We start from the raw sequence: 57,671 nt of genomic DNA on the forward strand, positions 1-57,671 counted from the left end.
CTTGATCTGGTGATGATTGTTGCGTCATGTTTCATATTCTACGACGCACTTACTTACTTTTTTCTCCCTGCCCCGGTTTTCTGAGCGGATACGTAAATTAAAGGGTTTAAAACCTGCAACTTCAACACATAGCTTTAGTTTCAGTCGGGGTTTAAATAATTGACAATTTAGGTCATCTGGAAAAGCCCACGAAAACCTAACCCCCTTCCCGACGCGGGAAGGGGGAAAATTCAAAGTCTCTGACGCCACGTGCAACAAAAGTGGCTCGCCGGACGCCAGTCGCTCATGGGGAGCCACAGCGGTGGAGGGGTTCCCCGCCATAAAGGAGCCAGCGCTGTGCTGTTAGCGCAGCGTAAAGCCTGTGGCATGGCTTCGCTTAGAGCGACGTAGGAACGTCGGCAGTCCGGTCTTCTCCCTTGGCGCTAGCCTCTCACGAATGGGATTCGGGGAAACGCCAAGGGCGATGAGGGTTTCCCGCAGGAGTTGCCGTGCATGGTTCCCCGACTTGAGGCGACTAGCGTCAAGTGGCGTGGAAACCCCCTGTAAGAGCGCTGGCTTAAATGAGAGATTTAGAGAGAGGTCAGACTGTGTTGCATACAAACAAGAAGCGCTATAACCTGGGTTTTAGCACCCTTTTAACCAAACACGGATTATGAAAAAGCTGATCAACAAGCCGGAAGATTTTGTGCGGGAAAGTCTAGAAGGTATGGCAGCGGCTCACTCCGATTTAATTAAACTGAACTATGATCCCGTTTTTGTCTATCGAGCTGATGCATCTATACAGGGGAAAGTAGCAATTATTTCTGGTGGCGGCAGTGGACATGAACCAATGCACGCTGGCTTCGTGGGCAAAGGAATGCTTGATGCAGCTTGTCCTGGTGAGGTTTTTACTTCACCTACTCCTGACCAAATGCTAGAAGCAGCCAAACGGGTAGATGCAGGCTCTGGTATCCTTTATATCGTCAAGAATTACAGCGGCGATGTGATGAACTTTGAGATGGCAACGGAGTTAGCCCGTAGTGAGGGCATTCGAGTGCTAAATATTTTGATTGATGACGATGTGGCAGTGAAGGATAGCCTCTATACCCAAGGACGCCGGGGTGTGGGAACAACAATACTGGCAGAAAAAATTTGTGGTGCTGCGGCTGATTTGGGGTATGATTTGCCACAAATAGCAAATTTATGTCGCCGAGTAAATCTAAATGGGCAAAGTATGGGAATTGCTCTAACATCCTGTACAGTCCCCGCTAATGGAACGCCGACATTTGAATTGGGCGATCGCGAAATTGAATTAGGTATCGGTATCCACGGGGAGACAGGAATAGAACGTACAGCCATAAAATCAGTAGATGAGATCACGGAAATTTTGACACGATCGCTCATTGAGGATACAGCATACAGTCGCACACTGCGTGAGTGGGATGAAAACAAGGGAGACTGGGTAGATGTAGAACTAATAAATCTCCCATTTGCAAAAGGCGATCGCCTGTTAGCTTTCGTCAATAGTATGGGTGGAACTCCCATTTCTGAACTGTATATTGTTTACCGCAAACTCGCCCAAATCTGCGAACAGCAAGGATTGCAAATTGTGCGAAACTTGATAGGCCCTTACATCACATCTTTAGAAATGCAAGGTTGCTCGATTACCCTGCTGAAATTAGATGATGAGATGATCCGGCTATGGGATGCACCAGTAAAAACGCCAAGTTGGCGCTGGGGAATTTTATAATTACGTTAGTAAAGCCTACGGCATGGCTTCGCTTAGAGCGAGCCTTTGAGCGTCATTACGAATTATTTTGATATGGTGAGTCAGGCGCAGATATTAGAATGGTTGCAGGCGTTTGCAACCGAGATAGAGCAGAATAAATCATATTTGACAGAATTAGATGCTGCGATCGGAGATGCTGACCACGGGATCAATATGGATCGTGGCTTCAAAAAGGTAAGCGTTCAGTTACCAACTCTTACAGATAAAGACATTGGCAACATTCTAAAAGTTGTAAGTATGACGTTGATTTCTTCTATTGGCGGTGCAAGTGGCCCTCTTTATGGCACTTGGTTTTTACGAGCCAGTACAGCAGTAGTAGATAAGCAAGAATTAACAGCACAAGATGTATTAGAGCTACTCCAAGCAGGGTTAGACGGCGTGCTACAACGTGGCAAAGCGCAACTAGGAGACAAAACAATGGTGGATGTGCTATCTCCGGCTGTGGCGGCTTTTGGGCAGGCTGTAGGGGAAAGCAAAGGGACGCTGGAAGCAATGCAACAGGCTGTAGCAGTAGCCCAAAGGGGGTTGGAAGAAACTATACCCATGCAGGCGAAAAAGGGACGGGCTAGCTACCTGGGGGAACGGAGTATCGGGCATCAAGATCCAGGAGGGACTTCTGCTTATTTGATGTTAAAGAGTTTGTTAAGGGTGTTGGAAAGTTTTAGGTAATATCAAGTTCGGGTAATTAGTTATGATTCCCACAGTCATTGCACCCCACACGCTAGCTACTTCAATTCTGGAAAAGACTGTAAGCCTGACTATTAGCGCAAATTGAGAGTTTCGACCGCCCAGACGGATTGCGCGGTTGTGGCTATTCTTAAAAAGAAAATAAAAACTATTTCTCTATTTTTACGCCTATTTGATATTCGGAAGTTGAAGTAGATGAATTCCATTCGCTAAGTCTAAGCATATTTTTAAAAAAGTGAGATGCACCCGTAGACATCGCCTAAAAATTAAAATTTATCTGATTATCTGATTGACAACAGATGTACTCTGAATACGCCATTTACCTCGTTGTCGAATTAAATTATACCGAACTCGCAAATTCTCATTAGAAGAGTTTTTAAACTGGCCATTTTCATATAACTGTGTCGCTTCCTTAACCGTAGCTTCCACTGCGGCACGATCACTAAATAAATCAATTTTTTCTACAGATTCAATCTTCAGGCTATGGTCGTACTTGCGGTAGCGGTTGTCTGACCTATCCTGTTGAGCAATCAGCCGCCATTGAGATAAAGCTGAACCAGTTAAAATCTGCTCTAAATTATTAATCTCATGATTGGGCCCTAAAGCTGCGGCTTTAGTAGATAGCCAAGTCCGAATAACTTCCTCTGCTGTTGCATCTGTTATAGGGCCATCTAGTGGTTGTGGTTTACTATTTGGATCAGGAATAGCTATTGGTGGTTGATTTATTTGTACAAACAACTGTGAGCCACCCACAGATGGTGTAGGAAAAAATAGATTTTTTAACCATCCAAAAGTTGTTGTGGCTAACACCCAGAAAACTAATATACTCACCAAAGAAATAAACACTCTCCATACCAGCCGTGTTTTCCCTTCTATGGTGTTAGCAAAAGTTCGCCGCCGCCGAGGACGACGAGACTGAGGACGATTATCTGGTACACGCTCTCGGCTAGCAGATGAAGTCGGTTTTCTCCTTTTACGCTTTTGGTTATGACCGGGTGCAGCAGTCTTAGCTGAACCATTCAAATGCTGATTAGTATTTCTGCTCATCCGTTCGGCAGTAGGAACATCTGATTCTACACTCCCAAATGAATTCCACATGGGTGGTAATAAATTTGAATGTTCCGGTGTTTGTTTTGTTGGTGTTTCTGGCAAATCTGGGTCAGGTGTTCTGCTGTGATTAAATTGCCCTGAGGTTCTAGTTGAATTTTTGGGGAAATGGGGATTATTACTCTGGGGCTGGGGAAAATACTGGGGGTTAATTACAGCCCATTCATTAGTTGTTTCTGCATCAGTTGGCAGTGCTTCTAAATAAGCTTGGACCTGTTGGTTAGCAAAGTAATCTTTTAGGAAAGCTTGCTGGTTTGCTAAATCTCGAAAATGGGGAAATACTTCGTGTTGCAACCATTGTTCTGCATATAGACACAGCCCTGGTAACAAATCTGGAGAGTCTTGAGATTTTTCCCGAATAAAAACTAAAGCTTCGTACTCCTGACTAAGTTCTAAAACACGAGTTGCTTCTTCAGTTTGTCCCAAGAGTAATGCACATAGCGACTGTTCTAAATGTACATCTTGGCGTTTGCCCAGGCGCATGAGCATTTGCCTTGCTTGACGAATTAAAGCAGGTTGACGTTGAGCAAATCCGCGTGCTATCAAAGCATAAACAGCTAAGTAAGTGGCAACAGCAGAAGGACGTTTACTTTGGGCTTCAAATAACTTGTGCTGCTCTGCGACTGTTAAGTGGTTGCGTAACTGCTGGATAAATCGCAGAAAGTCATCTATATTTAAACCAGATTCATCATTGCTGGTGCCATCAATGCCACCACGATCTTCTAAGAGATTTTGCAATAATTCCAAGCCTTGGCGTCGTTCGGCAGTCTTTTCTTGAGGTAGTGCCAGCAACTCCAAAATTCGATATGGTCGCAATTTGTAAAGATCCGCCTGAATTTCTGCCTGTACACTAGAGAACAACCCTTCGCGTGCTAACAGTTCTTGACCAGTTTCTAGTGATATGGCGGCATTTTCATAGTGACCTTGCTGCCACTGTTCACGACCTAATTCTAGACAAGCAAGGGCAACAGTGAGAACAACATCTGGATGTTCAGCACTTTCGTGTATTTCTTCATCTGTTAAATTATTGTCTTTTCTTGCACTTGTAACACCATTTTTATTTACCAGGTACGGACGACCTAGTTTCAATACAAGTTCATATTCCCCCAACTCTTGCAAAATTAATAAAGCGCCAACTAATTCGTCTTGGGGAATTTCGATGCCCAGACTCTGGGTATTAATACCCCTTTTGTGGCTCTCTGTGCGATTTTCCAGTGCTACTGCGGCAGCAGCAAGGTTATCAGGGTCATAAGCGTGGGCAAGATAAAGCTGATCGTAGATACTGCGTTCTTTTGGATCTGATAAAACCACGTAAGCTTCTTCTATGAGTTGTTTACGAGAAGAAATTGCTGCCTGAGAATACTCACGTCGTGGCAATTGTACAATGCGATCGCTGTATGCCTGCCGCAATTGTTGATCACTTGCCGCCAACGGTAGTCCTAAAATTCGGTAGTAATCTAGCGGAATTCGCACAGCCTACTTCCCCTGCACCGTGATCAATATAATTCACCTAGAACTTTCCAGGCCTGTAAAACCGTGCCATAAAAATACCGTGTAGAATTTACTCCACAAGTGTATATTCCAACAACTTGTTTTGTACCTTCCCGAAATTTTGAGTCACATTCTATTACTAATTTTTTGCTTTCGCATAGAAGGCCTCAATTGTTTGTCTTAATTCTTAGTATTTTTGTTTAACACGACTATATCAGCCTTCGATACCACAAACCACAACTACCGCTTTTAATCACGGCATAAATGTTGTGGTTGCAAGAATCTATTGATGATGGATTTTTTTGGGACTTTCTCAGTATCTGGTAACAAAAATACTATTATTGGGAGTTGGACCCTGATAACAGAATAGGAGAAGAAAATCATATCATAATTAACCTTTAATTACAATTACCTATTTGGGTATAGAGACTTTTACTTCCTTTTTTTTAAATTGTTAATGAACATGCAGAAAGCAGTCTATCTTGATTGCTAGTCTATGAAGGGCAATCGTGAGAGAAAAACCAAAGCGGCAGATATTGTCGTTAGAGTCAAATCCTCACGGGGCATGGGCTGAAAACTTAAAAATCAATAATTAAAAATTCAGCTATTCCCTAAGACTCTTTTTTGGTGCATAAATAAAGTTTGATTGTTGAGTCTTGCAAACGCTAGCCTGTTAAAAGCTGAGGTGTTATCAGACCGACTTATTTAAGACCGTAACTTTAAGTTGTACAACAGGGATACTCAAAAATAATGGTTCAAGAGCGTACTTTACCCACATTTAATCCTGCTACTACGCACATTACTAAGGAAGAAGGGTTACGGTTGTATGAGGACATGGTATTAGGGCGCTTGTTTGAAGACAAGTGTGCTGAAATGTACTACAGGGGCAAAATGTTTGGTTTTGTCCATTTGTACAACGGTCAAGAAGCCGTTTGCAGTGGTGTTGTGCAGTCAATGCGACCGGGTGAAGATTTCGTTTGTAGTACCTACCGCGACCACGTTCATGCTCTGAGTGCGGGTGTCCCAGCAAAAGAGGTAATGGCAGAATTATTTGGTAAAGCCACAGGTTGCAGCAAAGGGCGCGGTGGTTCCATGCACATGTTTTCTGCTGAACATCGGTTGCTGGGTGGCTATGCTTTTGTGGCTGAGGGAATTCCTGTAGCAGCTGGAGCGGCTTTTCAAAGCAAATACCGCCGCGAAGTACTAAAAGATGAAAGTGCTGACCAAGTGACAGCTTGCTTTTTTGGCGATGGTGCAGCTAACAACGGTCAGTTTTTCGAGACGCTAAATATGGCAGCTTTATGGAAACTGCCAATTCTGTTTGTAGTCGAAAATAATAAGTGGGCCATTGGGATGTCTCACGAGCGAGCCACTTCTCAGCCAGAGATTTATAAAAAAGCCAGTGTATTTAACATGGTGGGCGTGGAAGTAGATGGCATGGATGTACTAGCAGTCCGAGCCGTAGCCCAAGAAGCTGTAGCCCGTGCCCGTGCTGGTGAAGGGCCAACATTAATTGAGGCACTTACCTACCGCTTCCGGGGTCACTCCTTGGCAGATCCTGATGAAATGCGAAGCAAGGCTGAGAAAGAATTTTGGTTTGCCCGTGATCCAATTAAGAAGTTGGCAGCTTATTTGGTGGAGCAAAACCTTGCGGATGAGCAAGAAATCAAAGCTATTGACCGTAAAATTCAAGATGTAATCGACGAAGCGGTTAAATTCGCCGAAAGCAGCCCCGAACCAGACCCCAGCGAATTATATCGTTTCGTGTTTGCAGAAGACGAATAAAAAGTTAGGAGTTAGGAGTTAAAATTGTTAACTACTGTATGCAATTAATCGCGTCTCCCCTAACTCCTAACTCCTAACTATCCTAAACTCAGGACTAAATTTGTGTTTACCATTGCAGTTCAACAGCAACAATACAAAACCTACATCCTTTCAGATGAAACCGCTGGTTCTCAACTAGAAGTTGTCCCAGAACGTGGTGGGATCATCACTCGTTGGCGTATACAGGGGCAAGAAATTTTCTACTTAGATACTGAACGCTTTGCTAATCCTGAGTTGAGTGTCAGAGGTGGAAATCCTATTTTGTTTCCTATCTGCGGCAATATACCGGATAATACGTATACTCACAATGGGCAGCAGTATACTCTCAAACAACACGGCTTTGCCCGTGATCTACCGTGGGAAGTAACTGACCAACTAACTCAAGATAAAATTAGCCTCACCCTTGTCCTCAACAGCAACGAGCAAACATGGGCAGTTTATCCTTTTGACTTTCAAGTGCTGTTTACTTACGAACTCCAAGGTAATACTTTAGAAATTCGCCAGCAGTATAAAAATCTTTCATCAACATCATTGCCCTTTTCTACGGGTTTCCATCCTTATTTTTTGACGGTTGATAAAACTCGGTTAGAGTTTGAAATTCCTTCGCAAAAGTATCAAGACCAGATAACCAAAGAAATTCACCCCTTCAATGGTAATTTTGACTTTAGCCGCGATGAAATTGACGTTGCCTTTAAGCAGCTAACTAGTCAATCCGCCGCTGTGACAGACAACAGCCGCAAGTTGAAAGTAACTCTGGATTATAGCAATGAATATCCGATTTTAGTGTTTTGGACGCTCAAAGGCAAAGATTTTTACTGTTTAGAACCGTGGAGCGCTCCCCGTAACTCCCTGAACACTGGTGAAAACTTGACTGTGTTAGAACCAGGAAGCAGCTATACGGCATCTGTGCGGTTAACAGCAAATTTTTTCTAAAGTCCTTTACAAATCTATAAATATGTATGCTATGATGGCAAAGTTGCGAAAAACAAATTAACGGGTCGCTAACTCAACGGTAGAGTACTCGGCTTTTAACCGATTAGTTCCGGGTTCGAATCCCGGGCGACCCATATAAAACTTTAAGGAATACTCGCTGAAGCTTTTGAGATAAAGGTAAAGGCGAGTTTTATTGTTAGTAAAATTTTGTGAATGCGATCGCACTGGGGAATAAAACACCTGAGAAAGAGCGATCGCTTTTTGCTGAAGATAAAAGAAAGATTACAGTTAAGGGAAATTAACTAAGTTGTCAGCGTATTTCAGTGCTTTTACGGTTATTTAAGTGCGGGTTGAAGGTGAATAACTGAATTTGAGCTTTTCAACTGGAAGTAACAGATGCAGGTGAATTTTGAGCAAAAAGCTTTTATTTCCTTAGCAGGTCTGGAAACTAAGAACTTATCGGCAAAGCAAATACGATTACAGGGTTTGTCTGGGAGCGATCGCGACTTTTGGCACTTATGGGAGCAGTATCAAGATTATCTTTACAGTCGCTGCTTACAGTGGATGGGAGGTAATCGTCATGATGCCGAAGACTTGTTCAGCCTGGCAATGCTCAAAGCCTGGAATCAATGGCCAGACTATGCCAATAAAATCACCAAGCCTAGGGCTTGGTTGAGCCGACTCATCCACAACCTCTGCATGGATCTACATCGAGAACGTAAACGAGAGGCACAAAGAATCAAAAACGTTGAGGACATTCAATATAGAGATCACGCAGTAGTTACTTCCAGGCTTGAATCTCCTGAGTCAGAGATGTTTGGTCATGAGCTGAGGGCATACCTTTGCCATAGAATTGAGTCCTTACCCACAAGACTGCGCGAACCTTTTATCCTTCGCTACTGCCAAGAAAAGTCTTACAGAGACATTGCCAAGCAACTCGTCCTTTGTGAAGACAACGTTTACAAACGGGTTCAACAGGCGCGAACTATTTTGCAAAAGCAGTTAAGCAAATATCTGGCCGGGGAAGATGACACTCCCCTAGATTCTCTCCCATCCCGATTCAAATGGGTGGTTCCGATGGTGGAATCTAAACCTGCTCAAAGGGTGATATCTGACTGGGAAGTGCCGATAACAAGCATTGAAGAAATTAATTACAAAGTAACCGTTACATGTCTGGAAACCTTGCAACATACTTGGTACAGCTCCCCCAGTCTTCTGGGGTGGAGATGAATGTTCATCTGGTTTTAGACGAAAAGCCAACTAGGCAAGATCAGAAGTTAAAAACATTAAGTAAGTACATCCAGAAGTATCCCCAAGGATGGAAAAAACGATTAGAATTGGCTAATTTGCTGTACGGAATGGGAAGCTGGGAGCAGGCGATCGCAGAATATCGCCAAGTTATTGAGCGATCGCCTCAATTGCTCAATGTGCGGCTGCAACTGGGGAAAATCTTGCAAATGATGAAACGAGAGGCAGAGGCTATAGAGGTATATGGGAGCGCCTTACCACTGTCCACTAATAGAGCAACTCAGCACCACATAGGCGGATTAATTGCTGTCTGTAAAGGTGACACTCAAAAAGCAATCATAGCTTTTGATTCTGCGGCTGACCTAGAACCTGACAAAATAGTTCACTGGTTGGCATTGGGACAAGTGCAGAAGGGGAGAGAAAATCCGATTGGGGCTTTACGAGCCTTTTCACGGGTTTTGTTGCTCAACTCAGATGATATTGTGGCTTTGATTCACAGCTATGATGCACTGATGACAATGGGGAACTTTCAAGAAGCTAGGCAGAAGTTAAGTAGAGCGATCGCTCTAGCTCCCGATGATTTTCAGGTACTCCAACGACAGTTAGATCAGCGTTGCGGGATGAGATTGGTATCCGGTGAAGAAGGGAAGCAGACTAAAAAGCTGATTAGTTCTATGCTGCAACAGGCTCCTCATGCAGCTGAAGCTTACAAATCACTGGCTTATTATCACCTTTATCGGGGAGATTGGGCGCAAGGGGTAGGGGTGTTAGCAGAGTTTGCCGAGGAACACCCGAATAACCCAAGCGGTTGGTATTACTATGGGCAGTGCTTGTTCTACACGGGGGAATATCAGGCGGCGGCTGAGATGATGCTGAAAGCTTATGGTTTGTATCCCAGCGATTGTGAAATCTATCGGGCGTTGTGCGAGATTTTGCCTGTTGCTGGGCGACTAGAAGAATTACAACCTCTATTAGAAGAGATGCCTGAGCGTTTTCCTGAACGGTGGAGTCTTTGGGCGACGGTGGGGCGAGTGCTGGTGGAAAGCTTTCAAGAGATTGAACGAGGGTGTAGTTTCTCTGCTAAGGGAATGCAACTTCAACCCCAATTAGCTGATGCTTGGTTTGGTCATGGGCGGGTGTTGGCTTTAGCGCTTAAATATCAAGAAGCGGTGGCGGCTTTGGAAAAAGGATGGCAGTTTTTGTTAGCAGCGGGAGGTGATCTGCAATCTGCGCCTGCTGCGGTGTGGCTGGGAGAAAGTTACCGAGGGCTGGGGGATGATGAGGTTAGTCGGCGGTGGTGGGAAGAGGCTTGTGTGCCAAGTCAGGAGCTGAGGTCGTTTAACTCGGCTACCGCTGATTACTGGAAAGGGAGAGCGTTGGATGGGTTGGGGGATACTTTAGGGGCGATAAAGGCTTATCAAAGTGCCTTGAATTTGCAGTTGTTTTATCCGGCTCGTGGGGAAGTTAAGGAAGCTTTGATCCGGTTGCAAGCGATGGTGCAGAAGGGTTCTCATGCTTGAGTCTGGTTTTATCCGGTGGATTTATTTAGAGAAAAAACGCCTCTAACTCGAAAAATTCCAAAATCGGCCAGTGGAAACGTCTTATAGATGTGAAGAACAAAAAAAGGCATTCAGATGCTTATTAACAGAGTGCCCTTCTGAACACAACACCAAACACAAGAGGCCAAGAAACTTATGACAAAGCTAAAAGTCGAATTAGTTGACGTTTATTGCCGAGATACCGAAGATGTAACCGGTGCTGACGATTTTTATCTCGTCGGTGGTTTGGTAGGAGGACAAACCACCAAGGCAATTTTGACAACTCCGATTAAAATCAATGATAAGCAAAGGAAATCTTTCAAACCAGACCAAACCGTTTTATTTGAGGGCGAAATCCCACAAGGACAAAGCCTCAAAGGTGGACTAAAGGCTTACGACGAAGATGCTGCAAAAGACTGGGCTAAGTACGGTGACACAGTTAAAAAGATTAGTAGTGCTATTTCAGGTGCTATAGCAGCAACAGGACCACAAGGAGCTGTTGCGGGAACGGTACTTTCAGCAGCTACAACCGCGGCAAGCTGGATCGGTTCTTTGGATAAAGATGATTTACTCGGTACTACCGAATTAGAAATTTCCTCCACAGGACCCTCCCATGAAGAGCGATCCTGGGTAATGTCCAAAAAAAGCGGTACGGGCTGGTCTACCTGGGACTACACACTTACTTATCGTATTAGCCGTTCCTAAAGGACTGATTAATAACAGTATGAGCGCCTGATTTGGGAAGGGGCGTTAGCAGGAAAGCTTACGCACCTTCTTAGGTGTCTGTGCGATGTCTACGACGGGCTGTACTGTTCGGCATCACGTCTTTGTTAAGCATTTGAATTGAGACAGCTTTGAAGATGTAAAGCGATCGCTAATCTTTGCCTTTGTCAGTGCGATCGGTTAACAACACTATACTGATTTTTGATTGTAAAAAGAGCTATCGTGTAGGGCGATCGCTCTTTTAATTGCAGTCAGTGCGATCACCACTTTATGATAAAATTTTACTATTCGGTGGGTAGGCATAATCTAATCCCAAATGCAATATTTAAGGGAAAACACCCTTACAGCATTTGTCAAAAATTAGTACCTTTAGATTGAAGCGATCACTTTGAGATGACTATTTTGGATACTGGGCTACCAAAACTACTAGTTGCAGGGTAGCTAAATCTACAGCAATACACAGCAAGTATGGGGCATAGTACAGTAGTATAGAGCAAGTATAGGGCATATTTATAGTAACTATGGCGTAAAGTTTTTCAACATAGACACACCACACTAGTTATAATTTCCTATAAGTTGAAAAAACTCTTAAGATTTAGCGTGATTATTACGCTTCTTTCACACCGACTAGCTGACAACCACATTAGGAGGACTATCTATGGCGCTTGTACCACTGCGGCTGCTGTTGGATCACGCAGCTGAAAACGGTTACGGCATCCCAGCTTTCAACGTTAACAATTTGGAGCAGATTCAGGCGATCATGAAGGCTGCTGTCGAGACAGATAGCCCCGTAATTTTGCAAGCTTCACGCGGCGCTCGTAATTATGCAGGAGAAAACTTCCTCCGCCATCTGATTTTGGCAGCCGTAGAAACCTATCCTCAGATTCCCATTGTCATGCACCAAGATCATGGCAATGCGCCTGCTACCTGCTACTCAGCAATTAAGAACAACTTCACCAGCGTGATGATGGATGGTTCTTTAGAAGCTGATGCGAAGACCCCCGCTAGCTTCGAGTACAACGTCAATGTTACCCGCGAAGTTGTAAATGTAGCTCATGCTTTGGGTGTCAGCGTTGAAGGTGAACTCGGTTGTTTGGGTTCTCTAGAAACTGGTGCTGGTGAAGCTGAAGATGGTCACGGGTTTGAAGGTACACTCGACCACTCTCAACTGTTAACTGACCCCGATGAAGCTGTTGACTTCGTAGAAGCAACCCAAGTAGATGCTTTGGCTGTTGCCATTGGCACAAGCCACGGTGCTTACAAGTTTACCCGCAAGCCGACTGGGGAAATTTTGGCAATCAGCCGCATTGAAGAAATTCACCGCCGTTTGCCTAACACCCACTTGGTAATGCACGGTTCATCCTCTGTACCAGAAGATTTACTGGCGCTAATTAACCAGTATGGTGGTGCAATTCCTGAAACCTACGGTGTACCTGTAGAAGAAATCCAAAAAGGTATTAAGAGTGGTGTACGTAAAGTAAACATCGACACCGACAACCGTTTGGCTATTACTGCTGCTGTACGTGAAGCTTTGGCTAAAAAACCAGAGGAGTTTGACCCCCGTCACTTCCTCAAGCCTTCTATTACATATATGCAGAAGGTTTGTACTGAACGCTATCAGGAATTTGGCACGGCTGGGAACGCAAGCAAGATCAAGCAAATTTCTTTGGAAGATTTTGCTGCTAAGTATGCTAAAGGTGAACTCAACGTTGTTACCAAGTCAGCTGCTAAAGTTTAATTTTGACAAAAAATAAATAGGGGCACACTGCTGCTATGCTCCTAAAAGACTGAGGATTCTTAATATCGGCATAAACCGGGTGATTACCCGGTTTTTTTTTTTATTCCCAGGTAATGGGCATTGATTATTTTCCCCCAGCTCCTCTGGTTACTGAGCGCAGTCGTAAAGCCTGCGGCATAGCTACGCTTAGGGCGCAGCCTCTGGTAGAGTTGTATGCTCCCTCATCTCCCTTGTCCTCAGCACCTAAAATACTCGATGCTGTAAAGAGGGCATTTGACGGCGGACTTGTTCGAGCCTAGTGGGCTTGATTTGTGCGATCGCAATTCCCGGCTTTTCCCCAGCATCGGCTAAAATTACGCCCCAAGGGTCGATAATGACCGCGTGTCCGTGGGTTAGACGACGGGCGTAGTTATTGCCTGCTTGGGCAGGAGCAATGACGTAGGCGGTATTTTCGATGGCTCTGGCTTGTAGTAGTACTTGCCAGTGGTCTTTGCCAGTTAAGGCGGTAAAGGCGGCGGGAACAAAGATAACATCAGCTCCCTTATCTGCTAGATGACGGTACAGTTCGGGGAAGCGGACATCATAACAAATAGAAAGTCCTAAATTACCAAATTTTTCGGAAAAATGGACAGGTGGTAGTTGCGTACCAGCCACAACTGTGCTGGATTCCCGATAGGTGTTGCCGTCGGGGACGTTAACATCAAATAGGTGTACTTTGTAGTAGCGCGCAAGTTCTTGACCGTTTGGGTCGATGAGTAGAGTGGTGTTATAAACTTTGCCTGTATTGTCTACAGGAAGTGGAAAGCTGCCGCCCAAGATTGTAATTTGAAAGCGTTGAGCCATTTTTTTGAGAAATTTTTCACTTTCAAGAGCGATCGCATCGCCTTGGGCGAGTTTGTCTTTTTCTTCTCCCATATAGGAAAAGTTTTCTGGCAAACCTACCAATTCAGCACCTTGACGCACGGCAAGCTCAATTAATTCTTCTGCCTGGGCCAAATTTTTCTGTAAATCTGGCACACTGGTCAATTGAATAGCGGCGGCTAAATAAGATTTCATAGGTTCAACAACGAACAGTTGATTTATGGAAGATAGATTATCAAAATATATCGCTAGTTAAACATTTGTGGAATTTAATTAGAAATGTATCAGCGAAGATTTTCTTTAACGGACTTGTTTTATTGCTGCTCTTAATATTCCTCTGGGTTCTAGCAAACTGAGTAATATTAAGATTAGGTTGTGATTAAACTCTGATCAAAACTACCTGCTGTGGATATTCCTATTCTCATTCAAACATTTATCGCTGTGTTTGTCCTGGCAGATGCTGTGGGCAATATACCAATTGTTTTAGTTTTGACTAAGGGCATGATGCCAGACCAAAGAAACAAAGTTATAGATAAAGCAATTATCATTGCGATCGCAGTTCTTTTGCTATTTGCCTTTGCAGGGCAAGTAATTTTAAATTATTTGGAAATCAGTATCGGCTCTTTGCGAATAGCAGGAGGACTATTGTTGCTGTTAATTGCTTTGCAAATGCTGCGGGGAGAATTAGATCAGCCGATTATTGAAGAAGGACGCGATGTCGCAATTACTCCACTAGCTTTACCACTGCTAGCAGGACCGGGGACTTTGACAACGGTAATGTTGCTGATGTCGAAATCACAGAGTCCGCATATTGCTGTGGGAGTGGGTATCTTAGGGGCGATGTTTATCACTTGGTTGATTTTGCGTTTAGCAAATCTGATTGACCAGTGGATTGGTGCAGAAGGTGGAATAATTGTGACTCAACTTTTGGGTTTTTTGTTGGCGGCGCTAGCAGTGGAAATTGGTAGTACCGGAATTAGGGAGTTGTTTTTGAGCTAGAAAACTCCTAAAATTATTCGCGATCGCAAACTGTATACAAATGTAAATAAGTTTGAAAGACGAGAAATTCGCGCCTCTCAAACTTGTTTATAAAAATTAACCTAAACTTAGAACAACATGGATAACTCAAGAGGATTTTATTGCCAATTGAGTTTCAAAGATACTTTTCGAGGGTGGAAGCTAATGTAGTTTTAGGCACAGCGCCGACCACCATATCCACTTTTTGTCCACCCTTAAAAATCATTAATGTGGGAATGCTGCGGATGCCGTATTGACTAGCAACATTAGGATTTTCATCTGTATTGACTTTTACGACCTTTATTTGACCTTTGTACTGTTCGGAGATTTCATCGACAACAGGAGCTACCATACGGCATGGTCCGCACCAGGGTGCCCAAAAGTCAACTAAAACGGGTACCTCGCTGTCGAGTACTTCTTGCTTGAAACTAGAATCGGTAACTTGTGCGGCTGTTGACATGCCTAAAACCTTCGCCAATAATATCTGAACTTGGTGAAAATTCTACCATAGCAAAAACCTCAGCTTGGAAGTGCGAGGATGTACATTTGCAAAGAAGCTCTCTTATTTTATTTATAAACATAAGGAACCGCCCGAACAGTAGTTCGGGCGGAGTGTGGTGTGAGGAGTGAACGGAAACATGCGTCTCCGCTATTTCTATTGTAGGCGACATATCGGATTTTTCCAGCAATTGTTTAGGGGCCTGGAAAAATTTATTCCAAAATTAGGTATTGGGCACTTGTACATTGGGCATTAATTATTTTTTCCCTATCTCCCTCATCTCCCTATTCCCTACTCCTTTATTTCCCCATACCTAATTGTTGAGCTTTTTGATAAACTTTACCCTCAGTTAATAAAGAAGGCGCAATCACAATTTCCACTTGTTGCATTTCTTTAATATTTTTAGCTCCTAAGGTGCCCATGCTCGTCTTTAAGGCTCCTAAAAGATTGTGAGTGCCATCATCTAGTCCTGCTGGCCCAATGAGTATTTGCTCTAGGCTACCAGTGGTGGCAACGCGAATGCGGGTGCCACGAGGCAACACTGGACTGGGAGTCGCCATGCCCCAATGATAACCTCGTCCTGGGGCTTCGGCGGCTCTGGCAAAGGGGGAACCAATCATCACACCATCAGCACCACAGGCGATGCATTTACAAATATCGCCACCGGTGATTAAACCACCATCAGCGATGACGGGGATATAGTTGCCAGTTTCCTTGTAGTAATCATCTCGTGCCGCAGCACAATCAGCGATCGCAGTTGCCTGTGGTACACCCACACCCAACACACCACGGGACGTACAAGCAGCACCAGGTCCAATTCCCACCAGTACCCCAGCCGCCCCAGCTTTCAACAAATTCAACGTGACTTCGTAAGTCACGCAATTCCCCAATACTACGGGGATGGGCATGGAACGGCAAAATTCTGCTAAATCAAGTGGTATTAAAGACTCTGGTGACAAATGTGCAGTAGAAACTACCGTAGCTTGTACAAAAAATAAATCTGCCCCAGCTTTTGCTACCGCCTCACCGTATTTACTTGCACCCGCTGGAGTTGCACTCACCGCCGCAATACCACCTTGTTGTTTAATTTCCTGAATACGTTGTTCAATTAATTCCGGCTTTATTGGTTCGGCATAGAGTTCTTGCATCAAGGCAACAAATTCATCTTTCCCCACAGAGGCAATCCGATCTAATATTGGCTCTGGGTCAGCATAGCGAGTTTGAATCCCCTCTAAATTGAGGACACCTAATGCTCCTAACTGTGACAAAAGTACAGCCATGCGAACATCTACTACGCTATCCATTGCACTGGCAATTATCGGGATTTCTCGCTCAATATTGCCAATACGCCACTTAGTATCTGCCAAACTGGGGTCTAGTGTTCTGTTACCGGGGGCTAGAGCAATTTCATCTATTCCGTAAGCTCTGTGAGCTGTTTTTCCCCGCCCAAGTTGAATTTCCACGCTTAACTTTTCTCAAATCTGTTTAAGCTAGGGTATCAAATTGTGAGATAGATTGGGGCGTTTTTTTTCCGAACTACACAGATAAATTCCAGTTATCCAAGCCGCCGCTCAAAACTTTGGTGGATGCAAAGTATGCACCAAGGAAGCAAATGAGCAAAAGTTGTTAATTGGTTTGAAGGTTAGTGTTGTTTGAAGGTTAGTGTTGCAGTAGTTTTTAGACACTTGGACTTTTATGTGTTTGTTATTACTAAGTTCATGTCAAGATGATTGGCATTAGTTCTTTTAATTTCCTTGTATTAATTAAGGTCAAGCTATGCAAATTACTAGAAATAATCTCAAATTGGAATAATTTGTATCGTTTCAAATCGAAAAACCTTTTGAATATGAAGATTTTCAATTCCATTATCCAAAATCGTTCGAATGAGCGACTTGTACCGAGGTAAGTTGTTCGCGTAGCGTTCCGCAGGAAAGTCCAAAATCCAAAATTGGTTTGATTTATCGTTTATTTTTAGCTGCATCCACACCAGTGTAACCAGTGGCTAACCAAATTATCGCTCTGGCTCCATCGCGAATAGATTTTTCGATAGATTCAGGAGGTTTTTCGGAAGGAACTGGCACTGGTTTTAAATAAATACCCCGACTACCCAAAATAATTTCGCCGATGACACAAGCTCGGCGCATATGGAAGTCTGAAGTAATCAAATAAACGCTCTTGATGCCGCGAGCTTGCAAATCATCCACTAACGTAGTAAAATTAGTAACTGTATCTACAGCTTCGTAGTTTAAGTGTAAACGTTTGCGATCAACACCAGCTTTGGTAAACACTTGTTGGGTAAATCTAGGTGGACTACCCCCAGTAATCCAAATTGGTATATTTGGATGCTCTCGAACAAATTTTGCTGTAAACTTCTCTCGCTCTAAATGTCTGGTTGAACCACCTAACACTACAACTGCTTGCGGCTGTACAGATTGGTTTTGAACTTCTTTGTATCCCCACCAGATGATTAAGGGTAGGACAAAAGCCATAAAACGAAAAGATTTACCTGTAAAGAGTAGCTTATTCAAGGCTGGATAACTTTATTTACTGAGTCCCTAATTTCTCTGGCTATAAAAAAACAACAATTGATATGTAGAGTAGCAAACTCCTCAAAAATCTGCCCAAATTTATATTTGAATGGTTTTCATGTTACAGCGCGATTAAGCGTGCTTGAAGTTTTTCCTCTAATTGATGGATTATCCTAACCTGTATCGGACAATCTATCAAAGGGTTGTAGCAGCTTGTTGAAGAACCCCATTTAGTGGTACATTATATTTTTTTACCGCCCACTGTTGCAAAACCCAGAGTTACAACTCGTTCCTTCGCTGGTCGAGCATCAGCGCTTTATGGGCTTGCTTAAAGGTGTTGGTCAACGACACTGACACAACGCCGCAAAGTCTCTTGACATTCTAGGCTGATGGCTTTAACTTGACACCAATCGCGAGACACTCCGAAGTTCTGAGTGCTGGAAGCCGAGGCTTAGACTTCTCTCCATCCCACAAGAAATAGTTGGATATTTTTTTACTTAGAACTCCCTAACTAAAAACAACTTTGTTAGGAGACATTGCCCTTAGAAGATGAAAATATAATTAGCATCTATTTTACTCACTAGCTGCTGCTTCCAGCCAGACTTCCACATCATCTGCTAATAACTTCTGTGCAGCTTCCAGCATTAATGCTGCTATGTCTTTGAGGTCTTCGCGGTTGTTCAAGTAAGTCTTCAATGCTTCCATTGGGTCGATGCTGGTACTCGCACTCAATTCAGGAATCCGGGGCCTGGCTAATTGACTGACTAATTCTGCTTGAATGGTATAGGTATGAGCGGCACTTAAAGCAGTATGTACAGAAGAACTGTCAATTAAATCCATCTGTTCAGAGCGAAGTTTGTAAATTAGCCGCACTACTGCATCTTGAATATCATACTTGGCGATCGCTTTCATTAATACTGCCTGGGGATCATCTGCTTTCGAGACATCCACTTCAATGGTGCGGAAAGTCCGAACTGTTAAGGGACAAAATTCCCACTCAGCGCTCCCCCGCTCCAGTTCTAACATCACATAGCCTTTGTCTTCTTTTTCTTCACTAAAATCTACCCGCTCAATGCTTCCTGGATAAATCACCGGTGGGTTGTTGGATTTATTCAGGTTCTGGTGGCGGTGGACGTGTCCCAACGCTACATAATCAAAACAAGGTCGCGTCAGCAAAGATAGCGGTAGAGTAAACCCTTTACCCACGGCCAAAAAACGTTCTGCGCCTAAAGCAGCATTGTCAGACATCAAGTGAGCCAGAAGGACAGTTGGCACATTGGGGTCAAGACGACGAATTTCTCCTTCTAGAACAACTCGCAGGCGTTCCGTTAACAGTTGGTTGACTTCTGCCAAAGACAAACCTTCAGTCTCTTGGCGAGTCATCAAGGTGGAACGAGTTAGCCAAGGGAGGGTGATTACTTGCACTTTGCCATTGCGGGTTTGGATGCAGTGAGTAGTTAGTGTGTCACCGACAACAAATCCTGGCACTCCCAAAGTGCGGTAAATATTTAAACTCGCGCCTCCCTGCCCTTGGGAGTGTTGGTCGTGGTTGCCTACCAACAGCACTGTGGGAATATTGGCATCCATGAGACGGCGAAACTGGCTGGCAAAAGCTTGTTGTACATAGGGCGGTGGTGTAGCATCCGGGAAAGCATCGCCACCAAATATCACCATATCAACAGCATCTGTCAGCGCTCGCTCGATACATATAGAGAGAGTATTGACAAAATCCTCCAATCGTGTATTTAACCCCGTTGCGGGATTAATTCGTCCGTGGGAAAAGCCGCTTCCCATGTGGATATCGGAGAGGTGAAGAATTTTAATCATAGATATCTTAATTTAACTATATGAGGTTAAATTACCACGCCAATTATACTATTGCTTACAGCATTCTGCGTTTTAATAAACCATAGCTTAGAAGCTTTACATATAAGTCGCTAAAATTGAAATTTTTAAAAGTGTCGTCTACTTGAATAATCGCTGTGTCTGCAATTTGTAACAAATGATGATTTTTGTAATACATATTACTTACAATAGAAGTATTAAAACACAAGCTTAGTCTTGTCGATCACTACCAATTCAAACAGAATGAGTATCTCGGACACTCAGGCAATCCAAGAAAAAATCAATATTTGGAAGAAAAAACTTGCTGGCGACTCCAACAGTAATCCTTTACTTGATTTTCGCAAAAACAAAAAACCAGTAATTGATATTCTTACAACCTCTTCAGTTTTATATAAAAACTTTGTAGGAGAACCCACTCCATTTCCTTTTAGTCAACTCACAACCAAGCAGAGTGATACTGACCGGATCAGGCTATTAGATGAAGTTTGTAAAGGTGCGAAATCAAGCTTGGAGGAGAAGGGTTTTAATAGTCTCTTTCTAATTTTTGGTACTTTAACATGGTTTGACCCCGAAAAACCCCAGGAAAAGTATGTTTCTCCAATGCTGCTTGTTCCTGTCAAATTGGAAAAAAAAGGCAGAAAGTTGCCAGAGTTCACACTTTACTCTACTGATGATGAGATTTCTGTTAACTTTATTTTAGTCAACAAGTTACGTGAAGATTTTAATATTGTACTGCCTGAGAGCGATCGCGTTCCAAAATTGAGTTATGAGAGTTTTTTTGATGCTGTTCGTGGTGCGATCGCTAAACAACCTGACTGGCATGTACAAGAAACAGCACACATTACTTTGTTCCAGGATGCAAAAGCAGCAATGATTAAAGACTTGGAACAAAATCAGCAAAAGATAGCTAATCATCCTATCTTGAAAGAACTAGCCATAAAACGAACACCTGATAATGTCAATAAGCTCTCCATTACTCAAGAGCAAGAACTTGAGAAAATAGATCCCTCATCAATTTATCAAATATGTGACGCAGACTCCAGCCAGCAAGTAGTTATAGAAGCTATAAAGGCAGGACTTAGCTGTGTAGTCCAGGGGCCTCCTGGTACAGGAAAAAGCCAAACTATTGTTAACATCATCACTGAGTTAATCGGCAAAAATAAGAAAGTGCTTGTAGTTGCGGAAAAGCAAACTGCTCTAGAAGTTGTCTTTGACAGACTTAAAAAAAGTAAGTTGGAAGATGTTTGTCTAAATTTACACCACCAAGTCACAACAAAAGCAAAAGATTTCTTTAATCAATTAGACCAAACTTTCACTCAGCTTTCAGAAAGAAACAAAGCACAACACCAAGATTGGGATACATTCTTTAAACCTTTACGTGACTATCAGCAAGTTCTCAATGAGCATGTAGTAGGCCTACATAAACAGAAGCAACCATTAAATAAATCTGCTTTTGACCTGTATGGCGAAATTCTCAGGTTAGAACGAAAAGAAACTCCTGTGCTAGAGTTTAATCTTGATAATCTGGACGATTGGTCAGAAACCAGATTATTGGAAGCAAAAATACCACTGGAAAAACTTGGTCAATTCGAGGCTATATTTCGGGGAAGGCAAAAAACGATATGGTCAAATAGTCCACTAAAATCTGAATCTTGGTCGTCTGATATCAATAATGATTTGCGTAGTCATATTGACAATCTCAGTCAAGGAATAAAACTTGCTCAGGATACTATAGCTTCATTGACGCAACTGCTAAAAATAACAGAATCACTCGAAACATTGTATGATTTGGAACGGTTCCAGCCAGCAGTAGCTCATATCCTTGATGCTCCATCAGGAATTGAAACTTGGTCTCTTTCAACAGATTTAGTCGATTTGAGACAGTCGTATTCTAATTTAGAAAAAGAGATTATAAATTATCAATCTATTAATTCTACATTAAATGCTAAGTATGCTGGTGAATTTTTAAGTTTTGATCTGTTAGAACTTAGGAGACTTTTTGCAAGAAGATTTACAGGTATTTTCCGCTTTATTCAACCAGCTTATTGGCAATGGCGTAATGCTAAGAGGCGCGAACGTCAACGTCTCATAGCTCTACGGCAAGACCAAAATAGAGTTTCTGAGCAAAAATTAATTGCAGATATTGAAAAAGCAATTGAGCGCCAAAATATTTTAAGTATATTAAAAGATCCACAATATCAAGCTCGTACAGCTTTTGGTTCTTCATTTGATGAAGAAATGACGGATTTACTAAGTATTGAGCGAGGTCTTGAATGGTTGGAAATAGTAATTCAACAGTACCAATTAGATAAAGAGACAATAGGCGCAGTTATTGCTTCAAGAGAATGCTATCAGGAGCTAAGAACATTTTTAGAAAATTTGGAATCATCCTTAAATCAGATTAAAGAAGGCTTGAAATTTTTAAGATACAACTTTCCTCAAGAACGAGTAACAGCATTAGGTATATTGGAAAAAACACCCTTAAAGTAAATTGAAAATTCCCGTCAACAAGCCCACAATGAGATTGATTTATTCCAACAGTGGTTGGACTATCAACAAATTGTACGTCAATTAGAAGCTATTGGAACCAAAGATTTTTTATCTAAACTACGAGATTCTAACTTCCTACCAAATGATTGGTTTTCAGTTTTACAAAAAGGCGTATATGAAAATTGGCTGCGACATATACATAATGATAATTTAGAGTTGCGAAACTTTAACCAGGATTTCCATGAGCGGAAAATAAATGAGTTTTCCGAAAAAGATAAACAACAGTATGAAGTTGCAATAGAACGTTTGAGACAACTCCATGTCAAACGTTGGCAAGATTGGTTAACACAGGCGGAAGCAGTACAACAAGTGAAGTCTTTTAAAGATGAAAGTAAAAAGCAAAGGGGGCAACAAAAAATTCGTCAATTTATCAAAAATGCGCCTCAACTTGTTACTATCCTCAAGCCATGCTGGTTGATGAGTCCTTTAGGGGTTAGTCAATATGTAGATGCAGAGGCAGTGGAGTTTGATGTTGTTATCTTTGACGAAGCTTCTCAAATTCGTACTGAAAATGCAGTATCTTCTATTATGCGAGCAAAACAGCTAATTGTTGTTGGAGATAACCAGCAGCTACCGCCAACTTCTTACTTTGAAAGTACAGCTTCCGATGATAGCAACGATGAAGAAGAAGTTTATGAAAATTTGCTTGATGAATGTCCCCATTTATCAATGATGCAAGAATTTACTTTGAGGTGGCACTACCGCAGCCAAGATGAAAGCCTCATTGCCTTTTCAAACCAAGAATTTTACGATTCAAAACTTATTTCTTTCCCCAACCCTGTGAAAGATGTTAGCCGAGGTGTGCATTTCCATCCTGTTGAAGGAGGAATATATAACCGTGGTGGTAAGCGCAAAGATAATATCCGTGAAGCGGAGGAAATTGCAAAGCTAGTAGTGCAGCATTTTCAGCAATACCCCAAGCAAACTTTGGGTATTATTACCTCAAGTAAACAACAGGCAAAAGCCATCTGGGAGCAAGTTAACCGTATCAGCATTCAGCATCCAGAAATAGAAGAATTTTGTCAAGATAACTCAGACAAGTTCTTTATCAAACCAATCGATGAGGTTCAAGGTGATGAACGAGATGTGATTTTCCTAAGCTTTGGCTTTGGTTTTGATAACGAAAAACGAGATAATTTAAATCACAACTTTGGTTACTTTAGTAAAATTCAACAGGATTTAGGAAGACGAAGATTAAATGTTGCAATAACTCGCGCTAAATGTAAGTTTGTTTTAGTCGCCTCAATTAAATCAGAAGATTTTGGTGCAGAAAAAGGTCAACAAGCTGCATTGCTTAAAGAGTATTTTGCATACGCTCAAAGCTGCGGTCAAAAACTAGATGAAAAGCTTGCTGATGAGGTATCTCACTCAGATTTACACTTTGAAGAAGATATCTATCAGGTTCTAACAGAAAGGGGATATGCAGTTAAGAAACGGGTAGGTCGTTCAGCTTACCCGATTGATCTAGTGTTAATAGATAATCTCAAGCCAGAAACAGAGGAGTATTTTTTAGGCATTATATGTGATGGAGCAACGTATCGTGACTATCCTACAGCACGCGATCGCGATCGCCTCCGCCAAGAAGTTCTACAAAAATTAGGCTGGCGCATTTACAGAATTTGGTCTCGTGAATGGAATCGCGACAGAGACACTCAAATAAACCGACTAGTTAAGTATATAGAGAATCTACGCAATCAGAAATAAACACAGTTGCTAGTGTAGCTATATAAACAGAGATTTAAATAAAACTTGGATTTTCTACGATAGTAGCACTAACTGAAGAACTGTTAACTAAAATTCAACAGTTGCAATTAATTATGATTGCGGTTTCTACTGGAGAGTTGAAAATTCACCAAAAAGAGAAAGAGTATACACTACTTTCTAAAAACATTGCTGACCTGATGGAATCTCTTGAAGAGGAAGGGGTTTACATCGAAAATCCTAATAAATTTAAATCTCTTTCAGATTGGCGCGATCGCTGGTCATCTTTAGAAAGGGGATATGCTTCAAAAGCAGGATATATTCATGACCTATACACTACCTCTTTCAATCAAATTGATATTGTTTTATGTCAGCGCTATGTTAAAGGTAAATCTCACCAACAATTAGTTGAAGAGTGGCAAATATCACAATTTGAAAACTTGATAACAAAAATTAAAAAGTTAAAGGGAATCATGATTTCGGTTGCTATTCAGGGAGAAAGTGTTTATTTAATTAAATCTGAGGAGGAGAATTATAGAAAGCTCTACCGATTTAGTAAGAGCCAAGTGCAAAAAGCATGGGTGCGCTTTGGTTATAAAAATGGGAGTTACGAATCAGAAAAGGATATTTTGAAATTAGATTTTATTAGTAATAGTAGTCACCTTGATTATGCTTTTCTTAAAATCAACGCTCAAACACAACAAAAATCCATTTTTATTAATGAAACGTATATATTAGATAGCGGTCAAGATATTCGTATTATCCATCATCCGCAAGGAAACCCAGTGATAATTTCCGACTTGGGACAAATTACACAAGTAGGAGAAGATTACATTGACCATAATCTTAAAACTGATAACGGTTCCTCTGGCGCACCAATTTTTAATCGCCAATGGGAACTTATTGCAATTCATCAAGGAAATCCTGGTATAGGACGTACCGTGACTCCAGGTTCAACGGGAGGTATTCCCATTCGTACTATTTGGAATCAGATTTCACCGCATTTAGCTTGATGTGACAGAGGAATAATTTTATGAGCTTTTTCCAGAGTTTATCTGAAACTTTCAGCCGTGAGGCTCCAAAATATAAAACCCTTTCTCTACCGAAACATCGAGTTGATCTAGAGTACGACGAAAAACCCATTGTTGCAGGTGAAGCCTATTGTCGGATCTGGCTAGTGGAGATGCGCTTGGCCAAAGATGTAGAATGGTTCAAGCAAAGATATCCGGTGGTTCATGCTGCTGTCCGCTTCAATCACGGTGGGAAACCCGTAATAATTCCCTATCTAGCTGCACCTGGACAATTAGAAAAATCAATAGCAGATAATCTGGATAAAGTCATTCAGTGTAACTATCCTTTGACATCTTTATTTCCTTTCAATGATGGATTAGTTGAGTTACAAGCAGGCTTATTTAGCATAGTTAATAATGACTCCATCGGTAAATTTATTAAGACGATGGGCAGATTTTCTGAATTGCTACCTGTGCCGCAACTTTCAAGTGTTATAAAGCTAGCAGAACCAGTATATCGGGGTATTGAAGATTTACTCGATATTGGTGAGCGTCGGTTAGAACTAGGCTACCAACAAACATTTTCTGAAGCTGATGGAGGTGGTAGTAATTCTCTCAAAGCAGGTTATTTTGCTGCCATTTTGGCGCAGGATAATAAGATAAACAGTGATAATCTTTGTATTATAAATGATAGCCTCTGTCTTGGTTCACCTGGAACAACTAAAACTTTTGAGCGTGACGGCAAACCCCTAGAAGGTTATAGTTATATGCTTTTTCGTATAGAAAAGCGCAAACAGCAAGATTGGGAGTCATTAGAAAATATAAAAGAGCTACTTACTCAAGCTCAAAATGCTATTTATTCAGGAGAATATGAAAAAGTAAAGAAATTTATTTTACCTGCTATTGAAATAGCTATTCTCCAAAGTCCTGATCTAACTAAAGCTGACCGACGCAATATGAGATTAAAAATTGGAGAAGAATTAAAGGAACTTGGTTTGCAATCTACAAAAGTGCAAAGGCGATCGCTTTACTCAATTATGCAGCGACCTTTGCCAGAGATTGACGCAGCGACACAAGCCGAATTAGCTTCTCTAGAGCAGCTTTTCCAGCAAAGTGGTCAATAAACTAGCCTCTAAGTTTGTTGTGTAACAGTGTTATCTAACCGCAGAGACGCAGAGTAAGCAAAGGAGAGTCGGGGGAAATTCTTTTTTTCTTCTATTCCCCAACTCCCTACTCCCTACTCCCTACTTCCCCTTAAATGTGAATTCCACATTCTGTTTTATCACTTCCCCGCCAGCGTCCGGCGCGTTCGTCTTCGCCTTCGCCTACTTTGGTGGTGATGGGTTGATCGCCTATGCTGGGATAACCTTTATCGTGTAGAGGGTTGTAGATGACTCCGTGTTCAGCCACGTAAATCCAGCTGTCTTGACGTGTCCAAGTGGCTATGGGATTTACTTTCAGCCGACCTTTCCCGTCTAACTCAAATATAGGCATATTCGCACGGGTTACTGCTTGATCACGGCGGCGTCCGGTGATCCAAGCGACGCTGTTGAGTTCGTCTAAGCCCCGTAGCAGTGGTTCAATTTTTGTAACGTGGTGGAATTGGGCAATATCCTTGTCCCAAAGTTTGTCGCCGTATTTGGCTTCAAAGGCTTCGCGGGTGTCTACATCTGGAGTTTTGTAAGTTTGCAAATCCAGGTTGTAGACTTGTTTAGCTTTGGCAACTAATTCTAGGCTTTCGTCAAAGTGGTGCAAGGTGTCGAGAAATATCACAGGAACGGGATGCTTCAGTTCACTGTAAAGAATATGGGTAATTATCATGTCATCCACGTTAAAGGCGCTCGTTTGCACCAGTCCCGTTGGGATATTGTCTATAGACCATGCCAGTATTTCTTTAGGAGTGGCAGTTTCAAATTGCTCATTTAATTTGTCTACGTCAAAAGCGATCGCTTGGTTTCTAGATGCCGTGGAGACTGTCATGATAATCTTCTGTTCAAATATTTCTACCTTGATTAAGATTTATTTTAGCTCACAAAGACGCGTATTCCGCTCGGAGTTCAGGTAATTATTCTATTCGGGAATTACTACATTATGGAACTGGAGAGACCAGGAGAATAACCCCTTAAAAGTAAAAATTAATACACAATTAAATAATTCCGTATTTACTAAGAAACTTTACGGTTTCTTAAGTTTTACAAGACTTTTATGGATATTTATACTGATGTTGATATGGTTAAGGAACTATTAACAAAAAGGATTTTACTTATAATGAACAATTCAAAATCCCGCAATCCCTTAGGCGAATCTATTATTATGGGCGCTTTAATGATGTTGACCAGCGTAAGCATTATTACAATAATGAACTTCTTCTAAGATAAAGATTTCTAATTTTAGCAATAAAACTTCACATAGTCCGGCTCAAAACTGAGCCGGACTTTTACTTTTCTGAGCCACATATATCGGTGTATATTAAGCCTCTTCAGTGACTTCCGGTAGAGAATAATCTTTAAACCGTGTTTTTACGTAGTTTTGCAATTAGAGAATTTAATATTACGTGAGTTCGACGGGTTATATCATGTCTGCCTAGTTAGTCGAATCAAAAAACCTTTAAGAGATTTCACTACGCGAAACCTGTCCCTCTCCGACTCCCAGAGAGACAGACTTGAACTAAAGTTCAAGGCAGGGAGAGGTTTGTCGAACTCATGTTAAAATAACGATGTGATCGCTATTTACTTTAACTCTAATGACCCACTGGCGCTTTCGCTCCTGCACCCCCTTTACCCAGGAATAATAACAGGGGTAATGAACAAAGGAACGCCACACCTACGACTCGAAAGCAATCTGCGTAAGACAAAACAGCAGCTTGGATGTCTACTATTTGACTTAATAAAGTTAGTGCTTGTTGCTGAGCTGTAGTCGCATCCATACCTTGACTTTGGAGTGCCCCGTTGAGTGCATCGAGGCGCTGATTGGTTTCGGAATCATAAGGACTAAGTTTTGCTAACATGATAGCTCGATGAAAAGCCTCTCGTCGATCAAGTAGAGTGGTGAGTAGGGCAATGCCGATACTGCCACCTAGTTGTCGAGTCAGGTTGTAGAAACCAGATCCGGCAGAAACATCTTGTTTGGGTAGCGGGCCTAAAACTGCCAAACTCAAAGGGAGAAACATCAACACAGTAAAAGCCCCACGCCATACTAATGGCCAAAATAAATCATCTGTGCCGGTTTGTGGGGTAATTGTTGCTAGTTGAAACATGACTCCAGATGAGCCGACAGCGCCCATTGCAATTAAAAATCGGGCATCAATTTTACTGGACAGTTTGCCTAATAAAACCATAACGATCGCAGACGCTAAAGCCCCAGGTGCTAATAATAGTCCTGTCTGTGTTGCCGTAAATTGCAGCACGCTCTGAGCGAAAATCGGCACAGCAAAGAGTGTCCCATAAAGCCCCATACCCACCAGTGCTGAGAGAACGCTTCCCGCAGCTAAAGAACGGTGACGCAAAACTCTCAAATCCACAGCAGGGTGATCTGTTTTTAGTTCTCGCCAAATAAACAGTCCCAATCCGATAATACTAGCGATCGCCAACGTGGTGATGAAACTGGAGGAAAACCAGTCGTCTTCCTCTCCTTGCTCTAACAAAGTTTGCATACAGCCAACAGCGATGACCAAAAGCCCAATCCCTAACCAATCGACGGCTTGGCTTTGTGTCTGGCTCTTGTCTTTGTCTTTGAGCAAAAATACAAAGGACATCCCCACTGCAATGATCCCGAAGGGAATATTAACAAAGAAAATCCACCGCCAGCCCAAACCATCTACCAAAAATCCCCCTAAAGTTGGGCCAATGGCTGGGCCAGAAATTACACCTACTCCAAAAACTGCCTGGGCCATACCTTGTTCAGCAGGTGGAAAAGTCTCGAACAAAATCGCTTGTGCTTTAGCTAGCAATCCACCACCACATAAACCTTGAAGAATTCGAGAAAAAACCAGCATCGGTAAATTAAATGCCAACCCGCATAAAACGGAGGCAAGGGTAAAGCCAATTAACGAGAAGATGAAGTAGGTTTTGCGCCCAAAGTAATCTCCCAGCCATGCAGATAAGGGAATTAAAACAACGTTAGCGATCGCATATCCAGTCACCACCCAACCTACTTCACTGACAGTTGCACCAAGACTGGCTTGGATGTCAGTCAGGGCAACGTTAACAATACTGGTATCAATCACTTCTAAGACTGCACCAATGGAAGCTGTGAAAGCGATCGCCCACTTTAATGGCCCCTGCACATAACCAAATTGATCAAAAGTTGCATGTTTAATGTTGGTAGCCATTGTTAGCACAAATAATATTTGGAGGATGTCAGCCCCTTCCCTGCGGGACGCTACGCGAACGGGAAGTCAAAAGTCAAAAGTCAAAAGTCAAAAGTCAAAAATTAGAACCCCATAAATAAATTTAGGGGCTTGTATCCTTTTCTTCTTCGGTCAAAGCGATATTTGGCTTTGGGGTAGCCCAACCCAAAGCTAAAATTAAATATTGTATGTATACGCTACGGTAGCGTATCATATAGAAACGGTCAAGAGAGTTTTCAATGAAAAATAGCAGAAATACTTATGCTAAAGATGGATAGTCACTCCTGGTGTTTTCATGTATGAGAATTAGGTTATAGGGTTTATTTGTTTCCCGTAGGCTATGTTCTATGCCCAAAGGTAGAAGCAAATTGCCAAGAAGATATAGCTTGGGGATGATATTTTTATGAGTAACCAAATCAACAGCCCTTCTGGACGACCACGCAGCATCCATGCCGACCAAGCTATTCTGCAAGCGACTTTGGATCTGCTTGCAGAGGTAGGATATCAAAGTATGAGTATAGAAGCGATCGCTTCCCGGGCTGGAGTTGGTAAAACGACTATCTATCGGCGTTATACTTCCAAAGAAGAACTAATTGCAGACGCTATAGAAAGTCTGAGGGATGATTTAGCGATCCCCGATACTGGCAGCTTTTGGGGAGACATGGATATCCTAATCAATAATGCTGCCAAAAAAATAGATAGTCCCCTTGGTCGTCAGACACTCGCCTTGATAATTAGTACAGCGTCTAGCAATCCTCAGTTTGCAGAGGTTTACTGGACAAAATATACAAAACTTCGACGTGAAGCCTTTTCTAAAGTACTTGAGCGTGCCAAATCTAGAGGCGAAATTCACAAGGATGCAGATGTAGACTTAATTATCGATCTTGTGAGCGGGTCACTATATTATGCACTGATCTTCAAACCTACAACTGAGCCAGTAGAAGCCTACATGCGCCGCACAATGAATCTTCTCTTCAAAGGTATTGGGAATGGCGCATAGGGCATTGGGCATGGCGCATGGGGACAAGGAAGACAAGTTTAATCTCAGGCTTTCTTAGATCAGAACTTTAGAGGGACAACGAGAATAACCAATGCCCAATGTCCAACTTGTTGCCAAAATAACTTTTCACTAACGGTCGTAAATGAGATGATGGATTAATTAGCGAAAAAGGTAAAGAATTGTTATTTTTCTCCTTCCGCTTCTGGTTGCAAAATGGCATCACAGTATTGAATGAGAGTTGTCAAGCGATCGCTAATCGTCTGAAGTCTCGTTTGTGCAGTAGAAGCCTGCCGCGCTCCTTGCAAAAACATCACATCTATTTCCAACAGGCGCAGTTGCTTGCTCATCTCCGTTTGATAAGACTGCACTTGCCAGTTTTCATCAGCCAAAGGCACAATTTGCTGCCCGAAAAATTGCTGCAACGAGGCTACACGCACTCGCAGTTCGGGCGCAACGATTTGGGTAGTTGTGGCATCGGAGCGTAATTGCTCTAACAAGGTTACGAGTGCCAGATATTTCTCACGGTTTAAAGACATCTAGTACTAATTAAGATATATTAATGTCAAGTAATTTTTCTTCTACAATAAACTTTCTTAAAGACTTATCAGCACTAAAAGCCTCAAATCATGGTTTGAGGTTTTGTTTGCCATCAATCGATTTTCTTTATGATCCTTGAAACTTACACCGGATGACTACCAACGGCAATTGGAGAATCATCCTTACACTGTTTTTTCTACCCGTCTCTGGGCGACAGCATCTTCTTCGGGCGATGCTGCCAGTTTTATTTATCATTCACATTATCTACCGATCCACTCTAAACCCAATTGTATGAGCAGCCTAGCTATAAATTCATCTGTTGATCTAACCATTCCAGAATGGTTAAAAAAATGTTTGAAGGAGTCATCGACAAGTAGCAATGAAGCTGAAGGTGACCGAAGGCATAGTGATACAGTTTTAATTGGTCGCGCATTTGAATTTGCCTACCAACTGCATCAAGGTCAATATCGCAAATCGGGAGAACCATACATTGCTCATCCCATCGCTGTAGCTGACTTGCTGCGTGACTTGGGAGGTAGTGCTGCTATGATAGCAGCTGGATTTCTCCATGATGTCGTTGAAGATACAGAAGTTACAAGTCAAGAAATAGAAGAACGCTTTGGCCCAGAAGTGCGACAATTGGTCGAAGGTGTCACCAAGCTTTCTAAAATCAATTTCACCAGCAAAACCGAAAGCCAAGCCGAAAACTTCCGGCGGATGTTTTTGGCAATGGCACAAGATATTCGGGTAATTGTGGTGAAGTTGGCAGATCGTTTGCATAATATGCGAACTTTACAATACATGTCAGAGGCCAGCCGCCGCCGCAGTGCCCAGGAAACGCGAGATATATTCGCACCCTTAGCCAATCGCTTGGGGATTTGGCGGATTAAATGGGAACTGGAAGATTTGGCTTTTAAGTATTTGGAACCGGAAGCTTTTCGCCAAATGCAAGAGCACGTTTCCGAAAAACGGACGGCGCGAGAAGAGAAATTAGCCAAAGCTACAGAGATTTTACGAGAACGTTTGCAGCAAGCTGGAATCGCCTTTCAGGATCTTAGCGGTCGTCCCAAGCACCTTTATAGCATTTACCAAAAAATGCACCGTCAGCAAAAGGAATTTCATGAAATTTACGATTTGGCAGCGCTGCGAATAATTGTTCAAACTAATCAGGATTGCTATCGGGCGTTGGCGGTAGTTCATGATGCTTTTCGCCCAATTCCTGGGAGATTTAAGGACTATATTGGACTGCCAAAGCCTAACCGTTACCAGTCATTGCACACTGGGGTGATTGGATTAACTGGTCGTCCTTTGGAGGTGCAAATTCGGACAATCGAAATGCATCATATTGCTGAGTATGGGATTGCCGCCCATTGGAAGTATAAAGAAACAGGAGGTTCTAGTATTAGCCATTTGACAGCGACAGATGACAAGTTTACTTGGCTGCGGCAGCTGCTGGAATGGCAAACCGATCTCAAGGATGCACAAGAATATCTTGATAGTGTCAAAGATAATCTATTTGAAGATGATGTCTATGTCTTTACCCCTAAGGGGGATGTTGTTCCTTTAAGCCCTGGTGCTACCACTATAGATTTTGCTTATCGTATTCATACAGAAGTGGGAAACCACTGTTCAGGAGCGCGGGTGAATGGGCGAATGGTGCCACTGTCAACGCGACTGCAAAATGGCGATATTGTAGAGGTTCTAACCCAAAAGAACTGTCATCCGAGTTTGGATTGGTTGAACTTTATCAGAACTTCAGCGGCAAAATATCGGATAAAACAATGGTATAAGCGATCGCGCCGCGAAGAAAATGTCGCGCGTGGACGGGAGTTATTAGAAAAGGAACTTGGCAAAACTGGTTTTGATAGCCTGCTGAAGTCAGATGCGATGCAGATTGTCGCCGAAAAGTGTAATTACCACAGCGTGGAAGATTTACTTGCTGGTTTGGGTTACGGAGAGATTACCTTGAACCTAGTGCTAAATCGCTGGCGAGAAGTAGCCAAGGGACAACAACCAGTTTCCACTGTGTCGCTATTTATCCCCAAAGAAGCAGCGACATCAAAAGCTTTGCGAGATGCACCTTTAACTACCTCACGTTCCACTGATTCGCCAATTGTTGGGGTAGAAGGTTTGGTGTATTATTTAGCTGGGTGTTGTACCCCGATTCCTGGTGAACCAATTATTGGTGTGGTGACGCGAGGTAGGGGGATTTCAATTCATCGCCAAGGCTGTCATAATCTGGAAAGTGTGGAGTATGAGCGTTTAGTACCAGTTAGGTGGAACCCAGCCGCCGAAAATAGTGGTCGCCCGCACACTTACCCAGTGGATGTTCAAATTGAAGCCCTTGACCGCGTAGGGGTGCTAAAGGATATTTTGTCACGGTTGAGTGACCAAGGAATCAATGTCCGCCATGCCCAGGTGAAAACTGCTACTGGTCAACCTGCATTGATGGACTTAGGAATAGATATACGCGATCGCTCTCAACTAGAGCAAGTGTTCGTCCAAATTAATAAAATGAGCGACATTCTGAATATCCGCCGCGTTGGTCAAATTGACGAGTAGTAGGGATATCAGTATCCCCATAACAAAAAACCTTTTCTTGCCAACATCCTAACAGCCTGTTGGTAAACTTAATATGATGGCTAAAATTAGGTATAAAGAGATAATACCTTACTTGGCAATTTTGTCAATCGTTAATTTGGGTTATCATTATTGACATGATTTTGGTAAACTATAAAACATTGAGTAAAATAGCTGTGTTTACTGAAAGGAAATTTATCCGACTTACGTACTGTATAAATCAATTATGATATGTATTTACCAAGATAGGACGTTTTAGGCTTTTATTAATCATTCTTTAGGGGTAAATAGACTCGCACCCTCCACAGGCACAGCAATGTTACCGACGGCAGATGTAGTTTTTCAAATTACCCATATTTGGTCTTTCCTGTCAATGTCTAAGTTCTAATTTCATCAGAAGATTGGAAAAAACTCCCTAAAGCGTAAGATCAAGATGATTTATTTAGTTATGCTTAGTTTTGTTGGTTCATTATTGATTCTATCAAATGTGTTTTATGTTGATTACACCCGATGAACCATCACTTATTTGATTTTAAAATTGTTAGGAGGAATTAGAAATGGTTGGAGATAAATTTTTAGTAGCGAAAGGGAAAGCAGGGATGGGAAATCGTTTTCTCGCTCTCTTGGACAGTATTTTATATACTCAGCTTACTAATAGAAAGATAATTGTTGATTGGAGCGATGAGACTTACTCCAATAATCGCAGCAATGTTTTTCCTAATTTTTTTAATCTTCATCATCTTACTCAAGCTTCAGAAATACCTTCTACTCAATCTGTCAATCCAAGTTTCTGGAAGAATAACTTAGATAAATCTGTGAATGAATTATTGTTATTATATGAATCTGAAGCTGATTTGAGATACAATAACCCTAGAATATGGTCAAAATATACTACTAATATGTCGCGCATCGATTATAGTGAAGATGTTTTGATTAGATGGTCGTTTGTAACAGAGACTTATAAGCTAAGACAACATTTTTTAGGTGATTTTGCTTATCTACAAAGTCTGAGTAATGAAACTATATTAAAAAAAATAATTAGAGAAAATCTGAGTTTACAACCTAATATTCAAGCAACTATAAAAAAAACTATAGATAATTCTTTTGAAGATAACGTAATCGGGGTTCATGTTAGATATACTGACAGAAAATCTTCAATTAATACATACTTAAATTTTATTGATAAGATTTATGAAAAAGATCCTAAGATTTTGATATTTTTAGCAACTGATAATAAGGAAGTAGAAGATTTTTTTAGAACTAAATATACTAATATTTTAGTAACAGATAAGTGGTATCCAATGTCAGGATCTTCTTTACATCAGAATCCTGAATGTCCAGATAGGTTTGAAAATGGTGTTCAAGCTTTAGTAGATATTTATCTATTAAGCAAATGTAATTATCTAATATACGACAAAACTTCTACGTTCGGTGTAGTTGCAAAGTTAATTTCTGATATCCCAGAAACTAATATAATTGAAACTTCTCAATACACTTTAAGAGGAAAAGTCAAAAACTTAATTTCTTGGCTCAGAGAAAAGGAAATTCTTTAGTGACTATAGCAGTTCTGAATTACAGGTGTAACGGATTGGTGATTTGGCGTTGTAGAATTTGAGTTTGAAACCCCACTTCCACAGAATTATACCTAGCCTGACGACTTCACCAACCTTTCAGCAATATTGGACTTTGTTTTTGAATTGATAGAGATAAACTTAGGACTTATGCAAAAATAGCCAAAAAGCTTACGGCTAACTTAAATTCTACATTAGAAGGCAACTTAGTATAAATTAGTTTTTTAGTGTAATTTGCATTGTACAGATTACCCCCCTGTAAAGAGTGGAAATGATAAATCATGTTCCCTCCCTAATACATCGTGGAGGGTTAGGGTAGGGTAAAGCAACGCTCAAACCAAATTATTTGTAAGTTATTTCAAACCTGTATACACCGTAGCCTTGTAAAGGGGGGTTGGGGGGAATCAAGTCTTATCCGAACCGTATTAGAAGATGAGGGAGAAGAATTAGTAACTCCTAACTCCCTACCCTCAGTCGCCCCCTAATTCCACCAGTTTGCCGATATTAAAATTAATCTTTACCCAGCCTTTAAGTTGTTGCAGATTTTTTAGCAGAAGTAAGGTAATCTGCCAATGATGCAAAGTTAAAAATGGTAGAGGATGATCCATGCGATAGACAGCATCTGTGCCTCGGACTAAGTTCTTCAACCAAGTTTGCAATTGTTTCCCAGAACGAATCCCAGTCAATCGCCAGATTTCGTGATATATCCAGTAAGTAGGCTTGCTATTAGTTAATGGTTCTAGGGGTGCAGGTAAAGGAGTTTTACCAAGATAGGCTTCTGCAACACATGGGTGATTGTAGAACATTGTAATTGCCGAATGGGTGCGAAGATTACATTGAATGGCGTATGCCGTACCATCTTCAGCTTGGATAAAGTCAACAGACACTTGTCCAGTGAGCCCCAAACTTTTGACGAAGTGTTGCACCCATTCCCGAATTTGGGGATTTTCGACATTTTCGTAGTTAATCTGAAATGCAGAAGAATTTGAGCAGCAATGCAACCTTAATTCTCCATCCCGCACCGTGCTATGGGTGCATAATTCTTTCCTAGGAATAAATTATTGCATAATCCAAGGTTTTTCTGGGCTGATGGGTAAACTCTTGACAAATGCTGCTGTTTCTTCAGGGGTATCAGAGGGAAGTTTGGTTAAATTTAAGCGGCGAACTGAGTCGTAAGAAATACTCTTAAGAATATATTTGCGCGTTTCTTTACTAAAATCGAAATTGATGACTTGCTCAGGATCGGTGATTTTAAAAGACTTGGGAACAGATAAACCAAGCGATCGCGCCTGGTCGGTAAAAGCAAATTTATCATCCAGCATCTTGGTTATATCAGCATCGAAGTGGAAAACCTCATAGTATTCTCACAGCGCAGACTCCATTCGCCCTAGCTCTAGGTTGACATTAAATCGGCGGTTAGAAACCGCGTCTACACAAATTTCATCCACCTGCGTGGGTTTCAAACCTTCAATTTTCTATTAGTCCGCTCCGCAAACGAGAGTTTGTGTAGGCGCGAATTCTATTCGCACTAGCTCTAGGTTGACACTGTACGCCCCTATTGGATATTGCATCCAAATGAGAACCGCTATCAAATAGCCTTTTTGTGATGCTTTTAATTGAGAACTACCCGAATTTTCTGCACCTCTTACACTAAGCGTCTAATCAAAGTCAGACCATCTCGTATGGGTAACAGAACTTGCTCTACACGAGGATCTGCGGTGACAATGCGGTTGAATTGAGCGATCGCCTCGCCATTGGCAGTCCGCTGTTCAGATGGTAGGTAAACTTGTCCCTGCAACAAAGTATTATCTACGCAGATTAACCCGTCGGTAGCTAGTAAGTGAGTATCCAAAATAACTTTGAAGTACTCTACATACTCCTTTTTATCGGCATCAATGAAGATCAGATCAAATGATTCTTGTGCCGCGGCCAGCTTGTGGAGTGTTTGTAGAGCGGGTGCCACTTCTACAACAATCTTGTCGCCGTGGGGAGACTCCTGAAAGCAAGTTTGAGCAAATTCGGCAACATAAGAATCTACCTCACAAGCAATCAGTCGTCCATCATCTGGTAATGCTTCCGCCATCGCCAAAGCTGAATATCCTGTGAACATTCCCACTTCTAGGATGGTTTTGGCCTTGGTCATATGCACAAACATCTTCAGTGTCTGTCCTTCAAGATGTCCTGAGAGCATTTCCTGCTCTAGTTGACGCACTGTTTCACCATCACTGAAGCGTTTACTCCAGTCTTCTTTGCTGGTTTTCTGCGCTAGTGCTGTCAATGCTGTCGATTCTGAGGTAGTGCAATCATCTAGGTAAGGATCTAAACCCGCCGCCAATTGGAACCCTTGGCGCAAAGATGTCAATATCTCTAAAGGGATATTACTTTCCTCTGCTATTCTGAGGGTTTTCTGTAACTGCGCCACCAGAATGCTGTGTGGCGTTATTGGTCTAGCCGTATCTCGTCCTAAAATACTGGTCATGTTTTCACACTCCCAATAGTTTGGATTCTTCTTGAGTATCTATGTAAGCGTCAATCCCATCTCCACCACGAGGGTATGTAGCACACAGATTTTTGTGTTCAGCTAAGGCTGCATCTAATTCTTCACGGGTAAAATCGTTGACAAAGAAGCACTCACCAATGGGTTTCGGCATAGCTGCGCGTTGTTTGCCATCTCGCGTCAAACTAATACACTGGGTAGCATACCAGAGCAAATCCCCATCTAGTAGAGGATGATCGATTGATAAACCTATACGATTCATCAAGCTTAGAATGCGATCGCGTTCCCCAGGTGTAATGTAGCCACGTCTTGCTGCAATGGTTGCAGATAAAGCCATGTCTATATTGACTGCATGACCGTGATACAGGGGTATCATCGGAGCTAATTCTAAGGTCGGACTCCAAGTATGACCGTAGGCAATGACGCGATCAAGGTCTAATTCATGCAAGTTAGGAGTTTCTAACTCCAGCATAGTTTTAATTGCCTCGTAATTGAGTTTGTGAGCGATCGCTTTCAGTTCACTCGTGCCATTCACATATCCAAAGTGAGTGGAAAGCAGTTCTTCACCATACTCATCCAGCAATTCAAAGACTTCAGAGTTAGCAACAACAGCAATTTTGACTAACTCTGCCATCCCATTACGAACTTGAGCCGTTGGTAATGTTTGCAAAAAGGAGAAATCAAGGATAACTTTCAAAGGAGCATGATATGCACCCAAGCGATTTTTAAACTTGTGATGGTTGACTGCAACCTTAATCGCCACACCTGCATCAATCAAACCAATCAGTGTTGTCGGAACGCGAATGTAGTTACTCTTGCGACGGTAAGCAGCACATGCAAACCCAGCTACATCAGTGATTAAACCACCACCCACTACTAACACTGGTTCCTTGCGGATTAAGCCAAAGTCAGAAAAAGCATCAACAATTTTTTCAAAGGTTGCAAGGGTTTTAGCTGGCTCAGTAATCACAATCGGAACTACAGTTACATCAATGTCATAGTGTCTAAAATATGACTTGATTTGCTTCCCATATAGTCGATTTACATTCGCATCAATCACAGTCAGACAGCGACCAAATTTTTTATAGCTGTCTGCAATTTCTTTGTTATTGATATCAAATGCACCGTTGACATAGATAAGACTAAATTCAATTTTTTCGTAACCTTCCACGCGAAATTCAGCTTCCGTTGCTTGAAACGATGCTTGAACATTATTCATTGCTGTTAACCTTGATCTGATTGAAAAATTTGTGAAAATTCAGGCAAAATTTTAGATTCACCCTGATGTGTGGCAATAACAAATCAGGCTTATGGACACCGAAAACTTTCGCCACCCTAAAGCAAGCTTTCTCAATAAAAGCTTATTACTATTAGCGAACGATGTTACTAAATAACACCATTACTTAGCTAAATTTTTGTTAACGTCTTATTCGAGGTTGCTTAAGACTAATCAACTAGTCCCATTGAAAAATATAGGCATGACACTTGCGCTCTTTTGGGATTGTTGACCTAAATTCAGCAAGTTAACCTTTATTTAGATTAACTCCAGTATTGACTTATAGTAAATTCACCTGAATGCAGATTAACTTCACGATGAACTATGTTATATCCATCTATAGATATAGAGGTTTGACAACTGTTTTAATTCGCAAAATTTCTGATAGAGAAAACTGGATAAATAGTTTATCTCCGGGCTTCCATTTGAGATTACAGCCCTGATTAACCTTCAGTTCGCTGTTTTTTAGCATTAGTCTCGAACCTTTTATCGCTAAACTTGATACACTCTGTTTTACCCAGAATGGCAGTGGACTTCTAATTTGATTCAGTTAACTTTCTGTTCAGTATTTAATATACCAAAGTTCAGTAACTTTTGAAAACCAAAAATTTTAATTCATCAGAGTTACTAATTATACATATCAGTTTAACTCAATACATGAGCCATTTTATCTTGACAAATCTTAAAAAAGAGTTAAATTAGCTTTTTCGTTCAAAATCATGGGATTTCAGCTTAAATTGAGAGAGAACTTGCTGGTGATTAACATAAAATGTGATGTATGTATTCTGCCAAAAGTATATTGAGAGAATATTTTTTAATACTAAAAGTTGCTCCTACGATGTAGCGCGGATCTCAGTAATGATGGATGATTAATATTGATTAATGTGTCTATTTGTTCTGATCCCCATGCAACAGGTATTTCCCGGAGAGGTATTTGCCAACACTGCTGATTTTGACACTGGTATTCGCCAACTGTTACCTAGATACGATGAGATGTTGGAGGTGATTACCCGTTGTCTACTTTCCCCAAGTCGGCGTATTTTAGAATTAGGTTGTGGTACAGCGGAACTTAGTCTCAAGATACTCAACCGCTGTCCAGATGCCCAAATAATTGCCCTAGATTACTCACCTCGAATGCTGCAATTTGCCCAAGATAAAATCACAGCAGCAGGATATCAACAACGGTGGGCTGGTACACAAGCAGACTTTGGCGATTGGGCAAATAATCCAGGGAAGTTAGATATTGGTAGCGAATTTGATGCCTGTGTCTCATCTTTGGCAATCCATCATCTCCAGGATGAGATGAAATTGAAGTTATTTGAGCGAATTGCTGCTAGCCTCAGTAAAGACGGCTGTTTTTGGAATGCAGATCCTACTTTACCAGAATCACCAGCCTTAGCAGAAGTTTACAAAGCGGTACGAGAGGAATGGGCAGTCCAACAGGGAATTAGTTTAACAGAGATTCGCGCCAAACGTGGCACTAGCACTACCCAAGGTTACTCTAGTCAAGACCAGGTAGCTACCTTGGATGCTCATTTAGAAATGTTGACCAAAGCTGGATTTAAGATAGTTGCAGTGCCTTGGAAATATTATGGTCTGGCGGTGTTTGGTGGCTGGCTATGAAAATTTGAGGTTTTGGATGCCTAGATTTGGGATTTAGCTGTCCCTAATGGGTATTTATAGAATTAGCAACCTTATGGTAACAAAACAGCAATAAATAAGATTATTTCCTTTGAAAAGAACTAATATATAAACGCGTTGGGTCTGTGAAGGAGGTTTTGCTAACTCATGCAAGGATTTTGGCTGAAACTTGCGGTATCAAAGCTGTCCTTGTATTTTTATGCAATATTTACACATCAGAAGTACCCGTGAGGGTACTATCAATCCTCCACAGACTTATCCAAAAATACAAAGGAGAGAATTTTCTTCAGAAAAGAAGCCAGGGAAACGCGATTTGCATTCGTTTTTCTGCTCTTTTCTCTAGTGCAGTGAAAGCCACTGTTTGCCATCACTTAGTTTCAAAAGGAGAATATCTTGGATGGCTCGAAATAAAAAGAAATCAGCTGGGTTTAAGTATGAGCATCCACTTGCCTCTAGGTGCCCGATTTGTTGTATTGTTCCGCCCCACATGCTGGAAAATGTGGCGGTGAATGGCAACCCCCAGCAGCGGAGTTGGGCTTTTCATACATTAAATGTTTCGGCACAATTTTTGGGACGGAGAAATGTCATAGGTAATATCTCATTTGCACCTTCTCCGGGTGAGAAGCGCCGCACTATTTACGATGTTAAAAATGGGCAGCAACTCCCCGGCACATTGGTGCGTGCTGAGGGCGATCCTCCTAGCAGTGATACAGCAGTGAATGAAGCCTATGATGCTGCTGGTGCTACTTATGACTTGTTTCATGAGATATTTGATCGCAATTCGATTGATGACAAGGGACTGCGTTTAGACTCCACTGTGCATTATGGCGTCAAATATGACAACGCCTTTTGGAACGGTGATCAAATGGTTTATGGTGATGGGGACGGAGAACTGTTTCAAGGCTTCACGAAGTCAATTGATGTGATTGGGCATGAGCTAACTCATGGTGTAACCCAGCATGAAGCGGGTTTGCAGTATTATGGCGAACCAGGGGCACTGAATGAATCCTTTTCTGATATCTTCGGTTCCCTCGTGAAACAAAAGACCAAAAATCAAACTGCACAAGAGGCCGATTGGCTGATTGGCGAAGGTCTTTTGGCATCCACTGTCAAAGGTATTGCCCTGCGCTCAATGAAAGCACCGGGAACAGCATACGATGATCCAGTACTGGGTAAAGATCCGCAACCAGCCCATGTGAAAGATAAATATACTGGTTCTGATGATAACGGCGGGGTGCATATCAACTCAGGAATTCCTAACTATGCTTTTTATCTAGCGGCTGTGGAAATTGGAGGCTATGCCTGGGAAACAGTTGGTAAAATATGGTACATAGCTTTACGCGATCGTCTGAGTGCCAAAGCAGATTTTAAAAAAGCTGCCAGTGTCACTATTCAAATTGCCGGCGAACTCTATGGTGATGGGAGTAATGAGCAGAAAGCTATGCAGAACGCTTGGCAAAAGGTGGGAGTTATTAAGATTTAGGAGTTTTTTCTTAACTTCTAACTCCTAACTCTTACCTCCTAACTTTACTTTTAGATGTGTTGTTTGTTGTTGTTAAACTGGGAGGTAAAAACTATCATCTCCCAGTCTTTGTATTTCTCCCAACAAAATAGCACAACGGAGAGCAAAAAAATGCGGATATCCTTTGAACGCACGGGCGGCTTTGCTGGGATTACCAAAAAAACAACCGTTGATACAGACACTCTCCCGCCAAATGAAGCCGCCACACTTTCTTGCCTAGTGGAAGCTGCTGATTTATTTAGACTACCTGAACAAATCACTTCGCCAAATTCCCAGAGCGATCGCTTTCAGTATAAGTTGACAGTAGAAGATAACGGTAAGCAGCATACGGTGACTGTCAGTGAGTCAGCATTGCCAGGAACTTTAAGACCCTTGATTGAATGGTTACAAACTATAGCACAAAAAAGATAATTTGCTGAATTAGCAATTGAATTTTTAAAGGAAAATCGAGTCAATCCAATATAAACTTAAATACCTAAGGAGAAGCATATAACCAGGAAAGTGTGAAGTCATGGGCGAAGAGAATATAAATTTTAATTCCGCAGCAGAAAACCAAACTGATGATTTTTTGCATATAGCATCTCTAAAAGAGGATTGGGGTGGAGACGGAAGAGGGCGCATGAACCTATCAGGAAGGCGTACAGCGATTTCTAAAGAGTATGTACCTCGCCAGTACCAATACTTTGATACAAATGCGGTACCAGAAGAACATGGTTGGCGAGTGAGTGGAATGCCAGATGATGTACCATTTGGAAGTAGGCGATCGCTAACATGGCATGACTGTGGTGCATCCACTTCAAAAGTAGTTTTACCGCCTCAGTTTGAAGCACCTTCTGGCTTCTTTACTGCCGATTTAGAGATTTTTGTACTGAGGGGTGCAATTCAATTAGGTGAGTGGCAATTAAACAAGCATGGCTACTCCTTTATCCCCGCAGGAGTGAGACTAGGCCCTTGGAAAGTGCTAGGCAATGAAGAAGTTGAAATACTCTGGATGGAGAACGGTCCTGTTCCATTGAAATATAAAAATGCACTCAACGATCATCCAGATGCTAAACTGTGTGACTTCATCCCTGCATTGGATAGCAAATTGCTACCGTGGATCAAGACAGATACAGTTCAATTTGAAGTAGCGAAAAAGAAGTTTTTCAGGAAAGATAATAACGGGGGTGGAACATGGCTGCTTGCTATATTGCCCCATTATGACGGTCTATATCCAGAAATACAATGTTATAACGAAGATGCATATTGTTTGGCTGGATACTGTGATATAGGAGATTTTCGATTTGTAAAGGATTGCTTTGGCTATGTTCCTAGCTTTACCACTTCTCCTTGGCACAGAACAGATGATGGTTGCTTATTCTTTATCCGAGTTGATAGAGATTTATCACAAGTTGCAACAGTCTTGTCATATGCACCTCAAGACATATAGGTTTTTTAAGCAGCAAGGTTTCCGTGTCGATTATTAGAAGGTCTTTTTAAATAGCGTCCAGTAGGAGAACCCAAAACCTGTCCGTTGTTGTAAATAAGATTTCCGCGTAAAAAGGTACTTTTCACCCTCCCAGTTAACTCCACTCCTTCAAAGGGCGTGTAACCTTGTTGTGACTCCGACTCAGCCGCACGTACCACAAAACTTTCATTGGGGTCTACTAACACCAAATCAGCATCATAGCCAACAGCAATATCACCTTTTTCTAACAAACCAAAGCGCCGGGATGGGTTCCAAGATAGCAACTTAGCCATGTGGTTGTAAGACATCCCCCGCTTACTACCTTCACTAAATACACCAGAAAGTAAGTATTCTGTACCGCCAAAACCAGACTTTGCTAACCAAATATTATTCGGGTCTTTAGCACTTCTTTTTTGTTCAGCAGAACAGCAAGCATGGTCACTAACTATCCAATCTACCTGATGGTTGAGTACTGCTTGCCATAAGTATTCCACATCGGCACGGGGACGAATAGGAGGGTTGACTTTTGCCCAAGTATCATTAGGGGTATCGACATCTAATAGCAAATGTCCAACAGTAACTTCTCGCCGAAAATTGATGTGGGGAAAAGCAGTTTGCATAGTTAAAGCTGCTTCCATTGCTTTACGCGAACTCAGGTGCAACAAATTGATATTTGTACAGTTAGTTTCATGTGCCAAATAAGAAGCAATGCAAATTGCTAAACCTTCGGAATGAGGAGGACGTGCTGCACTATAGGCATGTAGTCCGCTAAGACTACAATCATTTTCAACTATTTTGGTATAAGCGTTGAGAATTTCTGCAACTTCGCAGTGCAAACTCAAGCTGATAGTATCTCGCGCTTCTGGATGTTTTTCTATTAAGCTAGTTAGACCGCGCATAATAAATTCAAAATGGGCGAAGTCGTACCGTTCTTCTTTGTTAATCATCAAAAAGAGGTTTTGCTGGTCTGACAAACCATGCAACCCATAACCGCCATAAAACATGAAGATTTTAAACGAAGATACACCATGTTCCTCAAACAATAGAGGTATTTCGTCGATATGCTGGCTAGCTATAGGTGCAACGTGATAGCTGTAATCTACAAAAAAATTACCTGCGGATAACGCCAACACCTCTGGAAAAAAATCGCGGTAGGAGCCGCCTTTGTTAAGATAATACTGCCCTGTACGGATGTAATTTAAGCTGGTAGTCACGCCTCCCATAGCGGCTGCTTTGGTTTCAGTTACAGCATCTTTGTCGAGGGGTTGATAGATACCGATGTGCATATGGGCATCCACGACCCCAGGAAAGCCTAACAGGTTTTTGCCATCAAATACCTCTTTACCTGTGTCTGGGCTAATATTAGGGGCAATCTGAGTAAATTTTCCATCCTTAATTCCTAAATCAAGTAGTGCGTAGGCATAGCCCGTCGTAGACATCGCATCCTGATGGGGACGAACTACGCGCACATTTTTGATAATTTGATCTAATAGGGGGGTTTCAGACACAGTAGACCTCACACTAAAATGAGTTTAGTCAGGAATTCCAACATCGAATCATGACGAAGACCAAATCCCATCATTATATAACGGTTTTTTATGAAATCATCTTTAGGAGAAAAGACAATGGAAAGTTTTAATGAGTATCATATAGACCCAAAGGAATTTACTTTTCTCAAAAGTTTTCAAGATAGCTGGCAAGTTATTAGAGATGAGTTTACAAGCTTTATTAATAATGCATCTAATGAAGAGTTAAAACTCACTTACGAGATTCTGGGTCCTAAAAGTAAAACAATTAAAACAAAAAGTAATGCAAAATACACTGCTTTTGGAATTTTATTTCAAGGTATATTTATTGAAGAATATATTCAAGTACATCAAATACAATATCCTGATTATGGGTTAGATGATGCATCAAAAAAAGCACTTGCATTAAGAAAGAAGTATTTCCCAAATTTGGCTAAGGTAATAGGAAAAGTGAATTTTAGCGATGATGGTGTACTCAGAAATGTCTATTTTGGTACATTTCATCCAGGCTTGGATATCAAGCTACATGTGAACTATAATCCTCATATGAATCGTGGCTATCTAGGATTGATTGTGCCACAGGGCGATGTGGCTATGAAAATATGCCATGAGCAGCTTTATTGGTATGAAGGAAAATTTCTGGTTTTAGATCACAGCTATCCACACTGTCCGCATAATTACACCAATTATGACAGAACTGTCTTGGTTGTAGACTTTTTTAAACCGGATAAACCCAGAGAGGAAGTTATCCGATTTGAGAAAGAACAAGTCACACAACGGATGCAAGATAATCCTTACAGTTTAGGTGTTTTTGGTAAAAGTGATAAAGCTAAAGAAGAAGATTTTATCAAGTATGGTTTAGCTCATCAATTAGAGTGGGAGAAAGCCTTATAGGCTTAACGTAACGCACCTTAGAGGTTATTTCAAAGTCTTTGGCTGTGATTTTAGGCACTACTTATTGATCTCCCCTAATCTACGCCAGTAGCTCATAGAGGAAACCCCCTACTGCCCTTCTCAAGACAGGAGACGCTTTTGCGTTCGGGCATCCTACGCTCACTTTGGCAGAAGACCACGCTAGCTCCCCGATAAATTGGGGGAACTGGAATCAAAGCCCCTCAATTTATCGGGGGATTTAGGAGGATCTACAAGTCTTTGATATATGACAAACAACTTTTCAAAGATATTCTTAGATTGTTGATGATACGTTAGCTGAAAGTATAATGTAACCTACATTTGAATGGTACTTGCTTAAGTAAAAGTTACTGCCCAGAATCCCGACTTATTGAAGAAGTCGGGATTTTAAATCAAGCCTAATTAAATTTATTAATATAGCTTAAAAAATTTGCGTCAATTGACTTGATAAAAAATTCATTTACAACCCACCTTTTGCAACTAGTAATATCGCAGAGGCTCAAAAGCTATACGTTAAAAACAATAATTGAGGAGTAAGGTAAACCTAAGATTTAGATATGAACGTAACAAACTACAGAAAGTTAATTGCAAAGCAACTGAATCAGAATTTTAAATCTGCCGTTGAAATTGTCGAAATTTATACTTCCAAACCTGCTGCTAATGAACTTTTAATTAAAAACAAATTTGCTGGTGTTAACGGTGGCTTTGATACTTTACTTTGTCGTGGTGATGTTCCCTATGTTAACTTAATTCCTCCCTTTGATTTAGGTGTAGAAGCTATAGGTAAAGTTGTCGCTATAGGTGAAAATGTTAAAGATTTTCAAATAGGTGATGCTGTCATAACTACAGCGCGTGGCGGCGGTTATCGAGAATATCAGGTTGTAGATGCAAACTTAGCAGTCAAAGTGCGTGAAGCTACACCAGAAGTTCTAACCCTGATTCCTACAGGTGTATCAGCCTTGGTGGCATTGGAACAAGTGGGGGAGATGAAAAGTAATGAAGTGGTTTTAGTGACAGCAGCAGCAGGAGGAACCGGTCACATTGCGGTGCAATTGGCAAAGTTAGCTGGTAATCATGTGATTGGTACTTGTAGTTCTGAGGCGAAGGCAAAGTTACTGAGAGAATTAGGGTGCGATCGCATTATCAACTATCGCACAGAAAACCTCAATCAAGTCCTCAAGCAAGAATACCCCAATGGGATTAATTTAATTTTTGAGTGTGTAGGCAAAACCGTATTTGATACCTGTGTTGAAAACTTGGCAGTGCGGGGACGCTTAGTAGTGGTTGGTTTCATCTCCGAATACGCAAAAGACTTGGAACATATTACACAACCACGTATTTATCACCAGCTATTTTGGAAAGCTGCTTCTGTGAAAGGCTTTCTCATGCCTCATTATAAAGACCATATAGCAGAGGCACGCGATCGCCTTTTAAATTTGTTCTACACAGACAAACTCAAGGTTGCCGTTGACCCAACACAGTTTCAAGGTATAGAATCAATACCCGACGCTGTAGAATATCTCCTCAGTGGTGATAATTGTGGGAAAGTGGTAACGAGGTTTTAAGTAACACGGTATTAGTTTATATCCAGTCGGGGGTGAGAATGACACAAGATTCAGAAAATACTTTAAAAGTTGCTCAACAAGCATTTGAGCATTTTACACATGGCCTGGCCACAGGGGAGTGGCAAGCATTTCTAGATATGCTCACAGAGGACTTTACCCTTTGGTTTCCGGTGGGTAAATTTCACGGGTTAAATGTGGGAAAAGAACGAGCGAGAGAGTTTTTCGAGTACGTTTCTGAATCATTCCAAGGCGGACTCACCCTGACTCTAGACCGTTGTACTAGCAATGATACAACGGTTGTTTTTGAGTTTCGGGATGAGGGACGTTTGTTGGAACAACCTTACAAAAATCGTTTAGCAGTTTCTTGGGATGTGCGTGGAGACAAAATTTGTGCCTATCGGGAATACTTTGGCAGTGATGGTAAATCGTATTAAATAATTCGTAATGACGCTCTTTACGAGACGCGCAAGGGACGCGGACTCGTTGGCGCAGCCTCTCCTAGAGAAGAGAGCTGCGCTAACGTAATTTGTAATTAAGAATTATTTCGTTCACTCTCCTTAGTTCCTCTCAGGGTTGAGTTCGTTGATTTCTCTGCATTTAGCCTCTGCGGCTTGATATGCTACTAAATAGTCTTGACCACCCAACATCACATCACCGTAATATTCATAAGGTGGATGACCATAAATTGGCAATGGATCATCTTCTGGATAATCTTCTTTCGATTCTTCAATGATGGCTTTCAGTTTTTTAACAGTCAGCCTTTGTGCAGCAAAATACCAGAGTTCTTGAGGATTTTTGTTCAGGTGCGGTAATGTGGGATCGACAATGCGGATATTGGAGGCGTCGCCTAGCTCAATCCAACTATGTTCAATTGGTCTGTATGGCTTCCCGACAAAAGCTAAAAATCCCTGAATATATGTTGCTCCCTCAGTCGATAATACTGCTTTGTAAGCATTATCAAACGGAGTGCTAGCTCTGCTGTTTATGAGTTCAGCAATTTTGATTGACAGCGTTTCATCCAATAGTTTATTCATCAATAGCAAGGATTAGAGCAGCCATGAAAACATATTACCACTGCTGCTTCCTGTCTTGCTTAGGGATTCATAAGGCTGAGAGATATAAGGGAGGCTTGGAACCTCGTGCCATCAAGCTCAAAGACTCATTCATCCACCTCAGAGACTCGCTTATCCACTTCAAAGACTCATTTATCCACCTCAGAGACTCGTTTATCCGCTTTAGAGACTTAAAATCTCCATTCTGAACTCCAAACTCCAGATTCCTAACTCCTAACTCCTAACTCTACTTTTAACTTATCGAATTTGTTTGCCTTTAAAATCTTTGGCAAGTTCACGAAGATGGGTGGCAACTGGCACTTTATCACCCAATACGCTTGGGTTAAGCATTTTTTTCTTCTCTCTGTTTCGCGCTAGGGAACCGCAAGGGCGCACTGGCTTCTCTGCGTCTCTGTGGTTCGTTAAAAAAATTGACTTTGAAAAAAGTTTGACCCTTAACCCAAGCGTATTGCTTTATCACCTACTTTTTGGAATGGCAAAAAAATTTTCTTTGTCTCGAAAAGAAGTCTCTCACTGGGAATGCCTAATCAGAGGCTGCGCCTCAAAACTAGCGGCACCGCAATGAATTGCGTTAAGAGCCTTTGGCTCTTAACGAGATTTTAAAGGAGTTTTTGCTTAAGTTGACACATATGAGCAATGTTCCCTACAAGCGGTCTGTATTCCATGCAATTGAGAACCGTTATAAATATGTAGAAAATTTAAGGGCGCACAGCTAGCTGTGCGCCCTAACTATGTTTATTTATAAAATCACAGGTTTTGTGGGGGCATCAAGTTTTATCCGAACCGTCTTGGGACAACAGGGGCTTCCCCAACAAACTTGCCCAGAAGGCATATTAGTAAAAACACTGCTACGAGCGCCAATCACAGCATTAGCCCCTATTTGCACTCCCGGCCCAACAAAACAATCTGCTGCCACCCATGCACCATTGTTAATAGTAATACTCGCTGTTTTCAACCCAAAGGCAGGGTCTTGGATATCATGACTACCAGTACACAGGTAACTTTTTTGGGAAATTACGCAGTGTTCACCGATGTGGATCTGATCGAGGCTGTATAAAACTACGTTATCTCCAATCCAACTGTAGTTGCCAATGGTAACTTTCCAGGGGTAGGTAAAGCGGGCAGTAGGTCGAATTAATACGCCTTTACCGATCTGAGCGCCAAATAGTCGTAGCAAAGTACAACGCAGAATATTTAACGGTTGAGGAGTCAGGGGAAAGGCGATCGCTTGTACAAACCACCATAATAAAATATACAAACTTGGACGTCCCCGATCAAACCAAGATTGGTCATATTTGCGTAAATCTACAAAAGCGTCATTAGTCATTAGTCATTAGTTATTTATCAGGAATCAATGGTCAATAGCTTTCCTTCTGATCCCCTGCTCCCCTGTTCCCCATCTCCTTGCTTTGAGCTAGTTGCAGTATTTAAGTGACCACCACAGTTGCGTAATTCGTAAAGCTTAACGCCAATTTGATATTCATATTGACTCAGCAAGCGTGCATAGATATATCCTGCTTTGCCATCCAAAAAACCACGTTGAATAATATAAAATAAAACAAACCGTAAAATGGGTTTAAATGGCAGGCGTACCCACACTTTTTTCAAAAAGCGCTTGCGTTGGACTGCATCACCAAATAGATTGGCATCGATAGTACCGCTATTATCTTTACCTGTGAGAATATTAAGATAAACACTAGCTTCCCAGTTTGAATAGCGGTTGTGTCGTTCTAACCAGTGGTAAAGGTCGCGGAAGTCCTCGTGGAGCATATCATTTTTGAGATACTCAACTTTGCCTTGCAAAATCACATGTTCGTGAACTTCATTGTCACCAGTGTTGGGAATATCTTCTGTATGTAGGTTTTCGTAGCGACCTTTTTTATGTTGAAATAAACGTAGATTCCAATCGGGATATTTACCACCGTAACGAATCCATTTTCCTAAGAAAAATACGCGGCGGTTGAGATAATAACCTGCATATTCCTTGTTTTGAATTGCTTGGTCAATTTCTTCCCAAAGTTCAGGAGTGATGCGCTCATCACAATCTACAATTAGCACCCATTCGTTGCGGAACGGTAGATTATCTAAAGACCAATTTTTCTTTTTGGGCCAGCGTCCATTGAAGCTAAATTGCACGACATTTACACCATGACTTTTAGCAATTTCAACACTGTTGTCGCTACTTTGAGAATCTACTACAAATATTTCATCTGCTCTGCTGAGACTTGCGAGACAGGCAGGCAAGTTTACTTGTTCATTTTTTGCCGGAATTAGTACTGAAACTGGTATTGTAGATGGCATACAAGTATAAATTATGTTATTAGTTATTTCTTATTTGATGTTGATAAAAGACCCTGAATAGCAGCATTTAAGTAACCAATCTGACCGTAAGCATATACAAGTTTGTCAAACCGTTCTGCTGGATCAGAAAAATATTGTAATGCCTTATACAAGCCGCGCACAAACCGTTCGCTACCTCGCTGCAATTGAGCGATTCCAGCTTTACCAGCGAGTTGTTCTCGATAGCATTCACTAATACCCTGCCACCAGCCTCGGTTTAAAAACCAGGAGCGTTGGAGGCGCTCTGGGGCAACATTGTGAGCGACTAGTGCTTCGGGAAGATAAGCGACTTGCCAAGCACGTTGTAGGGCAAATTCGGTCATTTGCAGTTCTTCATTTGATAATAGATTTTTCCCTACTCGACCGAGATGAGGATCAAAACCGCCAATTTCATCCAGGAAACTGCGGCGGATGGAGTAATTTAAGCCTCTGGGTGTTAAGCCAGGTTGCTCGATGTAGATGCTACTCTCACCCAAATCGTATGCACCCAGATTTGCAGCTAGCCCTGGAGATAGCCAGCGTGGTTGTTGGATTCCTGGGGGCCATAGGAGAGTGACTTTGCCACCTGCGATCGCTAGTTTAGAATTATTGTAATAGGCAAAATATAAAACTTGTAGCCAGCCAGGGCTGGCTACGGCATCGTCATCCAGATAAGCAAGAATATCACCAGTGGCTACTTTTGCACCCGTGTTGCGGGCGACAGATAAACCGATAGTGGGTTCAAATACATACTTCAGACGCGGATTGTGGGCCCTTTGTTCTACAACCTCACGGGTGCGATCGCTAGACCCATTATCAACTACCACAATTTCAAAGTCAGCAGCAAAATCCTGCGCTAAAAGACTATCAATTGCAGCCCCTAAATAGGTATCTCGATTGTGAGTACAGATAATCGCAGAAATTTGCGTGTCTGGCATAGATTTAATTTTGGATTTGAGATTTGGGACTTTCCTGCGGAACGCTACGCGAACGGCTACGCTCAGTCGAACGATTTTAGATAAAAATCTTAAATCCAACGCACACCTACTGAAAGTTAATCTAAACCAAAAATTACCAACCCACCAACCGAGTTTCTTCGGAAATAATCTTTAAAACTTTACGTTTGTTGAATATGACTGTGTAAAACTACAAGTGTTTGGGCTAGTTGACTCAGACGAGTTTCCAGAGATTGCTTGCGCCCCAACAGTTGACGTAACTTTTGGTAACGCGCGATCGCCATGCTAACATTGGCAACCTGATCCGCTGGACATGGGCGCGACCAGACTTTACCAGCATCGTCCACACCACAGAGGCGATAGCCAGTAATAGATGATTGATAAGATACTTTCCCACCAGTGGCGCAAATTTCTTCTATGTAGTTCATCAGGCGGTCAACTTCTGCATGGCGCAGTGTTGCAGTTCCTCCCGGTTCTGGTTCGGTGGGATTGGATTCTAACCAGCCATTGACAATTGGACCTTCTAAGTAAATATCCTGAATTTGCTCCAAGATATTTTGCAGTTCTGTTTGCCAACCGGCGACACTTTCCTGAATTTCTTGCAATAGATTCATCGCCAATGCTGGATTAGCTCCGTGGCGATGGCTACTAAAGCTCGGAGTTTTCAACTTGGGTAGGCTGGGTGTTTTACTACCATTCTCTTGTGCTTGAAAGGTCTGCACAGAGTCATGGCGAGGAAAGAAATCTTGTTCAGGAGGATAATCACTCTCAGTATCTACGCCGAGGTCAACTGTTTGTCCTTGTGGATTAAGTTCCCTATCCTGGGAGGATAGAGTCTGTGTACTTTCTGTGGGTTCGTTGGCTCCGACGCTGATTCTAAAGGAGAAAGGTCGTTTTGTCGAATCACCTGCTTCGGCGGCAGAGGCAGTGCCGCGATTCCCTAAATCGTGTAGAGTTGCTTCAATACGTTTTAAGCCTGCGTTCATAAAGACATCCTAAAGTTTGCTGTCCCCAATGGTGTTAAATAATTAAGAATGGGGTTGTTGGGATTTTCGGCTTTTGCCAGTTGTAACATCAATGATGCTGGTGCTAATTTTATCCCTTAAAAGTTATTTGAAACCAAAAATCTCACCTCCCAAGTAAAAACTGCGGTAATAAATTGCAATTAGTACACTGTGGTGAAAGTTTGCCTACCTTAAACTTGGGGCAAAATCCCTAAGTTTAAGCCTTAAGTCTTGCTAATTGAAATGGTAGCTGAATTTACGCGCCCGCTGTACTAGCTACTTATTGTTAAGATACTCAGGAAACAACTTTGGGTAAAATCATCTTAGTAACAGGGCCAGCACGATCTGGTAAAAGTGAATGGGCGGAAACTCTGGCCATGCAGTCAGGAAAAGCAGTTGTTTACGTAGCAACAGCCACCGATAACCTAGATGACCAAGAGTGGCATCAACGCATTTTAGAACACCAACAACGTCGTCCCCAAGACTGGGTAACTTTATCTATACCTGTGGAACTGTCTGCTACCCTTGCTGATGCAAAACCCTATACCTGCCTTTTAGTTGATTCTTTAGGAACTTGGGTTGCTAATCTTTTAGAACAAGACAAAGCTACCTGGGAAAATATCCTTACAGAGTTGTTAGAAACGGTGGATCTTGTTGCTGCCGATATGGTGTTTGTAGCAGAAGAGGTGGGCTGGGGTGTGGTGCCAGCTTATCCGATTGGAAGGACGTTCCGCGATCGCCTGGGTTCTTTGGTGCGCCAGCTAAGTGCGTTCAGCGAAACTGTTTATTTAGTTACTGGTGGTCATGTTCTCAATCTGGGCATCCTTGGTTCGCCATTGCCAAATAGAGGGGAAGGAGGAGTGAGGAGTCAAGATTCTTAACTCTTGATTCAAATTAATCCAAAATCTAAAATTTAAAATTGTAATATGGCAACTAAACAAGAAGTTAGAGGATACCTCGCCTACTGGTTTCAGTTGGGTAAGAAATTGATTACGGCCAACGGTAAGGCAAGCTTTTTGCCCCAATCAGTGCTAGATGGCGATCGCTATAGTGAAGAATTTGAAGAGTGCTGGCAAAAAATTCTCTCACCCGAATCGGGTGATTGTTACCTAGAGGGTACACATGAAACCATTGCTGAACTGTTGACACCAGCATGGGAGATGCTACCTTGCAGCCGATGTAGTATGCCAGTAGCAGCGCGAAACGTCGGGATGCCGACATTGTTATGCCCCTGCAATAATTTACCTAACTGGCCTAATACCGAATTGCCAGCACCGCGAGAGCCAATTAAGACTCAAGACCAACTCAAAACAATTCGCGATCGGCTTCAGGCACAGAAAGAAGGAAAAAATGCTTAACTGAACTGTATTAGATTTTGTACATGGTTTTTTTCTATTTGTGAGAAATCCAGGTTAGTTCACTTTGGTGCTTGGGAATTTGGCGTTGGACAAGTTTTATTAGCAAAATCACACTGATAAATATATGGTTCTTGCCAACTCAGAGGAATTTCTAATAAGTCTCGCGTTCCTGTCATGCCTTGTCCAATAAATAGCAACAAAGCAATACAGTTTAAAATCGTATGGACGATGCGCCAGCGATTGGACTTATCTTGATAAATATCTTGAACAATTGCTAATGAAAAAATCATTAGTAATGCTGCGGTAATGCCAATATAATAATGTGACCAATACCACTCATTCGTCAAGCGGTATACTCCATCCTGACAGCCTATAATTACTAAACCTGCACCTGTTAAAGTTGCAAAAACTGCTCGCCACAACCGCTGCTTTGCCCGATAAAGAAATACTAAAGAGGCGATAGTAGCAGCAAACATTAACACGATAAAAAAAACTTGAAAAGGTGTTTTATTCCACAATTGATTTTTGATAATATTTTTGCCAATAGGATAGCTTAATCCGATTAGAGTTAGTCCGACAACTGCACTTGTTAGTCTTTCACCTAACTGCTTATGTTCTCCACCCACTACTGGGGGAATTTTGCTCTTACTGCCGGCTAAAATTTGCAATCTGCGTTGGCGTGTTTGCCAAGCAAAATTAAGCACTGTACCGATGAGTGGAAACACGAATATAATTGCGATCGCTGGATGTAAAAGACCAAGAAAATCTGTTAATTGCATACAACACCTTTCAAGCAATCATTAAATTAATATCAAATGACAATATAAAATATCGTTTTATCACTTAAATTAATTTCAGATGAGAATCTGTTTAATATTTATTTTTGTTATTCTTAGATTATTTTAAGAAAGCAAGTATTTAAATATTTTATAAAAAATTATAACTTTCAATAACAGTTTTTATGTCAATATGCATGAAGCCTCTAATATGTAGCTTCCTACGCTATATCAACTAGCAGATAACTTATTACTAGGTGGGATATTACGTCGGCGCGGCTTAGAAAATTTAGTCAATTTCCTGACTGAATAATAGTTGTCACTGTAAACAATATCTGTCTTTACTTTATACTTTTTTTCGATTGTTTCGCGCCAAGTATCTGAAGGATTGAATAAAAACACATCAGCAAACCCATCAGGAATTTCGGGAATTTTTTGGTTGTTCACCAACATGAATCGCACTTTTGGTTCCAAAAGATAGCTCAGAGAAAATACATTCCCATAATTGTCGCCCAAAGCATCGCTTATCAAAAGTGGACGAGTCGTTTGGTTGATGATTTGGGCAACTTGTGGATTGCCATAGTTCATACCCTTATTCCACCAAGTTTCTGCCTGGGAACTCACCTTATAAGAAATTAGACCACAAATAATTACTAATGCCATGATTATGTGCCAAATGCTCCGGCGTGACACGTTCCCATTATATAGTTGCGTAGCTAGTAGGTAAGCAACAGCCACTTGAATTCCTAAATAAGATGGTATTAAATACGGTTCGCTAGATAATTGTATACCCCCAGCAATTAAATCTGGCAGTATTAGGGGTAGTGCTGGCACTATAATTAATATAATGATAAACAACCAGACTTTATAATTAGTTGTTTGACAAATAAAATAAATTGAATATCCTACCAAAGTTAAAAATAATGGTGTAATTAAATAGCCCAAAGGATTATCTAAACTAAGGTCTATATCAAAAAAAATCCGGCTTAACTGCATCAGCAAAAATGGAAATATAGGTATCAAAGATGATTGCGTTGTAATCTTATCTGCTGAAATCAAAAATTGAAAAAAGTTGCCGATCACAATTGTTATCCAAGGCATGAAGGCTAAAAAACCTACCAGTGATGCTAACAGATAAGTTCTGACAGTTGCCGTCAACTGAAATTTGGCGATGCTCATTACATAAATTCCGTGAGCAACTGCTACAAATCCACTCCAAAGAAATGTATAAAGGCTGATGGCTAAAGTTACTGCATAAATGCTCCAGATGGCGAATAAATCTGGTCGTTGTCGTTTTTTTACTAGCTCATCTTTGTCTTGTGATTCCAGCCGCATTGCTCGCAGCAGAGATGCACTGGATAGCAATATGGTGACTAACCAGAGAATATATTCTTGTGCTTCTTGAGCGTATACTAGATGAATTGGAGAAATTGCCATAAGTGCGATCGCTACACCAGGAACCGATAACGGCACATTAAATAATTCTCGGCATAGCCAATAAACGCAAGGGAAAACCAGCAAACTGATGAAGACAGATAAACTTCTAATCGCCGTCACTGAATTACCAAAGATTTCCATCCACAATCTGGCTATTATGTAATAAAGCGGTGGATGGTGAGAATCTTCTTTTGCCAAAGACATGATTGTGTCATTTAAGTTTTTTTGTTGATTTGCACCTTGAAACTGGGCAAAACTTTCTCCAGCAATGACACGATTATTAAAAATTTGCTGTCTTACTTCAGTTATTGTGTAACCAGAAATTCGTAATGAGGTATAAGTTTCATCATGCCAATAAACTTTACTATCAAGGTTAAAAAAGCGAAATAATATACCTATCACTAATAAGAAAATAATTAAAAATCGCAACCAGCTCGGAGCAAATTTGAGATGGCGCATAAGTAGTTTTCCTAATAACTTGTCTAAAATAATCCAGTCACCAAAGAGGACTATTGGGACTCTTGGGACAACCCCATATCTAATATTGGGGCTTGTAATATGGACACCTTGTATCTAGCACTACGTGTCCCCCAAATCTTCTTTTGTATTCCATAATCTTTAGACAGGGGCTTGTACCGATATAGGACAAGGGTTTATTTCAACAGTTCCCAAGCTGTCCCAATACGGTTCGGATAAGACTCGATCCCCCCCCCCCCTCTTAAAAAGTGGGGCTAAGAATGGCTCTATTTTCCCCTTACAAAGAGGGATCTTTAAGGATTATGCAGCTTAATCGAACCGGATTGAGAGTCATCTGATTTTAAATATTGACAATAAATACCTCTCTTCTATTAACTATGAAAACAATTGCACAAGGTTGTATCAAATATGGCAAAACTGACCTTTTTTTTACAGCCGAGATGCAGATGTGGAGTAAAATATCATAAATATTCCTATTCTTACAGTCGGTGTATATAAACTTTGTTCCTGTAGCCGCGACTGAGCGCCATTAGGTAAAAAGAGAATTTTTACAATATTTGGTAACGCCATCTAGCAAAGTCTTTGGTATTAGATATAGCTAAAAAATCAATAGTCTTAAAGTGTCGATCAATAGCTGGAATACTGCATATTTTAGCTCCAATATTCAAGTATGCCTGCAAAATTTTGGGAATTTCAACATTATATGAATCTGGAAAATCTTGAGGCATTTCTAGACAAGATTGTGAATTTGGATAAACCAAAATACTTGGATGCATCAAGC

General features: G+C 41.5%; 46 protein-coding genes, 1 tRNA gene and 1 pseudogene (1 of these 48 running past the window's edge). 26 read left to right on the forward strand and 22 right to left on the reverse strand.

From position 1 onward, the window contains the following. Nucleotides 1-342: 342 nt before the first annotated feature. Nucleotides 343-600 carry a hypothetical protein gene (locus V7K21_RS11065; RefSeq protein WP_335174130.1) on the reverse strand — a complete coding sequence of 86 codons (258 nt, stop codon included), beginning with the start codon at nucleotides 598-600 and terminating at the stop codon, nucleotides 343-345. Nucleotides 601-652: 52 nt separating this feature from the next. Here V7K21_RS11065 and dhaK point away from each other — a divergent pair, with 52 nt between their 5' ends. Then, entirely contained in the window at nucleotides 653-1,729 is a 1,077-nt protein-coding gene (gene dhaK / locus V7K21_RS11070; protein ID WP_335174132.1) for a dihydroxyacetone kinase subunit DhaK, read from the forward strand. Between the two features lie 72 nt (nucleotides 1,730-1,801). Further along, complete coding sequence (gene dhaL, locus V7K21_RS11075) at nucleotides 1,802-2,437, forward strand: dihydroxyacetone kinase subunit DhaL (RefSeq protein ID WP_335174219.1); 636 nt, start codon at nucleotides 1,802-1,804, stop codon at nucleotides 2,435-2,437. Nucleotides 2,438-2,728: 291 nt separating this feature from the next. Here the strand turns inward: dhaL and V7K21_RS11080 are convergent, their stop codons facing one another. Then, on the reverse strand, nucleotides 2,729-5,035 hold the full coding sequence (locus V7K21_RS11080) for an IMS domain-containing protein (RefSeq protein ID WP_335174134.1): 2,307 nt from the start codon (nucleotides 5,033-5,035) through the stop codon (nucleotides 2,729-2,731). Nucleotides 5,036-5,803: 768 nt separating this feature from the next. On the opposite strand from V7K21_RS11080, the gene pdhA reads away from it, so the two are divergent. From pdhA to fba, 7 genes are all read left to right on the forward strand, one after another. Then, the gene (gene pdhA, locus V7K21_RS11085; protein ID WP_335174136.1) at nucleotides 5,804-6,838 is read left to right on the forward strand and encodes a pyruvate dehydrogenase (acetyl-transferring) E1 component subunit alpha; all 1,035 of its coding nucleotides are present in this window, start codon (nucleotides 5,804-5,806) and stop codon (nucleotides 6,836-6,838) included. 102 nt (nucleotides 6,839-6,940) lie between these two features. Then, entirely contained in the window at nucleotides 6,941-7,810 is an 870-nt protein-coding gene (locus V7K21_RS11090) for an aldose epimerase family protein (RefSeq protein WP_335174138.1), read from the forward strand. Between the two features lie 62 nt (nucleotides 7,811-7,872). Then, a tRNA-Lys gene (locus V7K21_RS11095) sits at nucleotides 7,873-7,944 on the forward strand. Nucleotides 7,945-8,206: 262 nt separating this feature from the next. Continuing rightward, complete coding sequence (locus V7K21_RS11100; RefSeq protein ID WP_335174140.1) at nucleotides 8,207-9,040, forward strand: RNA polymerase sigma factor; 834 nt, start codon at nucleotides 8,207-8,209, stop codon at nucleotides 9,038-9,040. Further along, on the forward strand, nucleotides 8,980-10,578 hold the full coding sequence (locus tag V7K21_RS11105; RefSeq protein WP_335174142.1) for a tetratricopeptide repeat protein: 1,599 nt from the start codon (nucleotides 8,980-8,982) through the stop codon (nucleotides 10,576-10,578). Before V7K21_RS11100 ends, V7K21_RS11105 begins: the two co-directional genes overlap by 61 nt. A gap of 174 nt (nucleotides 10,579-10,752) precedes the next feature. Then, on the forward strand, nucleotides 10,753-11,301 hold the full coding sequence (locus tag V7K21_RS11110) for a hypothetical protein (RefSeq protein ID WP_335174144.1): 549 nt from the start codon (nucleotides 10,753-10,755) through the stop codon (nucleotides 11,299-11,301). A gap of 676 nt (nucleotides 11,302-11,977) precedes the next feature. Beyond that, entirely contained in the window at nucleotides 11,978-13,057 is a 1,080-nt protein-coding gene (gene fba / locus V7K21_RS11115) for a class II fructose-bisphosphate aldolase (protein ID WP_334797459.1), read from the forward strand. A 243-nt stretch (nucleotides 13,058-13,300) separates the two neighbouring features. Here the strand turns inward: fba and V7K21_RS11120 are convergent, their stop codons facing one another. After that, complete coding sequence (locus V7K21_RS11120; protein ID WP_335174146.1) at nucleotides 13,301-14,113, reverse strand: carbon-nitrogen hydrolase family protein; 813 nt, start codon at nucleotides 14,111-14,113, stop codon at nucleotides 13,301-13,303. 210 nt (nucleotides 14,114-14,323) lie between these two features. On the opposite strand from V7K21_RS11120, the gene V7K21_RS11125 reads away from it, so the two are divergent. Then, nucleotides 14,324-14,917: a MarC family protein gene (locus tag V7K21_RS11125; RefSeq protein ID WP_335130053.1), complete on the forward strand. Its 594-nt coding sequence runs from the start codon at nucleotides 14,324-14,326 to the stop codon at nucleotides 14,915-14,917. Between the two features lie 154 nt (nucleotides 14,918-15,071). On the opposite strand, the gene trxA is transcribed toward V7K21_RS11125, so the two are convergent. From trxA to V7K21_RS11145, 4 genes are all read right to left on the reverse strand, one after another. After that, complete coding sequence (trxA, locus tag V7K21_RS11130; RefSeq protein WP_273763647.1) at nucleotides 15,072-15,395, reverse strand: thioredoxin; 324 nt, start codon at nucleotides 15,393-15,395, stop codon at nucleotides 15,072-15,074. Nucleotides 15,396-15,733: 338 nt separating this feature from the next. Beyond that, nucleotides 15,734-16,897, reverse strand: a complete 1,164-nt coding sequence (locus tag V7K21_RS11135; protein ID WP_335174148.1) for a GuaB3 family IMP dehydrogenase-related protein — start codon at nucleotides 16,895-16,897, stop codon at nucleotides 15,734-15,736. 495 nt (nucleotides 16,898-17,392) lie between these two features. Continuing rightward, nucleotides 17,393-17,923, reverse strand: coding sequence for a YdcF family protein (locus V7K21_RS11140; RefSeq protein ID WP_335174150.1), 531 nt, complete (start codon nucleotides 17,921-17,923; stop codon nucleotides 17,393-17,395). A gap of 612 nt (nucleotides 17,924-18,535) precedes the next feature. Beyond that, nucleotides 18,536-19,789, reverse strand: a complete 1,254-nt coding sequence (locus tag V7K21_RS11145; protein WP_335174152.1) for an exonuclease SbcCD subunit D — start codon at nucleotides 19,787-19,789, stop codon at nucleotides 18,536-18,538. Between the two features lie 261 nt (nucleotides 19,790-20,050). Here V7K21_RS11145 and V7K21_RS11150 point away from each other — a divergent pair, with 261 nt between their 5' ends. The 4 genes from V7K21_RS11150 (at nucleotide 20,051) to V7K21_RS11165 (ending at nucleotide 26,192) form a co-directional block, all read left to right on the forward strand. Continuing rightward, nucleotides 20,051-22,297 carry a DUF4011 domain-containing protein gene (locus tag V7K21_RS11150; protein WP_335174155.1) on the forward strand — a complete coding sequence of 749 codons (2,247 nt, stop codon included), beginning with the start codon at nucleotides 20,051-20,053 and terminating at the stop codon, nucleotides 22,295-22,297. 54 nt (nucleotides 22,298-22,351) lie between these two features. Then, nucleotides 22,352-24,061 (forward strand): AAA domain-containing protein, encoded by a 1,710-nt coding sequence (locus tag V7K21_RS11155; protein WP_335174157.1) that lies wholly within the window; start codon nucleotides 22,352-22,354, stop codon nucleotides 24,059-24,061. Nucleotides 24,062-24,174: 113 nt separating this feature from the next. Beyond that, entirely contained in the window at nucleotides 24,175-25,071 is an 897-nt protein-coding gene (locus V7K21_RS11160; RefSeq protein ID WP_335174159.1) for a trypsin-like serine peptidase, read from the forward strand. 20 nt (nucleotides 25,072-25,091) lie between these two features. Then, a complete protein-coding gene (locus V7K21_RS11165; RefSeq protein ID WP_335174161.1) occupies nucleotides 25,092-26,192 on the forward strand; it encodes a hypothetical protein in 1,101 nt (366 codons plus the stop codon). 130 nt (nucleotides 26,193-26,322) lie between these two features. Here the strand turns inward: V7K21_RS11165 and cysH are convergent, their stop codons facing one another. Then, nucleotides 26,323-27,048, reverse strand: coding sequence for a phosphoadenosine phosphosulfate reductase (gene cysH / locus V7K21_RS11170; protein WP_335174163.1), 726 nt, complete (start codon nucleotides 27,046-27,048; stop codon nucleotides 26,323-26,325). Between the two features lie 760 nt (nucleotides 27,049-27,808). Next, complete coding sequence (locus tag V7K21_RS11175) at nucleotides 27,809-29,398, reverse strand: DHA2 family efflux MFS transporter permease subunit (protein WP_335174165.1); 1,590 nt, start codon at nucleotides 29,396-29,398, stop codon at nucleotides 27,809-27,811. Between the two features lie 421 nt (nucleotides 29,399-29,819). Here V7K21_RS11175 and V7K21_RS11180 point away from each other — a divergent pair, with 421 nt between their 5' ends. Then, nucleotides 29,820-30,416 carry a TetR/AcrR family transcriptional regulator gene (locus tag V7K21_RS11180; protein ID WP_335174167.1) on the forward strand — a complete coding sequence of 199 codons (597 nt, stop codon included), beginning with the start codon at nucleotides 29,820-29,822 and terminating at the stop codon, nucleotides 30,414-30,416. A gap of 182 nt (nucleotides 30,417-30,598) precedes the next feature. On the opposite strand, the gene patD is transcribed toward V7K21_RS11180, so the two are convergent. Beyond that, a complete protein-coding gene (gene patD, locus V7K21_RS11185) occupies nucleotides 30,599-30,952 on the reverse strand; it encodes a heterocyst frequency control protein PatD (protein ID WP_335130069.1) in 354 nt (117 codons plus the stop codon). Nucleotides 30,953-31,244: 292 nt separating this feature from the next. Here patD and V7K21_RS11190 point away from each other — a divergent pair, with 292 nt between their 5' ends. Then, on the forward strand, nucleotides 31,245-33,515 hold the full coding sequence (locus tag V7K21_RS11190) for a RelA/SpoT family protein (RefSeq protein WP_335174221.1): 2,271 nt from the start codon (nucleotides 31,245-31,247) through the stop codon (nucleotides 33,513-33,515). A 575-nt stretch (nucleotides 33,516-34,090) separates the two neighbouring features. Beyond that, nucleotides 34,091-35,086 (forward strand): nodulation protein NodZ, encoded by a 996-nt coding sequence (locus V7K21_RS11195; protein ID WP_335174169.1) that lies wholly within the window; start codon nucleotides 34,091-34,093, stop codon nucleotides 35,084-35,086. A 488-nt stretch (nucleotides 35,087-35,574) separates the two neighbouring features. Here V7K21_RS11195 and V7K21_RS11200 read toward each other — a convergent pair. The 3 genes and pseudogenes from V7K21_RS11200 to V7K21_RS11210 all read right to left on the reverse strand — a co-directional run. Beyond that, nucleotides 35,575-36,468: pseudogene (locus V7K21_RS11200) on the reverse strand (ATP-grasp enzyme); the annotation flags it as partial. Nucleotides 36,469-36,749: 281 nt separating this feature from the next. Then, nucleotides 36,750-37,583 carry an O-methyltransferase gene (locus tag V7K21_RS11205; protein WP_335174171.1) on the reverse strand — a complete coding sequence of 278 codons (834 nt, stop codon included), beginning with the start codon at nucleotides 37,581-37,583 and terminating at the stop codon, nucleotides 36,750-36,752. Nucleotides 37,584-37,587: 4 nt separating this feature from the next. Then, entirely contained in the window at nucleotides 37,588-38,820 is a 1,233-nt protein-coding gene (locus tag V7K21_RS11210) for a sedoheptulose 7-phosphate cyclase (protein WP_335174173.1), read from the reverse strand. Nucleotides 38,821-39,783: 963 nt separating this feature from the next. On the opposite strand from V7K21_RS11210, the gene V7K21_RS11215 reads away from it, so the two are divergent. The 4 genes from V7K21_RS11215 (at nucleotide 39,784) to V7K21_RS11230 (ending at nucleotide 43,469) form a co-directional block, all read left to right on the forward strand. Next, nucleotides 39,784-40,500 carry a class I SAM-dependent methyltransferase gene (locus V7K21_RS11215; protein WP_335174175.1) on the forward strand — a complete coding sequence of 239 codons (717 nt, stop codon included), beginning with the start codon at nucleotides 39,784-39,786 and terminating at the stop codon, nucleotides 40,498-40,500. Between the two features lie 415 nt (nucleotides 40,501-40,915). Beyond that, nucleotides 40,916-42,001 carry a M4 family metallopeptidase gene (locus tag V7K21_RS11220; RefSeq protein ID WP_335174177.1) on the forward strand — a complete coding sequence of 362 codons (1,086 nt, stop codon included), beginning with the start codon at nucleotides 40,916-40,918 and terminating at the stop codon, nucleotides 41,999-42,001. A 150-nt stretch (nucleotides 42,002-42,151) separates the two neighbouring features. Next, on the forward strand, nucleotides 42,152-42,451 hold the full coding sequence (locus tag V7K21_RS11225) for a protealysin inhibitor emfourin (RefSeq protein ID WP_335174179.1): 300 nt from the start codon (nucleotides 42,152-42,154) through the stop codon (nucleotides 42,449-42,451). Nucleotides 42,452-42,551: 100 nt separating this feature from the next. Further along, a complete protein-coding gene (locus V7K21_RS11230) occupies nucleotides 42,552-43,469 on the forward strand; it encodes a DUF4437 domain-containing protein (RefSeq protein WP_335174181.1) in 918 nt (305 codons plus the stop codon). Nucleotides 43,470-43,474: 5 nt separating this feature from the next. On the opposite strand, the gene V7K21_RS11235 is transcribed toward V7K21_RS11230, so the two are convergent. After that, on the reverse strand, nucleotides 43,475-44,995 hold the full coding sequence (locus V7K21_RS11235; RefSeq protein ID WP_335174183.1) for an amidohydrolase family protein: 1,521 nt from the start codon (nucleotides 44,993-44,995) through the stop codon (nucleotides 43,475-43,477). A 117-nt stretch (nucleotides 44,996-45,112) separates the two neighbouring features. Here V7K21_RS11235 and V7K21_RS11240 point away from each other — a divergent pair, with 117 nt between their 5' ends. From V7K21_RS11240 to V7K21_RS11250, 3 genes are all read left to right on the forward strand, one after another. Beyond that, nucleotides 45,113-45,907 carry an aspartyl/asparaginyl beta-hydroxylase domain-containing protein gene (locus tag V7K21_RS11240; protein ID WP_335174223.1) on the forward strand — a complete coding sequence of 265 codons (795 nt, stop codon included), beginning with the start codon at nucleotides 45,113-45,115 and terminating at the stop codon, nucleotides 45,905-45,907. 575 nt (nucleotides 45,908-46,482) lie between these two features. Continuing rightward, nucleotides 46,483-47,490 carry a zinc-binding dehydrogenase gene (locus tag V7K21_RS11245; protein WP_335174185.1) on the forward strand — a complete coding sequence of 336 codons (1,008 nt, stop codon included), beginning with the start codon at nucleotides 46,483-46,485 and terminating at the stop codon, nucleotides 47,488-47,490. A gap of 38 nt (nucleotides 47,491-47,528) precedes the next feature. Then, nucleotides 47,529-47,924, forward strand: a complete 396-nt coding sequence (locus V7K21_RS11250) for a nuclear transport factor 2 family protein (RefSeq protein WP_334726376.1) — start codon at nucleotides 47,529-47,531, stop codon at nucleotides 47,922-47,924. 123 nt (nucleotides 47,925-48,047) lie between these two features. Here V7K21_RS11250 and V7K21_RS11255 read toward each other — a convergent pair whose 3' ends face one another. From V7K21_RS11255 to V7K21_RS11275, 5 genes are all read right to left on the reverse strand, one after another. After that, nucleotides 48,048-48,524 (reverse strand): hypothetical protein, encoded by a 477-nt coding sequence (locus V7K21_RS11255; RefSeq protein ID WP_335174188.1) that lies wholly within the window; start codon nucleotides 48,522-48,524, stop codon nucleotides 48,048-48,050. Between the two features lie 778 nt (nucleotides 48,525-49,302). Beyond that, nucleotides 49,303-49,890, reverse strand: coding sequence for a hormogonium polysaccharide biosynthesis acetyltransferase HpsU (gene hpsU / locus V7K21_RS11260; RefSeq protein ID WP_335174190.1), 588 nt, complete (start codon nucleotides 49,888-49,890; stop codon nucleotides 49,303-49,305). 17 nt (nucleotides 49,891-49,907) lie between these two features. Beyond that, nucleotides 49,908-50,864, reverse strand: a complete 957-nt coding sequence (locus tag V7K21_RS11265; protein WP_335174192.1) for a glycosyltransferase family 2 protein — start codon at nucleotides 50,862-50,864, stop codon at nucleotides 49,908-49,910. A gap of 23 nt (nucleotides 50,865-50,887) precedes the next feature. After that, nucleotides 50,888-51,820, reverse strand: a complete 933-nt coding sequence (locus tag V7K21_RS11270) for a glycosyltransferase (protein WP_335174194.1) — start codon at nucleotides 51,818-51,820, stop codon at nucleotides 50,888-50,890. A gap of 179 nt (nucleotides 51,821-51,999) precedes the next feature. Next, nucleotides 52,000-52,824, reverse strand: a complete 825-nt coding sequence (locus V7K21_RS11275; protein ID WP_335174196.1) for a hypothetical protein — start codon at nucleotides 52,822-52,824, stop codon at nucleotides 52,000-52,002. Nucleotides 52,825-53,150: 326 nt separating this feature from the next. On the opposite strand from V7K21_RS11275, the gene cobU reads away from it, so the two are divergent. Next, complete coding sequence (gene cobU, locus V7K21_RS11280) at nucleotides 53,151-53,723, forward strand: bifunctional adenosylcobinamide kinase/adenosylcobinamide-phosphate guanylyltransferase (RefSeq protein WP_335174198.1); 573 nt, start codon at nucleotides 53,151-53,153, stop codon at nucleotides 53,721-53,723. A gap of 45 nt (nucleotides 53,724-53,768) precedes the next feature. Further along, a complete protein-coding gene (locus V7K21_RS11285) occupies nucleotides 53,769-54,200 on the forward strand; it encodes a hypothetical protein (protein WP_335174200.1) in 432 nt (143 codons plus the stop codon). A gap of 59 nt (nucleotides 54,201-54,259) precedes the next feature. Here V7K21_RS11285 and V7K21_RS11290 read toward each other — a convergent pair whose 3' ends face one another. The 3 genes from V7K21_RS11290 to V7K21_RS11300 all read right to left on the reverse strand — a co-directional run. Beyond that, nucleotides 54,260-54,979: a DUF4079 domain-containing protein gene (locus V7K21_RS11290; protein ID WP_335174202.1), complete on the reverse strand. Its 720-nt coding sequence runs from the start codon at nucleotides 54,977-54,979 to the stop codon at nucleotides 54,260-54,262. Between the two features lie 228 nt (nucleotides 54,980-55,207). Beyond that, the gene (locus V7K21_RS11295) at nucleotides 55,208-56,872 is read right to left on the reverse strand and encodes a glycosyltransferase family 39 protein (RefSeq protein WP_335174204.1); all 1,665 of its coding nucleotides are present in this window, start codon (nucleotides 56,870-56,872) and stop codon (nucleotides 55,208-55,210) included. Nucleotides 56,873-57,438: 566 nt separating this feature from the next. After that, nucleotides 57,439-57,671: the end of a GNAT family N-acetyltransferase gene (locus V7K21_RS11300; protein ID WP_335174206.1), read on the reverse strand. 562 nt of this gene lie beyond the right edge of the window; 233 of the gene's 795 nt are visible here — the last part of the coding sequence; the start codon falls outside the window, past its right edge; it ends in the stop codon at nucleotides 57,439-57,441.

The sequence above is a fragment of the Nostoc sp. genome (assembly GCF_036919595.1).
Classification (GTDB): domain Bacteria; phylum Cyanobacteriota; class Cyanobacteriia; order Cyanobacteriales; family Nostocaceae; genus Nostoc.

Excerpts from the sequence above, each read along its gene's own strand:
- V7K21_RS11215 (WP_335174175.1), top strand. The coding sequence starts at position 39,784 with ATGCAACAGGTATTTCCCGGAGAGGTATTTGCCAACACTGCTGATTTT.
- hpsU (WP_335174190.1), bottom strand. The coding sequence starts at position 49,890 with ATGACTAATGACGCTTTTGTAGATTTACGCAAATATGACCAATCTTGG.
- patD (WP_335130069.1), bottom strand. The coding sequence starts at position 30,952 with ATGTCTTTAAACCGTGAGAAATATCTGGCACTCGTAACCTTGTTAGAG.
- fba (WP_334797459.1), top strand. The coding sequence starts at position 11,978 with ATGGCGCTTGTACCACTGCGGCTGCTGTTGGATCACGCAGCTGAAAAC.
- V7K21_RS11175 (WP_335174165.1), bottom strand. The coding sequence starts at position 29,398 with ATGGCTACCAACATTAAACATGCAACTTTTGATCAATTTGGTTATGTG.
- V7K21_RS11165 (WP_335174161.1), top strand. The coding sequence starts at position 25,092 with ATGAGCTTTTTCCAGAGTTTATCTGAAACTTTCAGCCGTGAGGCTCCA.
- V7K21_RS11230 (WP_335174181.1), top strand. The coding sequence starts at position 42,552 with ATGGGCGAAGAGAATATAAATTTTAATTCCGCAGCAGAAAACCAAACT.
- V7K21_RS11210 (WP_335174173.1), bottom strand. The coding sequence starts at position 38,820 with ATGAATAATGTTCAAGCATCGTTTCAAGCAACGGAAGCTGAATTTCGC.
- V7K21_RS11160 (WP_335174159.1), top strand. The coding sequence starts at position 24,175 with ATGATTGCGGTTTCTACTGGAGAGTTGAAAATTCACCAAAAAGAGAAA.
- V7K21_RS11150 (WP_335174155.1), top strand. The coding sequence starts at position 20,051 with ATGAGTATCTCGGACACTCAGGCAATCCAAGAAAAAATCAATATTTGG.
- V7K21_RS11145 (WP_335174152.1), bottom strand. The coding sequence starts at position 19,789 with ATGATTAAAATTCTTCACCTCTCCGATATCCACATGGGAAGCGGCTTT.
- dhaK (WP_335174132.1), top strand. The coding sequence starts at position 653 with ATGAAAAAGCTGATCAACAAGCCGGAAGATTTTGTGCGGGAAAGTCTA.
- V7K21_RS11265 (WP_335174192.1), bottom strand. The coding sequence starts at position 50,864 with ATGCCATCTACAATACCAGTTTCAGTACTAATTCCGGCAAAAAATGAA.
- V7K21_RS11250 (WP_334726376.1), top strand. The coding sequence starts at position 47,529 with ATGACACAAGATTCAGAAAATACTTTAAAAGTTGCTCAACAAGCATTT.
- V7K21_RS11295 (WP_335174204.1), bottom strand. The coding sequence starts at position 56,872 with ATGCGCCATCTCAAATTTGCTCCGAGCTGGTTGCGATTTTTAATTATT.
- V7K21_RS11285 (WP_335174200.1), top strand. The coding sequence starts at position 53,769 with ATGGCAACTAAACAAGAAGTTAGAGGATACCTCGCCTACTGGTTTCAG.
- V7K21_RS11105 (WP_335174142.1), top strand. The coding sequence starts at position 8,980 with ATGTCTGGAAACCTTGCAACATACTTGGTACAGCTCCCCCAGTCTTCT.
- V7K21_RS11290 (WP_335174202.1), bottom strand. The coding sequence starts at position 54,979 with ATGCAATTAACAGATTTTCTTGGTCTTTTACATCCAGCGATCGCAATT.
- dhaL (WP_335174219.1), top strand. The coding sequence starts at position 1,802 with ATGGTGAGTCAGGCGCAGATATTAGAATGGTTGCAGGCGTTTGCAACC.
- V7K21_RS11110 (WP_335174144.1), top strand. The coding sequence starts at position 10,753 with ATGACAAAGCTAAAAGTCGAATTAGTTGACGTTTATTGCCGAGATACC.
- V7K21_RS11245 (WP_335174185.1), top strand. The coding sequence starts at position 46,483 with ATGAACGTAACAAACTACAGAAAGTTAATTGCAAAGCAACTGAATCAG.
- V7K21_RS11195 (WP_335174169.1), top strand. The coding sequence starts at position 34,091 with ATGGTTGGAGATAAATTTTTAGTAGCGAAAGGGAAAGCAGGGATGGGA.
- V7K21_RS11190 (WP_335174221.1), top strand. The coding sequence starts at position 31,245 with ATGAGCAGCCTAGCTATAAATTCATCTGTTGATCTAACCATTCCAGAA.
- V7K21_RS11100 (WP_335174140.1), top strand. The coding sequence starts at position 8,207 with ATGCAGGTGAATTTTGAGCAAAAAGCTTTTATTTCCTTAGCAGGTCTG.
- V7K21_RS11255 (WP_335174188.1), bottom strand. The coding sequence starts at position 48,524 with ATGAATAAACTATTGGATGAAACGCTGTCAATCAAAATTGCTGAACTC.
- V7K21_RS11205 (WP_335174171.1), bottom strand. The coding sequence starts at position 37,583 with ATGACCAGTATTTTAGGACGAGATACGGCTAGACCAATAACGCCACAC.
- pdhA (WP_335174136.1), top strand. The coding sequence starts at position 5,804 with ATGGTTCAAGAGCGTACTTTACCCACATTTAATCCTGCTACTACGCAC.
- V7K21_RS11180 (WP_335174167.1), top strand. The coding sequence starts at position 29,820 with ATGAGTAACCAAATCAACAGCCCTTCTGGACGACCACGCAGCATCCAT.
- V7K21_RS11275 (WP_335174196.1), bottom strand. The coding sequence starts at position 52,824 with ATGAACGCAGGCTTAAAACGTATTGAAGCAACTCTACACGATTTAGGG.
- V7K21_RS11220 (WP_335174177.1), top strand. The coding sequence starts at position 40,916 with ATGGCTCGAAATAAAAAGAAATCAGCTGGGTTTAAGTATGAGCATCCA.
- cysH (WP_335174163.1), bottom strand. The coding sequence starts at position 27,048 with ATGACAGTCTCCACGGCATCTAGAAACCAAGCGATCGCTTTTGACGTA.
- trxA (WP_273763647.1), bottom strand. The coding sequence starts at position 15,395 with ATGTCAACAGCCGCACAAGTTACCGATTCTAGTTTCAAGCAAGAAGTA.
- V7K21_RS11270 (WP_335174194.1), bottom strand. The coding sequence starts at position 51,820 with ATGCCAGACACGCAAATTTCTGCGATTATCTGTACTCACAATCGAGAT.
- V7K21_RS11120 (WP_335174146.1), bottom strand. The coding sequence starts at position 14,113 with ATGAAATCTTATTTAGCCGCCGCTATTCAATTGACCAGTGTGCCAGAT.
- V7K21_RS11240 (WP_335174223.1), top strand. The coding sequence starts at position 45,113 with ATGGAAAGTTTTAATGAGTATCATATAGACCCAAAGGAATTTACTTTT.
- V7K21_RS11225 (WP_335174179.1), top strand. The coding sequence starts at position 42,152 with ATGCGGATATCCTTTGAACGCACGGGCGGCTTTGCTGGGATTACCAAA.
- V7K21_RS11140 (WP_335174150.1), bottom strand. The coding sequence starts at position 17,923 with ATGGCTTTTGTCCTACCCTTAATCATCTGGTGGGGATACAAAGAAGTT.